Annotated in this window: 49 protein-coding genes (1 of these 49 cut by a window edge); 26 read left to right on the forward strand and 23 right to left on the reverse strand. The window is 30.4% G+C overall.

What is annotated here, in order from left to right; genetic code table 11:
• The 5 genes from ABNT61_RS18235 to ABNT61_RS18255 all read left to right on the forward strand — a co-directional run.
• Positions 1-389: the 3' portion of a 3-hydroxyanthranilate 3,4-dioxygenase gene (locus tag ABNT61_RS18235; protein WP_348744284.1), read on the forward strand. Its footprint begins 139 nt before the window's first position; only the last 389 of its 528 coding nucleotides appear in the window; its start codon lies off the left edge, out of view; the stop codon is at positions 387-389.
• Positions 389-796, forward strand: a complete 408-nt coding sequence (locus ABNT61_RS18240; protein WP_348744285.1) for a PaaI family thioesterase — start codon at positions 389-391, stop codon at positions 794-796. The genes ABNT61_RS18235 and ABNT61_RS18240 overlap by 1 nt, the downstream gene beginning before the upstream one ends.
• Positions 796-1,878: an amidohydrolase family protein gene (locus ABNT61_RS18245; protein WP_348744286.1), complete on the forward strand. Its 1,083-nt coding sequence runs from the start codon at positions 796-798 to the stop codon at positions 1,876-1,878. The genes ABNT61_RS18240 and ABNT61_RS18245 overlap by 1 nt, the downstream gene beginning before the upstream one ends.
• Complete coding sequence (locus tag ABNT61_RS18250; RefSeq protein ID WP_348744287.1) at positions 1,878-2,984, forward strand: hypothetical protein; 1,107 nt, start codon at positions 1,878-1,880, stop codon at positions 2,982-2,984. The genes ABNT61_RS18245 and ABNT61_RS18250 overlap by 1 nt, the downstream gene beginning before the upstream one ends.
• Positions 2,985-3,090: 106 nt before the next feature.
• Positions 3,091-4,638, forward strand: a complete 1,548-nt coding sequence (locus ABNT61_RS18255; protein ID WP_348744288.1) for a peptide MFS transporter — start codon at positions 3,091-3,093, stop codon at positions 4,636-4,638.
• A 67-nt stretch (positions 4,639-4,705) separates the two neighbouring features.
• Here the strand turns inward: ABNT61_RS18255 and ABNT61_RS18260 are convergent, their stop codons facing one another.
• The 6 genes from ABNT61_RS18260 to rsfS form a co-directional block, all read right to left on the reverse strand.
• Positions 4,706-5,347, reverse strand: a complete 642-nt coding sequence (locus ABNT61_RS18260; protein WP_348713617.1) for a YceI family protein — start codon at positions 5,345-5,347, stop codon at positions 4,706-4,708.
• 75 nt (positions 5,348-5,422) lie between these two features.
• Positions 5,423-5,683 (reverse strand): acyl-CoA-binding protein, encoded by a 261-nt coding sequence (locus ABNT61_RS18265; RefSeq protein WP_348713618.1) that lies wholly within the window; start codon positions 5,681-5,683, stop codon positions 5,423-5,425.
• Positions 5,684-5,685: 2 nt separating this feature from the next.
• Positions 5,686-6,483 (reverse strand): phosphatidate cytidylyltransferase, encoded by a 798-nt coding sequence (locus ABNT61_RS18270; protein ID WP_348744289.1) that lies wholly within the window; start codon positions 6,481-6,483, stop codon positions 5,686-5,688.
• A gap of 2 nt (positions 6,484-6,485) precedes the next feature.
• Positions 6,486-7,079 carry an LUD domain-containing protein gene (locus ABNT61_RS18275; protein WP_348744290.1) on the reverse strand — a complete coding sequence of 198 codons (594 nt, stop codon included), beginning with the start codon at positions 7,077-7,079 and terminating at the stop codon, positions 6,486-6,488.
• Between the two features lie 6 nt (positions 7,080-7,085).
• Positions 7,086-9,038: an ATP-dependent zinc metalloprotease FtsH gene (ftsH, locus tag ABNT61_RS18280; RefSeq protein ID WP_348713621.1), complete on the reverse strand. Its 1,953-nt coding sequence runs from the start codon at positions 9,036-9,038 to the stop codon at positions 7,086-7,088.
• A gap of 31 nt (positions 9,039-9,069) precedes the next feature.
• Positions 9,070-9,438 (reverse strand): ribosome silencing factor, encoded by a 369-nt coding sequence (gene rsfS / locus ABNT61_RS18285; RefSeq protein WP_348713622.1) that lies wholly within the window; start codon positions 9,436-9,438, stop codon positions 9,070-9,072.
• 84 nt (positions 9,439-9,522) lie between these two features.
• On the opposite strand from rsfS, the gene ABNT61_RS18290 reads away from it, so the two are divergent.
• Entirely contained in the window at positions 9,523-10,257 is a 735-nt protein-coding gene (locus tag ABNT61_RS18290) for a biotin--[acetyl-CoA-carboxylase] ligase (protein WP_348744291.1), read from the forward strand.
• Between the two features lie 2 nt (positions 10,258-10,259).
• Here the strand turns inward: ABNT61_RS18290 and ABNT61_RS18295 are convergent, their stop codons facing one another.
• Both ABNT61_RS18295 and pyrE read right to left on the reverse strand, forming a co-directional pair.
• Entirely contained in the window at positions 10,260-10,649 is a 390-nt protein-coding gene (locus ABNT61_RS18295; RefSeq protein ID WP_348713624.1) for an SRPBCC family protein, read from the reverse strand.
• A 29-nt stretch (positions 10,650-10,678) separates the two neighbouring features.
• Positions 10,679-11,320: an orotate phosphoribosyltransferase gene (gene pyrE / locus ABNT61_RS18300; RefSeq protein WP_348713625.1), complete on the reverse strand. Its 642-nt coding sequence runs from the start codon at positions 11,318-11,320 to the stop codon at positions 10,679-10,681.
• 7 nt (positions 11,321-11,327) lie between these two features.
• Between pyrE and ABNT61_RS18305 the strand changes: the two genes are divergently transcribed.
• The 11 genes from ABNT61_RS18305 (at position 11,328) to ABNT61_RS18355 (ending at position 33,473) form a co-directional block, all read left to right on the forward strand.
• Positions 11,328-11,936, forward strand: coding sequence for an NUDIX hydrolase (locus ABNT61_RS18305; protein WP_348744292.1), 609 nt, complete (start codon positions 11,328-11,330; stop codon positions 11,934-11,936).
• Positions 11,937-12,092: 156 nt separating this feature from the next.
• Positions 12,093-13,994 (forward strand): molecular chaperone DnaK, encoded by a 1,902-nt coding sequence (gene dnaK / locus ABNT61_RS18310; RefSeq protein ID WP_348713627.1) that lies wholly within the window; start codon positions 12,093-12,095, stop codon positions 13,992-13,994.
• 246 nt (positions 13,995-14,240) lie between these two features.
• Positions 14,241-17,090 carry a histidine kinase gene (locus ABNT61_RS18315; RefSeq protein ID WP_348744293.1) on the forward strand — a complete coding sequence of 950 codons (2,850 nt, stop codon included), beginning with the start codon at positions 14,241-14,243 and terminating at the stop codon, positions 17,088-17,090.
• A gap of 94 nt (positions 17,091-17,184) precedes the next feature.
• Positions 17,185-18,429, forward strand: a complete 1,245-nt coding sequence (locus ABNT61_RS18320) for a sensor histidine kinase (protein ID WP_348744294.1) — start codon at positions 17,185-17,187, stop codon at positions 18,427-18,429.
• Positions 18,430-18,762: 333 nt separating this feature from the next.
• Complete coding sequence (locus ABNT61_RS18325) at positions 18,763-19,656, forward strand: sensor histidine kinase (RefSeq protein WP_348744295.1); 894 nt, start codon at positions 18,763-18,765, stop codon at positions 19,654-19,656.
• Between the two features lies 1 nt (position 19,657).
• Positions 19,658-20,398, forward strand: a complete 741-nt coding sequence (locus ABNT61_RS18330; RefSeq protein ID WP_348744296.1) for a LytTR family DNA-binding domain-containing protein — start codon at positions 19,658-19,660, stop codon at positions 20,396-20,398.
• 103 nt (positions 20,399-20,501) lie between these two features.
• On the forward strand, positions 20,502-24,698 hold the full coding sequence (locus tag ABNT61_RS18335; protein ID WP_348744297.1) for an InlB B-repeat-containing protein: 4,197 nt from the start codon (positions 20,502-20,504) through the stop codon (positions 24,696-24,698).
• 203 nt (positions 24,699-24,901) lie between these two features.
• Positions 24,902-27,826, forward strand: coding sequence for a histidine kinase (locus ABNT61_RS18340; protein WP_348744298.1), 2,925 nt, complete (start codon positions 24,902-24,904; stop codon positions 27,824-27,826).
• Between the two features lie 73 nt (positions 27,827-27,899).
• Positions 27,900-28,643 (forward strand): LytR/AlgR family response regulator transcription factor, encoded by a 744-nt coding sequence (locus ABNT61_RS18345; protein ID WP_348744299.1) that lies wholly within the window; start codon positions 27,900-27,902, stop codon positions 28,641-28,643.
• Between the two features lie 105 nt (positions 28,644-28,748).
• Entirely contained in the window at positions 28,749-32,915 is a 4,167-nt protein-coding gene (locus tag ABNT61_RS18350; protein ID WP_348744300.1) for an InlB B-repeat-containing protein, read from the forward strand.
• 135 nt (positions 32,916-33,050) lie between these two features.
• On the forward strand, positions 33,051-33,473 hold the full coding sequence (locus ABNT61_RS18355) for a secondary thiamine-phosphate synthase enzyme YjbQ (RefSeq protein ID WP_348744301.1): 423 nt from the start codon (positions 33,051-33,053) through the stop codon (positions 33,471-33,473).
• Positions 33,474-33,475: 2 nt separating this feature from the next.
• Here the strand turns inward: ABNT61_RS18355 and ABNT61_RS18360 are convergent, their stop codons facing one another.
• Positions 33,476-33,904, reverse strand: coding sequence for a hypothetical protein (locus tag ABNT61_RS18360; protein WP_348744302.1), 429 nt, complete (start codon positions 33,902-33,904; stop codon positions 33,476-33,478).
• Between the two features lie 189 nt (positions 33,905-34,093).
• Here ABNT61_RS18360 and ABNT61_RS18365 point away from each other — a divergent pair, with 189 nt between their 5' ends.
• On the forward strand, positions 34,094-35,395 hold the full coding sequence (locus ABNT61_RS18365; RefSeq protein WP_348744303.1) for an NAD(P)/FAD-dependent oxidoreductase: 1,302 nt from the start codon (positions 34,094-34,096) through the stop codon (positions 35,393-35,395).
• Positions 35,396-35,441: 46 nt separating this feature from the next.
• Here ABNT61_RS18365 and ABNT61_RS18370 read toward each other — a convergent pair whose 3' ends face one another.
• The 7 genes from ABNT61_RS18370 to ABNT61_RS18400 all read right to left on the reverse strand — a co-directional run bounded on the left by ABNT61_RS18370 (position 35,442) and on the right by ABNT61_RS18400 (position 38,919).
• Entirely contained in the window at positions 35,442-35,795 is a 354-nt protein-coding gene (locus ABNT61_RS18370; protein ID WP_348744304.1) for a hypothetical protein, read from the reverse strand.
• Between the two features lie 85 nt (positions 35,796-35,880).
• Positions 35,881-36,354, reverse strand: a complete 474-nt coding sequence (locus ABNT61_RS18375; protein ID WP_348744305.1) for a DUF6428 family protein — start codon at positions 36,352-36,354, stop codon at positions 35,881-35,883.
• Positions 36,355-36,360: 6 nt separating this feature from the next.
• On the reverse strand, positions 36,361-36,969 hold the full coding sequence (locus tag ABNT61_RS18380; protein WP_348744306.1) for a protein-tyrosine-phosphatase: 609 nt from the start codon (positions 36,967-36,969) through the stop codon (positions 36,361-36,363).
• A gap of 32 nt (positions 36,970-37,001) precedes the next feature.
• Positions 37,002-37,334 (reverse strand): metalloregulator ArsR/SmtB family transcription factor, encoded by a 333-nt coding sequence (locus ABNT61_RS18385; RefSeq protein ID WP_348713638.1) that lies wholly within the window; start codon positions 37,332-37,334, stop codon positions 37,002-37,004.
• A gap of 46 nt (positions 37,335-37,380) precedes the next feature.
• On the reverse strand, positions 37,381-37,533 hold the full coding sequence (locus ABNT61_RS18390; protein ID WP_348713639.1) for a hypothetical protein: 153 nt from the start codon (positions 37,531-37,533) through the stop codon (positions 37,381-37,383).
• 43 nt (positions 37,534-37,576) lie between these two features.
• Positions 37,577-38,092, reverse strand: coding sequence for an NAD(P)H-dependent oxidoreductase (locus tag ABNT61_RS18395; protein WP_348744307.1), 516 nt, complete (start codon positions 38,090-38,092; stop codon positions 37,577-37,579).
• A gap of 107 nt (positions 38,093-38,199) precedes the next feature.
• Positions 38,200-38,919 (reverse strand): DUF1223 domain-containing protein, encoded by a 720-nt coding sequence (locus tag ABNT61_RS18400; protein ID WP_348744308.1) that lies wholly within the window; start codon positions 38,917-38,919, stop codon positions 38,200-38,202.
• A 112-nt stretch (positions 38,920-39,031) separates the two neighbouring features.
• On the opposite strand from ABNT61_RS18400, the gene ABNT61_RS18405 reads away from it, so the two are divergent.
• The 6 genes from ABNT61_RS18405 (at position 39,032) to ABNT61_RS18430 (ending at position 45,364) form a co-directional block, all read left to right on the forward strand.
• Complete coding sequence (locus ABNT61_RS18405) at positions 39,032-39,886, forward strand: PPK2 family polyphosphate kinase (protein WP_348744309.1); 855 nt, start codon at positions 39,032-39,034, stop codon at positions 39,884-39,886.
• Between the two features lie 9 nt (positions 39,887-39,895).
• Complete coding sequence (locus ABNT61_RS18410; RefSeq protein ID WP_348721891.1) at positions 39,896-40,732, forward strand: exonuclease domain-containing protein; 837 nt, start codon at positions 39,896-39,898, stop codon at positions 40,730-40,732.
• Position 40,733: 1 nt separating this feature from the next.
• Positions 40,734-41,219 (forward strand): ABC transporter ATPase, encoded by a 486-nt coding sequence (locus ABNT61_RS18415; RefSeq protein WP_348744310.1) that lies wholly within the window; start codon positions 40,734-40,736, stop codon positions 41,217-41,219.
• 87 nt (positions 41,220-41,306) lie between these two features.
• A complete protein-coding gene (locus tag ABNT61_RS18420; RefSeq protein WP_348744311.1) occupies positions 41,307-44,228 on the forward strand; it encodes a glycoside hydrolase family 3 N-terminal domain-containing protein in 2,922 nt (973 codons plus the stop codon).
• An 11-nt stretch (positions 44,229-44,239) separates the two neighbouring features.
• Positions 44,240-44,776 carry a Crp/Fnr family transcriptional regulator gene (locus ABNT61_RS18425; protein ID WP_348744312.1) on the forward strand — a complete coding sequence of 179 codons (537 nt, stop codon included), beginning with the start codon at positions 44,240-44,242 and terminating at the stop codon, positions 44,774-44,776.
• A gap of 60 nt (positions 44,777-44,836) precedes the next feature.
• Positions 44,837-45,364 (forward strand): GNAT family protein, encoded by a 528-nt coding sequence (locus tag ABNT61_RS18430; protein ID WP_348744313.1) that lies wholly within the window; start codon positions 44,837-44,839, stop codon positions 45,362-45,364.
• A 1-nt stretch (position 45,365) separates the two neighbouring features.
• Here the strand turns inward: ABNT61_RS18430 and ABNT61_RS18435 are convergent, their stop codons facing one another.
• The 5 genes from ABNT61_RS18435 to ABNT61_RS18455 all read right to left on the reverse strand — a co-directional run bounded on the left by ABNT61_RS18435 (position 45,366) and on the right by ABNT61_RS18455 (position 50,950).
• Positions 45,366-46,004 carry a DUF4159 domain-containing protein gene (locus ABNT61_RS18435; RefSeq protein ID WP_348744314.1) on the reverse strand — a complete coding sequence of 213 codons (639 nt, stop codon included), beginning with the start codon at positions 46,002-46,004 and terminating at the stop codon, positions 45,366-45,368.
• Positions 46,005-46,454: 450 nt separating this feature from the next.
• Entirely contained in the window at positions 46,455-47,489 is a 1,035-nt protein-coding gene (locus ABNT61_RS18440; RefSeq protein WP_348744315.1) for a helix-turn-helix domain-containing protein, read from the reverse strand.
• A 277-nt stretch (positions 47,490-47,766) separates the two neighbouring features.
• Positions 47,767-48,471, reverse strand: a complete 705-nt coding sequence (locus ABNT61_RS18445) for a 16S rRNA (uracil(1498)-N(3))-methyltransferase (protein ID WP_348744316.1) — start codon at positions 48,469-48,471, stop codon at positions 47,767-47,769.
• Positions 48,471-49,589: a GTP cyclohydrolase gene (locus ABNT61_RS18450; RefSeq protein WP_348744317.1), complete on the reverse strand. Its 1,119-nt coding sequence runs from the start codon at positions 49,587-49,589 to the stop codon at positions 48,471-48,473. The genes ABNT61_RS18445 and ABNT61_RS18450 overlap by 1 nt, the downstream gene beginning before the upstream one ends.
• A 23-nt stretch (positions 49,590-49,612) precedes the next feature.
• Complete coding sequence (locus tag ABNT61_RS18455; RefSeq protein ID WP_348744318.1) at positions 49,613-50,950, reverse strand: transporter; 1,338 nt, start codon at positions 50,948-50,950, stop codon at positions 49,613-49,615.
• Positions 50,951-51,079: 129 nt separating this feature from the next.
• On the opposite strand from ABNT61_RS18455, the gene ABNT61_RS18460 reads away from it, so the two are divergent.
• The gene (locus tag ABNT61_RS18460) at positions 51,080-51,361 is read left to right on the forward strand and encodes a DUF4834 family protein (RefSeq protein WP_348713653.1); all 282 of its coding nucleotides are present in this window, start codon (positions 51,080-51,082) and stop codon (positions 51,359-51,361) included.
• A 2-nt stretch (positions 51,362-51,363) separates the two neighbouring features.
• Positions 51,364-53,763: a YfhO family protein gene (locus ABNT61_RS18465; RefSeq protein ID WP_348744319.1), complete on the forward strand. Its 2,400-nt coding sequence runs from the start codon at positions 51,364-51,366 to the stop codon at positions 53,761-53,763.
• A gap of 71 nt (positions 53,764-53,834) precedes the next feature.
• On the opposite strand, the gene ABNT61_RS18470 is transcribed toward ABNT61_RS18465, so the two are convergent.
• Together ABNT61_RS18470 and ABNT61_RS18475 are read right to left on the reverse strand one after the other, a co-directional pair.
• On the reverse strand, positions 53,835-55,562 hold the full coding sequence (locus ABNT61_RS18470; protein WP_348744320.1) for an AraC family transcriptional regulator: 1,728 nt from the start codon (positions 55,560-55,562) through the stop codon (positions 53,835-53,837).
• Positions 55,563-55,731: 169 nt separating this feature from the next.
• Positions 55,732-57,447 (reverse strand): AraC family transcriptional regulator, encoded by a 1,716-nt coding sequence (locus ABNT61_RS18475; protein ID WP_348744321.1) that lies wholly within the window; start codon positions 57,445-57,447, stop codon positions 55,732-55,734.
• Positions 57,448-57,671 lie beyond the last annotated feature (224 nt).

Raw genomic sequence — 57,671 nt, forward strand, 5'->3', positions numbered from 1 at the left:
AGGATTATCATTATAATGAAACTCCGGAGTTTTTCTATCAAGTAGAAGGCGATATGGTTTTAAAAATTATAGATGATAAAGGAGAAATGGTAGATGTAGAGATAAATGAAGGAGATATTTATTTGTTGCCAGCTAAGGTTCCACACTCTCCACAAAGAAAAGAGAATACGGTTGGTTTAGTTATTGAATATCCACGTTCCGAAGGAATGTTAGATGCATTGGAGTGGTATTGTGAAAATTGTGGAACTCCATTGTATAGAGAAGAGTTTGCTTTGGACGATATTGAAACTGATATGCCGAAAATTTTCGATAAATACTATTCAGACAAGGAGAAATGTACTTGCTCGAATTGCGGAACCGTAATGGATGCTCCTAAGAAAATAAAGTAATGATTGAAGAAGCTAAATTAAGTTTTGATAAGCAAGGATTTATGAAAACTTTAGGTGCTGAAATCATTCACATAGAATCAGGCTTGCTTAAAATTCGTTGTGAAAAGCATTCTGGATTAACCCAACAAAATGGCTTTTTTCATGCTGGTGTTTTAACAAGTATAATGGATGTTGCATGTGGATATGCAGCATTAACTACAATGCCTAAAGATTCTGATGTGTTATCAGTGGAATTTAAAACAAATTTAATGCGTCCAGCAATTTCGGATGTTATTATTGCAACCGGAACGGTAATAAAATCCGGTAAGACTTTAGTTTTTTGCGAAGCTAAAGTTACTGATGAAAAAGAAGAAACTATTTTTGCTACGTTACAAGGAACTATGATTTGCTTAAAAACTAAAAATTAATGAAACGTAAACTACGTATAAACGGACATTCACATTTACTTCCGTATCCAGAACAAATTCCTCAATTCATGAAAGATAAAGGGATTTTTTGGGTGGATAAAGACAAAAAATTTATGCTCCAAAAAAACTGGAAAAGGCCAGTTACGGATTCAAGTTTCTTTTTGAATGAGAAATTGGAATGGATGGATCATTTTGAAATAGATCATGCGGTTGTTTTGAATTTATCTCAACTTTATGGAAATGGATTACGTTTAGAAGAAATGAAACAAGCTTTGCGTTTTCAGAATGATTTTAATGCTAGGATTCAAGAAGATCACCCAAGTAAATTTACATGTGGTTTTGTGGTACATCCAGGTTTCGTTCGTGGTGCATGCTGGGAAATAGAGCGTTGTGTAGAGCAATTAGGAATGAATTTATTATGTCTTCCTACACATTATATGGATACAATTGGAACGTGGCGTTGTATTTTTGATGAAGAAAATGAACCAATTTTTGAACTTGCAGATAAGTATAATTTAGCAGTAGAGGTACATCCATATGATGGTGAAAAGTTTATTAAGCTTGAGAATACAAGTTGGAGATTCCATTTGATATGGATGTTGGCGCAATGTGCAGATGCATATCATTTTTTAACCTTAAACGGATATTATGAGAAGTATCCGAATATGAGAATATGTTTTGCTCATGGCGGACAATTAGCTCAAATGAATTTAGGAAGACGAATTCAAGGATTCGATGGAAGACCAGATTTATTTGAAGATAAAATTCACCCAAGAAAAGCAGTAGGACATAAGAATATATTTTTCGATACTCTCGTTCATGATACAGGTTCATTAGAGTTATTAATAAAAAATCAAGGTACAGATCAAATTCTAATTGGTTTGGATGATCCATATCCATTAGGTGAAATGGAAAGCGATAAACAATCTTCGTATCCAGGAAAAATATTGGATTTAGCAATTAATAGAGAAATTATTACTGATCAACAGAAAGATCAAATGTGGGAAGATAATGTACTGCAATGGCTTTTTGGAAATGATAATAAGAAGAAGGAGGAATTAGTTAACAAGATATTGACTTAATGAACCAACTCACGCAATTTCATAACCTGTCTCATATATTCATTTCTTTTATAGGAGCAATGTTGTTATTTGCGATCTATTACAACATTCAAAAACGATTTAAAACTGTTTTAGAGGAAGGTGTTGTATTTAAAAGAGTGGACAAAGGATTACTGTATTTGGCATTTGGAATGTTAGTTTGGGTGCTCTCTGGAATTATAGCCTACACCGTAAATCATTTCCAAGTTGAAAAAACATTATGGTACCAAGTAACTATTAATTTGGTATCTACTTTAAACAATCTTTTTTGGTTACTAGCTTTATATTACGTTAACGAAGCTCCCAAGTTTATATATCGAAATGAGAAAAATGTTCGCCTCATAAGCGGTGTTATTATTTTAACAGCAGTACTTACCATTGCAGCTACGTTTTTAGTTGGAGATAAAACCGTAAATGGAATTAAATTAATAGCTATTCCTGACGTACTTCTAACAACATTTTTATGTTTGTTAATGGGAGTATCTTTCTTTAAAACATTCATGCAACGAGGACTGAAATTAGTAGCTTTTATTGCAGTCAGTGCTATTTTCTTATTGTTTATTTCACAACTATCTGATTTATTTATCTATATGGGAACAGATTTTATAAATCAATTGGTACGAATAGTTGCTAAAACCTCTTTAGTTTCAGTATTTCTTGTTTTAGCGACAAGTTGGGTTATTCAATTAGCGAACACGCCTAAACCAAATGAAATGAAAATCCACTTTTTGGATTGGTCTCTTTTAAAATTGACAATTCCATCAAAAGGAATTTATAATGAGAAAATAGATTTTGGATCAAAAACAACTCAATACAAGAATTTACTTTTGTTTGCCATAAGAAGAAAATTTAAAGATGCCTTAGAACAAAGTATCATTGTCAATTCTGGAGGAGAAATAAAAAGTCAGACTTATCTTACAAGGATTATAGATAATATTAATTCAATTTTAGAGTTAGAAGATGAAAATAAACTGGAGAGGAAGGATCTGATAACTTTTATTGGAGAAAGTAAATATCGATTACGAATATTACCAGAACATATTAGTATTGATGAAGCATTATTGGCGGAATTCAAGAGAGATTTCTGAAAAAACAAACTCACAAAAACTCACAAACCTTATTTTTTATTACAAATTACTACAAGTGTTCAAATAGTTTTAGTTGAAAATTAGATTCGCTGAAACTTTTTGAATTATGAAAACATTTTCAGCAACCACCGATGTGTTCGGTCACCCAAGAGGATTATTATATTTATTTTTTGCAGAATTATGGGAACGGTTTTCCTTTTACGGAATGCGAGCTTTATTGGTTTTATACATGACCAAGCAATTACTGTTTTCAGATGAAATGTCCTTTGGAATTTATGCAGCATACATGTCTTTGGTTTATGTAACTCCTCTTTTAGGAGGTATGTTAGGCGATAAAATTCTTGGATTTAGAAAGGCAATTGTATTAGGTGGCGTATTAATGGCTTTAGGTCACTTTTTCTTGACGTTTGAACATCTTGTATTCTTTTATAGTTCATTGGGCTTTATAATTATTGGAAATGGCTTTTTTAAGCCAAATATATCTTCTTTAGTAGGAAAACTATATAGTGAAGGAGACCATAGAAGAGATTCTGGATTTACTATTTTCTATATGGGGATTAATATCGGTGGAGCAATAGCACCATTATTGTGTGCATGGTTAGCGGAAGTATATGGTTGGCATTATGGATTTGTTTTAGCGGGTGTAGGAATGTTATTGGGGTTGTTAGTTTTTAAAAACGGATTACAAAAAGATGTATTTGAAGAACACGGATCTGTTCCTGACGAAATTAGATTCAGACAAAAAAAATGGGGAATCACAAACGGAAACCTAATTGTTATTGCAGCGTTCTTAGCTGTTCCAGTTTTTGCACTTATTGTTCGTTTTCATCAGTTTGAACATTATTTAGTTTGGGTTATTACTTCTTTTTTAACAATTTACCTCGTTTATATTTTTAACCAGATCAAAAAAGAAGAACGACAAAGGTTAGTGGTAGCGATTTATTTCACGGCATTGTACACATTGTTTTCAGCAATTTTTGAACAAGCTGGAAGTTCATTAACATTGTTCGCTGATAGGAGTGTGAATCTAATTGGATTAAATGCTGCTCAAACCAATAGTATTAATTCTGGGTTTATCATTTTGCTGGCTATTCCATTTTCAATGCTATGGACATTTTTAAGCAAGGTAAACAGAAATCCAAATTCAGTTATAAAATTTGGGTTAGGAATTTTCTTTTTAGGATTAGGATTCGTCATTTTTGGATTATCCGCTCAACATACTGATGAGTTTGCTAAGACTCCAATGTTTTATTTAATATTTGGAACATTCATATACACAATAGGCGAACTTTTCTTATCGCCTATTGGCTTATCTAAAATGACAGAATTATCACCAGAGAAGTATATTGCCTTTATTATGGGGGTGTGGTTTTGTGCTAACTTTTACGGACATTTTTTTGCAGGTAAGATTGCGAAATTCACATCAGTTTCAACAAAAGGATTAGGTGCTTTTTCGGAAGGCTTCTTTGGAGAAATTACCAGTATAATTTCAGGGTTATCAGCTGAAAATGTTATTAAGAGTGGAGAGCAATTACAACAATTGTATTCCTATGTTTCTGTATATGCAAATTTTGGTGTAATGACAGCAACTATTGGAATATTGGTAATTGTGTTTTCAAATCCTATAAAACGATTAATGAACGGAGTGAAGTAAGTTAAAAATATATATAAAACAAAAAAGCCTCAATCACTTGAGGCTTTTTTTATGTTAGTCTGTTCTATTATTTGAAAGTAGAACTTGCATTAATTGCAACTTCACTCCAAGTTTTAGAAACGCCGTCTTCTCCTGTATGTAAATCTTTACAAACTTTATTTAAAGATTCTATTGCACTTTTAGCATTCCATTTCTCGATATCCATAGTAGAACTCATGGTAAAAGTTTTACCGTCAATTGAATATTTAAATGGAAGTTTTTCTGTAACACCATTCATTGTAAAGTCAGCAATACCAGTACTGTCAGTTTCGATGTTTAATTTACCTGTAAGTGAAACTGTATTTTCCATTACACTAAAGAAGAACTTTCTAATTTTTAAATTTCTTCCGTTATCTTTAGTTTCTAAACTACTAATTGGAATATTAAATTCAGCACCATTCATTGCTTCTTTAACACTATTTCCTTCACCACCTTTAGTAATTTCAATCTTTTTAAAAGTACCATTTACAGGAACTTTCGCAGTTGTTTTATAGGCTGTAAAATTAATGCTGTTATCTGCATTTTTTAAAGAGTAAGGTGCAGTTGGTTCTGTTTTTACTACTTCTTTAGTTTCTTCTTTTGGAGTATCTTTTTTCTCTTCTGTTTTACAAGAAGTAAGTAGAGTACTACTAAATATAAAAGCTAATAAAATCGTTAAAAATTTGTTCATTATAATTGATTTAAAGATTGATCAGAAATTTACTACAGATTACCATTCGAAGTAATCTTTTTTTATAATTATACTTTATTTTAATATTGAATTTACCAATTCAATGTAGTTTTTCTTTGCTTCTTCTTCATTCATACCTTTCAATTGTGCCCAAGCATTAAATTTAAAAGCATTTTTTAAATCATCTTCACTCATGTTGAAAGAGAAATTATCTCCTCTAGTAGCTTGCTTATAATACGCGTAAAGCCTTAACAAAACATCAGGAGCTAACTTTTGTTTTGTTGAAGATGCTTTTTGTATCGCCTCATTAAATTGTATGTCTAAATTAGAAACCATTCCTACATTAAGTAATGTATATACAAATATACAAAGGGAGCAAGGAAAAACAAGCTATCTAAACGATCTAAAAGTCCACCATGGCCTGGCATAATGGTTCCACTGTCTTTTACATTTGCTTGTCGTTTAAACTTACTTTCCACTAAATCTCCATAAGTTCCAAGAACAGAAGTAATAATTGCAATTATTAGCCAGTTTTGAATGGTTAAAATCTCTGAATATCGACCGATTAAAAATCCAGCAAAAACAGAAAACAAAAAACCACCGATAAATCCTTCGATTGTTTTCTTTGGAGATATACGTTCAAATAATTTAGTTCTTCCAAAGTTCTTACCGACTATATAAGCGAAGCTATCATTAGTCCAAATAATTAAAATAACACAAATAATTATTTTAGGTTGATAATCGCCATTTAAAAATGGTAAAAACGCAAGAAAAAGGAATGGTAGAACTAAGTAACTGATTGTGGTGAAAGATTTCAATAAGTGATTTCTTTCATAATAATTTTTCTTGTATAAATCAATTATTAAGTAAACTGAATGTACTAGGCAAAAGAGCAATAAGTATATAATTTTATCACTATCTAAAATTTTTAAATAATTCAACACTATTAAACCAACCATAGAAACAACCGGTAAAATTGCATTTTGAATTTTTATAATTTTAGAAAACTCCCATAAACAGACTGCTCCGAAGAATGTAATCAGTCCGATATAAGTATCTTGTGAATAAACAATTGCTGATATAAAAACTATTGCATAAACTATTGCTGAAATAATTCTAGTTGAAAAATTGTTCATGTTTATAAATCTTCAAATAGTAACAAGTATAAGTTTTTTGAATTACTATTACCATAATTCAAAAAGTCATCTGCTACGTTATCTGTTATAGAATAGTTCTTAACCGAACTAATGTTAGTTGGAATATTTCCTCTGAAGTTTGTTTTGATACCAGTAAGACCTTCGCTTATATTTTTTACAAGCTGACTTGTGGTAGCGTAAACAATAAAATTGTCAGATAAAGAAGCCAGTTTATGACTTCCGATTTGATTTGAAGAGAATAATATTTCCCCAGAGTTTGCGATTAAATGTTCGCAAGAAACAAAAATTGGATTATTATTTTTTAATGTTTTATCTATTGAAATATCAATTTTCTTAGTAAGTTTCAATAAATCCACATCGTTGCACGACAAAGTATCCCATTTATTTTCCTTAGAAATACTTTGAAGATTATGTATTACTTCTTCTATTTTGGTGCAATAAAGGAATTTACCTCCTTTATTTATAAAATGATGCACAAAAGAATCATCCAAGGATAATTTTACCGGTTGTTTCTTGATATAATTATCCTTACCTGATTCTTTATATGAGCTAAATAACTTTCTTAAAAAATTCATTAAAAGCTATAAAAGGTCTTCGTTTTTACTTGTATCTTCCGGATTAGGAAGTGTGTTTTGTTCTTCAAAAGGTCTCTTTCCAAAAATCTCTATCAAGTCATCTTTAAAGATCACCTCTTTTTCAAGAAGTTTCTGAGCTAAAACATCAAGCTTATCTCTGTGTTGATCTAAGATCTCGATTGCTCTTGCATATTGACCTTCAATGATTTTAGAAATTTCTTCATCAATAACCTTTGCTGTTTCTTCACTATATGGTTTCACGAATGAATCGTTTCCAGAAGAGTCATAATAAGTAACATTACCAACTTCTTCATTTAAACCATAAACAGTAACCATGGCACGAGCTTGTTTTGTAACCTTTTCTAGATCGCTTAAAGCTCCAGTAGAGATTTTGTTGAAAATTAACTTTTCGGCAGCTCTACCGCCCATAGTTGCACACATTTCATCCAGCATTTGTTCTGTTTGAACAATCTTTCTTTCTTCTGGTAAATACCATGCTGCACCTAATGATTGTCCTCTTGGTACAATAGTAACTTTTACTAATGGTGCCGCATATTTAAGCATCCAGCTTACAGTTGCATGTCCAGCTTCATGATAAGCAATTACTTTCTTTTCTTTAGGAGTAATTACTTTGTTTTTTTTCTCTAGTCCACCAACGATTCTATCAACAGCATCCATGAAATCTTGGTGGTGAATTGCTGATTTATTATTTCTTGCAGCGATTAAAGCAGCTTCATTACATAGGTTAGCAATATCAGCTCCAGAGAAACCAGGGGTTTGTTGTGCTAAGAATTCTAAATTCACATCATCAGCTAATTTTAATGGCTTAATATGAACTTCGAAAATTTCTCTTCTTTCGTGTAAATCTGGTAGATCAACATAAATTTGTCTATCAAATCTACCTGCACGCATTAATGCCTTATCTAAAATCTCTGCACGGTTGGTTGCAGCTAATACAATAACGTTAGATTCTGTACCGAATCCATCCATTTCAGTTAGTAACTGATTTAAAGTGTTTTCGCGCTCATCATTACCTCCTGTCATACTGTTTTTTCCACGAGCACGACCAATAGCATCAATCTCATCAATAAAAATAATCGATGGTGATTTTTGTTTTGCTTGCTTGAATAAATCTCTTACACGAGACGCACCCACACCAACAAACATTTCAACAAAGTCAGAACCGGATAAAGAGAAGAATGGTACTCCAGCTTCACCTGCAACAGCTTTAGCTAATAAAGTTTTACCTGTTCCAGGAGGTCCTACTAATAAGGCTCCTTTTGGGATTTTTCCTCCTAATTTAGTGTACTTTTCAGGATTTTTAAGGAAGTCAACAATCTCTTGTACTTCTTCTTTAGCACCTTCTAAACCGGCTACATTTTTAAATGTAGTTTTTACTTTAGTGTTTTCATCAAATAGTTTCGCACGAGATTTTCCAATATTGAAAATTTGTCCGCCACCACCAGAACCACCTCCAGCTCCCGACATTCTTCTCATAAAGAATAACCAAATAGCAATCAGTAAGATGAAAGGTAAAGCGCTAAAAATTGTATCTAATAAACTAGTTCTTTGTTTGTGTTTATAAAATAAGCTTAAACCATATTTCTGTTTAGCTTCTTTTAATTGATTCTCAAAGTTTTGTAAATCACCAACATTATATTCAAAAACATTACTCGATTTACTGAAAAGTAAATTGTCTTTTTTGTTTTTTGTATATCTATCCTTCTCTTTAAGTACATCTTTTTTGATGTAAATTTCAGCAATAGATTTGTTATAAATCATGATTTTTTCAATGTCGTTTTCAATCAACATTTCATTAAAATCATTGCTTGTAATTTCTTTAGCATTTGGGTTACCTTGATTAAAAAGTCCCATAGCTAAGAAAAACAATATCAGTGGTATATAAATCCAATAAGAATTTAGTGTAAACTTAGGGTTGTTTTTTTTCTTTTCGCTCATAAGAATTTGGAGAGTTTAAGGATTATAAGGACTACGCTGGGCTTATTTCGGTAATCTTAGCATCTCCCCAAAGACTTTCAATGTCGTAATAATCTCTAACGTGTTTTTGGAAAATATGAACAACAACATTCACATAATCCATTAAAACCCACTCAGAGTTTCCTTGACCTTCAACATTAAAAGGTTTGTCTTTTAGTTCTTTACTGACTACTTTATGAACCGAACCCGATATAGCGTTAACTTGTGTATTTGAGTTTCCTGTGCAAATTACAAAATAATCACATACGGTATTATCAATTTCCCTCAAGTCTAAAAGTTGAATATTTTCTCCTTTTACATCATCTATCCCCTTAATTATAGTAGCGATTAATTCGTCTGTACTTGCTTGTTTTTTTGTCATTAAAAATTTTTAGTTTTAGCAAAGTTATTATTTTTTTGCGAGTAATTTATGTATTATTAAAACGAGTTACAATAATAAATCTATATGCAAATAATCAAACTCAATGCCACTGATTCAACAAATTCTTTTTTAAAGGATTTGTCAGTAGATTCTAAGCTAAATGACTTTACTGTTGTAGTTGCAGAAAAGCAAACTTCTGGAAGAGGTCAAATGAATACTATTTGGGTCTCAGAACCCAGTAAAAATCTAATGTTCAGTGTATATGCACAATTTACCAATTTGAATATTCAAAATCAAACTTTTTTGAATTTTGCTGTTGCTATCTCGATGTTTGAATTATTAGATAAATTAAATGTACCTAAATTGGCAGTAAAATGGCCAAACGACATTATGTCAGAGAAAAAGAAGATTTGCGGTATTTTAATTGAAAATGTATTGAAAGGATCAAACATTAACGCTTCAATAATTGGTATTGGATTGAATGTTAATCAAAGTAGTTTTCCAGAATTTCTTCCGGATGCTTCTTCCTTAAAAATGATTTTAGGTAAAGAGTTTGATTTAGACAATGTATTAAATCAGTTTTTGGAAGCTCTTAAATTTAATTTGAACCTTCTTAAAAAAGAAAGATTTCAGGAGTTAGAAGAAAAATATTTAAATGTATTGTATAAAAAAAACATTCCAAGTATGTTTAAAGACACTAAGAATGTTTTGTTTATGGGTAAAATTATTGGTGTAAATACCAATAATGGAAAACTTCAAATTGAGTTAAGTGATGAAACAATTCAAGAGTTTGCTCTCAAAGAAGTTTCATTTGCTTAAAACTATAGTTTTTCTAAATTATCTGTCAGAGTATTGATAAAACTTGTAAGTGGTTTTTTTACCATCATCGCCATCATCGGGTTAAAACTACTTTCAAATTTTAACTGAACATTACTTTCGTTATCAGAAACTCCATTGATGTCAGCAGCTAAAGTAAATGGTAATTTACTACTTGCAGCTCCTAAAGTAACATTTGAAAATTCAGTCTTTTCTTTCATTACTAAACGGATTTCAGGCATACCTTTTAATCCGAAAATAAATGACTCACCATCAACTTCAAATTTCTCTGTGTTTTCAGGCATTAATTGCTTGAAGTTTTCAAGTTGAGTTAAAAACTCATATATCTCTTGTTGCGATTTTTTTACAGTAATACTGTTTCCTTCGATATTCATTTTGTTAAGTTTATTTGGGTCTTAAAGATTTATTGTTTCCACTCGCTTGGATTTAATCTCCAACTTTCAAGTGTTATTAATTCTTTTTCGTTAATGTAATTACTTTCTAAAGCTTGTTCCAGTAAAACTTCGTAGTTACTTAATGTTGAGAAATCAAGATTATGTTCTTCAAAAGTTTCAGTAGCTACAGAAAAACCATAAGAAAATATAGCTACCATTCCCTTTACATTAACATCAGCTTCTTTTAATGCCTTAATAGCATTTAAACTACTTTTTCCTGTGCTGATCAAGTCTTCAACTACAACCACATTTTGACCACTTTCGATAAATCCTTCAATCTGATTTTTTCTACCGTGTTTCTTAGGCTCTGGTCTAACATAAACAAAAGGTACTCCTAATTCTTGTGCTACTAAAACTCCAATTGCGATTGCACCTGTAGCAACTCCAGCGATAACATCAGGTTTTCCATATTTCTCTTCTACAAGCTTCGCAATTTTCTCTTTTAAAAAGTTACGAACTGGTGGATATGATAGTGTAACACGATTATCGCAGTAGATTGGTGATTTCCATCCAGATGCCCAAGTAAAAGGTTCATTTGGACTTAATTTAATAGCTTTAACTTGTAATAAAAGTTCAGCGGTTTTTTTTGCAGTATCTTTGTTTAAAATCATAGCGCAAATGTATAAAGTTTTTGTGAATGATAGACCTATAATATTTACTTCTTCTCCAATTAAAAATGGAGAATATCCTGTAATGGATTGCAAAGATATTATATTAAATGATGTTATTAAGCAGGTTAAGAAAGGTAAATTAAAAGGCGTGTATGTTTTTACCTCAAATCTTAAAGAATTTTGGGCTAGATTTTGTGTTGATTATCGATTAAAAAAGGCAGGGGGAGGTTTAGTCGTCAATTCTCAAAAAGAAGTATTATTTATTTTCAGAGCGAGAAAATGGGATTTGCCAAAAGGAAGAATTGAAAATAACGAAAATATACAAGAAACTGCACTCAGAGAAGTTCAGGAAGAATCTGGAATTTCAGAACTAACCATAGAAAAGTTTTTAATGAACACTTATCATTTATATCCATCTCAGGGAAAAGATAGATTAAAAATGACATATTGGTATGTAATGAATACAACTTCAAATACAATTCCTAAACCGCTGCTAGATGAAGGAATTAAAAGAGCTTCTTTTTTTGATAAAGCCACAATCCAAACTAATATTCTAAAAAGAACCTACATAAATATAAGAATGGTTTACAAGGCATATCGAGATTCAATCTTATAAAGCATCCATTTTTGCAGTTTAATATTCGTTAAACTGTCACCCTGTCATTATTTTTAATCATAATCTGTCAAAACAAATTGAAAAAAGTGTTGGCATGACCTTTGACATTTCCTTTTTGTAAAATTTTGACTAAAAAATAAAATCGATAATAAAGTTATGAGTAAAATTATAGGAATAGATTTAGGTACTACCAATTCTTGTGTTTCTGTGATGGAAGGGAACGAGCCAGTAGTAATTCCTAACTCTGAAGGAAAAAGAACTACACCTTCTGTAGTAGCTTTTGTTGAAGGAGGAGAAAGAAAAGTTGGTGATCCTGCAAAACGTCAGGCAGTAACTAACCCTACTAAGACAGTTTATTCTATTAAGCGTTTTATGGGGAATAAGTTTTCTGAATCTCAAAAGGAAGCAGAAAGAGTACCATACGATGTGGTAAAAGGAGATAATGATACACCACGTGTAAAAATTGATGATCGTTTGTATACACCGCAAGAAATTTCTGCGATGGTATTACAAAAAATGAAGAAAACTGCTGAGGATTACTTAGGACAAGATGTTGCAGAAGCAGTAATTACTGTTCCAGCATATTTTAATGATGCTCAACGTCAAGCGACTAAAGAAGCTGGAGAGATCGCAGGATTAAAAGTTCGTCGTATTATCAACGAACCAACTGCAGCTGCATTAGCTTACGGTTTAGATAAAGCTGATTCTGATAAGAAAATTGTTGTATTTGACTTTGGTGGAGGTACACATGATGTTTCTATTTTAGAATTAGGAGATGGAGTATTTGAAGTATTAGCTACTGATGGAGATACTCACTTAGGAGGAGATGATGTTGATGAGAAAATTATCAATTGGCTAGCAGAAGAGTTTAAAGCTGAGGAAAACATGGATTTACGTCAAGATCCAATGGCTTTACAACGTTTAAAAGAAGCTTCAGAAAAAGCTAAAATCGAGTTATCTAGTACAACTTCTACTGAGATTAACTTACCATATATTACTGCAACGGCTTCAGGACCTAAGCACTTAGTAAGAACATTAAGTAGAGCGAAGTTCGAGCAATTAATTGATGATTTAGTTAAAAGAACTATTGAGCCATGTCAAACTGCTTTAAGAAATGCAGATTTATCTACTTCAGATATTGATGAGGTTATTTTAGTAGGAGGATCTACTCGTATTCCAGCAATTCAGGAAGCTGTAGAGAAGTTCTTCGGGAAAGCACCAAGTAAAGGAGTAAATCCAGATGAGGTTGTTTCTTTAGGAGCAGCTATTCAAGGTGGAGTTTTAACTGGTGATGTAAAAGATGTTCTTTTATTAGATGTAACTCCATTATCATTAGGTATTGAAACAATGGGTAATGTATTCACAAAGTTAATTGATGCGAATACTACAATTCCAACGAAGAAATCTCAAGTATTCTCTACTGCAGCAGATAACCAACCATCTGTAGAAATTCACGTTTTACAAGGTGAAAGAGCAATGGCAGCAGACAATAAAACAATTGGTCGTTTCCACTTAGATGGAATTCCACCAGCACAAAGAGGTGTTCCTCAAATTGAAGTTACTTTTGATATTGATGCTAACGGAATTATTAATGTATCTGCTAAAGATAAAGGAACTAATAAAGAGCAAAACATTCGTATTGAAGCTTCTTCTGGATTAACAGATGAGGAAATCCAAAGAATGAAAGCTGATGCTGAAGCGAATGCAGATGCAGATGCTAAAGCTAAAGAAGAGATTGATAAAATCAATGGAGCTGATTCAATGATTTTCCAAACTGAAAAGCAATTGAAAGAATTTGGAGATAAATTATCAGCTGATAAGAAAGCTCCAATTGAAAGTGCTTTAGAAGAGTTAAAGAAAGCTCATGAGAGTAAAGATTTAGCTGCTATTGACGCTGCAATGGAGAAAATCAATGAAGCTTGGAAAGTTGCTTCAGAAGAAATGTATGCTGCTCAGCAACAAGCGGGAGGAGCTGCAGGAGCTCAGCCAGAAGGAAATGCTGAAACTGCTGATAGCAATGATAATGTAGAAGATGTAGATTTTGAAGAAGTGAAATAAGACTTTATTAAAATTGAATAAACAAAAAACCAGTTACACAATGTGTAGCTGGTTTTTTCATTTAGAAACAATTTTTGTTCATTCGGAAACATGTGTTGAGTTTATGTAATTGAAAAAGTATTTTCGTATGTTAGACTTATTAACAAATGCGTACGGCATATTTTAATCTTAATGACAGATATAAATAGGTACATTTTATTCATAATTCTATCAACTTTTCCATTTCTGGTTTTTTCACAGAACCCGGTGTCAATTCAATTAACGGAGAAAGATGGTCTTCCAGATATTGAATTTTATAATATTGTAGAGGATAATCAAGGGTTCATTTGGCTGGCAGCCGATAAAGGCTTGTTCAGGTATGACGGTAAGAAATTTAAAAATTATTCTCACCCCGATAAAAGAGGGTTATCTGTTTTTGGAGTAAAATTAGATAACAGAGGTAGAGTTTGGTGTAATAATATTTCTGGCCAATTTTTTTATGTCGAAAATGATTCCTTAAAATTGTTTACAGATTTAGGGCAACGAGCAAGAGGAGAATTAACGAATTTCATTTTCTATAATAATAAACTCGCTGTTTATTATTTCAGAGAAATTATTTTAATAGACTTAGACAACCCTAGTTCCATAAAAGCGATTAGCGATAATAATAAAACAATATCGACTTTCGTGCATCGAGATAGTCTTTTCTATGTTATTGAAGATAAAAAATTTAATAGTTTAGATGGAGAGTCTTTCAGCCAAATTAAAACTTTCAAAAATAAACTGCACTCCGATTTTTTTTATATTAATTGGAGGTTTATTCATTTTCAAAATAAAAAGTTCTTTTTGGGCTTAGAGCATTTAGCTTCTAAGGTAAAGAGACAAAATAATCGATTAGTTCTTGAGACGAAGGATAGTTTAAAGGAGGTTGAATTACCTAATGATCTCAAGTATACTCCATTTATAAATTACTTCAGATTTGAAGATTTACTCTGGTTAGCTACTGAAAATGGTGTTTTTTCATGTGATTATGATAATGGTAGAATAGTAGTTAAAGATCACTTTTTTAAAGGTAAAAGTATTACCAAAATAATAAAAGATAGAAATAATAATTATTGGTTTACAACCTTAAGAAATGGAATTTTCATTGTCCCGAATATTCATCTTAAAGAGTTGAAATTAGACTTTGAAGACGCAAATATTACGGCAATGAGCAAAGTTGGTGAGGATAAAATAATTTTTGGATCATCAAAAGGAAGCTTAGAAATTGTAAATATTAATACAGAAGAAAGAAAAAAACTTCCGAGATACAGGAAAAACAAGGTTTTTGCAATAACGCCTATAAATAACGATAGTATTATAGTGGGTTATCGTGGCTTTACTTCGCTAATAAATATTGATGAACTCAGTAATAAAGATATCACAAATTTTTTCTTAACTGGAATAAAAGATTTTTCATACATAGAGGATAATAAGATTTTAGTTGCATGTTATAACATGGCAGCAGAAGTAGCATTAGAATCTAAAGAATTTAAAGAAAGAAGACTTGCTTCATTTCGTTCGTATACTACTCATTTTAGTGAGGAAAATGACAGAAGGTATGTAGGCTATGTGAATGGAACAAGAGCGTATGATGCTAATTTTAATGAAATAGAAATACTACATAAAAACAAAGAAGTATTTACTATAGATACAGGAGAAACAAAGGATGGTACTATTTGGTTGTCAACTTTTAAAAATGGAATCTTAGGAATTCGAAATGATAGTGTTTATGTTAATTATACTATTGAAAATGGTTTGCTTTCAAATTTGACTAGAGAGATTAAGGGAGATGGTGATAATTTATGGATTTCAACAACAAATGGAATACAGGTTCTAAATACAAAAACGAAAAAATTTAGAAATTTAACGAGAAGAGATGGTATAAATACATATAACATTTCAGACATTATACCTTTTAAAAATAAACTTTTTTTTAGCTCGAATAAAGGAGTAATTGAAGTTGATAAGGAAAAGGTTTTTAAAGAAACAAATACATTAGAATTTGACTTTACAGATATATTAATTAATGATAAACGTCAAGAACTTAAAAAAAGTTATAGTTTAAAGTCAGATGAGAATAAAGTTCAATTCGCATTTCAAATTAATGGATTCTTATCTGAAGAAAACGTACAGTACACTTATAAATTATCGGATAAAAAGAACTCCGACAAATGGAATGCTGTTGATCAAAATATAAATCAAATTACCTTTAGTAATCTTGCTTCGGGAGTTTACGAATTTACATTAAAAGCAACAGCTATTGATAATCCTAAAAACGAATTTTCGAGAGTGATAAATTTTAGAATAGCTTTACCCATTTATAAGGAGTGGTGGTTTGTATTTTTAATTTTTTTATCAGGAGTATTAATTATATGGTATCGATTTAGCCAACGATTAAAAACTATAAAAAAAGATCAGGAAGTAGCCTTAGAAAAGGAACGATTACAAAAAGAATTAGTATCAACTAAGCTGGAAACTTTAAGATCTCAAATGAATCCGCATTTTACCTTTAATGCATTGAATTCTATTCAAAATCTAATCCTAAAAAACGATAAAAAAGAGGCTTATAATTATCTCACAAAGTTTTCAAACTTAATTCGCGATAATTTGCACTTAAGTACAAAGAGTTTTGTTGAGTTTGAAAAAGAGTTATCCTTAATATATAGATACCTAGAATTGGAAGAACTTCGTTTTAAGAGTAATTTCAGTTATGAAATTAAGGTAGATCAAGAAGTTGAAGATATTAAGATACCTACGATGATTATTCAACCCTATGTAGAGAATGCGATTAAACATGGGTTGCTTCATAAAACAAATGGTGTAAGAAAATTACGAATTGAGTTTTTTCTAGAGGAAAAAGTTTTGGTTTGTAAAATTATAGATAATGGAATTGGGATAAAAAGAGCAAAAGAAATTCAGAGGTCTAATAAAGTGAAAAGAAAATCTTTTTCGACAGAATCAATTCAAGAAAGACTCTCTTTTTTAAGGGATTATTATGAGACAGATATAGGTGTAGAATATCCGAATGTAAATGATGGAACTACCGTAATAATTAAAATTCCATTTTATTTATAGCATTACTCAGCTAAATCAGTTGGGAAGGTTTTTATAAGTAATTAGAAAGAAAATAACAGAACTGAATAATTTTATCAGTATCTCTAAGATTTAAATGAAACTAAAACTAAAAAAATATTTATACAATCAAGATGAAAACTTAAGCGGTTTAGAAAGTAAGCGAATTACTATTCTAAATTTCTGTTGTTTTCTGATGACCTTTGATATACTTTTTTTTACCATTAAAAGAGCTATTGAAAATGAATTAAACTCTCAGATTTTATTCAGCTATGTAACCTATTTAATGCTTTTTATTACAGTATACTTTCTGCAACAAAAAAAGTACTATGTTCAAGCACGGATATTATTTTTAATGTCCTTTGCGTTTGCTGTTTTTATGTTAACTCAAGTTCTTTTTATTCATGAAAACACAGAGTATAATTATTTGGGGTTACCAATATTAGCATTGTTTTTTTTCGATAGAAAATGGGTGCATTACGTTACTTTATTAATTGCAATGTTCTTGTTTTTTATTCCTTATTACATAACGGAAAATAGAAATTTAGATAACTTTATTCCAGCTGAAAAAGTTTTCCTTTTTATCATTTTGTTCCTGGTAGTAAAATTCTTTAAAGACGTGAATGAATCAAATGAGAAAAAATTGAAAAATGCATATGAAGAGTTAGAGGAAAATAAACAAAATGAGTTATCAAGTTTACGTTTTAAGCTATTAAAATCTCAGTTGAATCCACATTTTATGTTTAACTCAATAAATTCAATCCAAAATCTAGTTTTAAAAGGAAATAAACATGAAGCGTATGATTATTTAACGAAGTTTTCTTCTTTTTTAAGAGAGAATTTGAATACAAGTGAAAAGAGATTTATCACATTAAAAGAAGAGACTTTAGTTTTAGAGCAATATCTGGAATTAGAGAAACTTAGGTTCAAGGAAAACTTTGAGTATAAACTGAACACTTTTAAGAATATGGAATATATAAATATTCCTACAATGATAATTCAACCCTACGTAGAAAATGCTATAAAGCACGGTTTACTTCATAAAAAGGAAGGATTAAGAAAGTTAGAGATTAATTTTAAAATTAAAGATGAAAATTTAAAATGTGAAATTATAGACAACGGTATTGGTGTAATAAAATCAAAGGAAATAAATAAATTAAATAATCTAAAAAAGGAACAATTTGTTAATGAGATAATTCAAGAGCGAATTGCATTTCTAAGAGATTATTATACGAAAGATGTAATAGTTGAATATCCAGAGGTCGATTCTGGTACGGCTGTAATATTAAGTATACCTTATAGTATATTAAATGAAGAAGAAAATGTAACTAAGACCTTCTAATTTATCATTAAGATGAGTATCCAAAAACTTTACAGTAAAATAGTACTTATAGGAACAGAAAATTCTAATAGGCGAGAAGAAAAAAGAATACGACTACTAAACGTATTTTGTGTAACATGGATATTTTGCTTGATTATGTTCATGATTACTGATCAATTTTTTGAGAAAAGTCTCAACAAAAGTATTGGTGTTCATTTATTTTCTTTTATTTCATTGTTCTTGGTTCTGTTTTTTCAGTTCAAGAGATGGTTTATTCTAGCCAGAGTTTTATTTATTATTGCGTTAATCATTAGTATATTCTCTTTCTCGGTTTATTTAGAAATAGGACGTTTTATGGAAAATTTTTATTTCCTATGTCCTTTAATAGCCTTAATATTTATTGAAAAAAAGTGGATTGTAGTATCATTTATGATTATTTGCTGGGCATTATATTTTGTTCCGAGTAAACTTTATAACATATACCCAGAACATCCTATGAATCCTGCTTTAATATTTGCAGTTTTTCTGGGGTCATTTGTTATTTTGAATTATTCTCAAGTTTTAAATAGAAAAAATGAAGAGAAATTAGAAGAGGCATACTTAGAGCTAGAAGAGAAAAGAAAGAACGAATTCGCTCACTTACAATTAAAGTCGCTCAAGGCGCAAATGAACCCTCACTTTATGTTTAACGCCATGAATTCAATCCAAAACTTGGTTCTAAAAGGAGATAAGCATGAAGCATATAACTATCTTACAAAATTTTCATCTCTTATACGAGATAATTTAAACATGAGTGAAAAAAGTTTCGTGTCATTTGAGGATGAAATACTATTACTCAAAAAGTACTTAGAGTTAGAGAAACTTAGGTTTCGAGAAAACTTTCAATATGAAATGATTGGAATAGACTTTATTGATAGTATTAAAGTTCCTTCAATGATTATTCAACCTTTTGTTGAAAATGCAATTAAACATGGTTTATTGCATAAGAAAACTGGAATAAAAAAAGTTACTTTGAAATTTACACTACATGAGGTTTTGGAATGTACAATTATTGATAATGGTATTGGAATGAGAGCTTCAAAAGATATAAATGAATTAAATGATTTAAAAAATAATTCTCTATCAACCAAGTTAATTGAAGAGCGATTAACATTATTAAAAGATTATTATAAAACAAATATTGGTTTTAGTTATATCGATATTCCGGAAGGAACTAAAGTAATTATTAAAATACCTTATACAGCATAAAATGAGTAGTTTAAATGCGATACTAGTAGATGATGAGTTAAATGCTCGAGAAAATCTGAGATATTTATTGGATGAGTTTTGCAAACAAGTTACAATTGTGGGGGAAGCGTCAAATGTTGATGATGCGGTAAAGATAATTGAAAAAGAAAATCCTCAATTGGTTTTTTTAGATATTGAGATGCCTCAAAAAAATGGTTTTCAATTATTCAATGAACTGAAAGAAATTAATTTTCAAGTTATTTTTATAACTGCTTATGATAATTATGCAATAAAGGCATTTCAAGTTGCAGCTATAGATTATTTATTGAAACCTGTAGATATTAACTTGTTGCAAAAGGCCGTTGAAAAAGTAGAGATACAATTATCTCAAGAACAATCAAATGATAGAATAAAACTTCTCCAAGAGAATAAGAAGAAATTCAAGAAAATAGCTATCCCTTATAAAAATGACTACGCCATTTTAAATATCAATGATATCACTTGTATCCAAGCTGATCGTGTGTATTCTATAATATCTACTTCAGATAAAAAGCAATTTGTAGCCTCTAAGAAACTGAATTATTACGAGGAATTATTTAAAGAAGAAGGATTCTTTGTAAGAGTTCATAGATCTTGGGTAATAAATACAAATTATATAGATGTGTACTCTAAAAGAGAAAAACAAATTCAACTAAAAACAGGAGAGTTAATTCCTGTTAGTAAAGGATATAAACAATCTTTTGAAGAGATATTCATTTCATAAAAAACCATTTAGGAAACAAAAAATGACCATTCGGAAGTAAAAAGAGACTTTAAAGAAGTGTATAACATTCTTTTGCAGTATAAAATATATTTAATTGAATGTTATGGTTAAAAAAATACTTTTAGTAGTTGTTATGCTTCTTTGTGCTGGATTGAGTGCACAAACCAGAGTTTACAGCGGTTTCCCTGCGGGTAAAGGAATTGCAGTAATAAATGATAAGGCCTACACAATGGTTGGCTCAGAACTTAAAAGTGTATCACTTACACAGTCAAACCCTACGGAACAAGTTGTATCTAGTGGTTATAATAATAGTCCTTTTAATAATATAGCTTTTCAAGGGACAATGATATATAAAGAAGGAAGTGCTTGTGTTATACCAGGAGGAGGTGTTTCTAAATTTGCTTTTGGATATACAAATGGGGCTAAATCAATTATCAATGTTTCAGGTCTTACATCTAATGTTGTATTTAGATATAATAATAATATTCATTTTATAGCAAGAAGAGGATCTTTTTCTAATATAGAGATAAAACGATATACAGGAGGAGGTAATACTACTGTTATAGCTACTTTACCTACTGCTTGGACTAATGTTTATGATGCTGTGGTTGTTGGGGATAATTTATATTATACTTCATATTCGGAAGGAAGAATTTATAGAGTTGATTTATCTGCAAGCTCTCCGAGTGCACAAGTATTCAAATCTGGTTTGTCAGAGCCTTGGGGGATAAGACATACACAAGGGTATCTTTATTTTATTGATGCAGGTTTAAATGGAGGAATTCGAAGAATCTCTGTGAATGGAGGAAGTGTTCAAAATGTAGGAGGAACAATCCCTTACGGAAGAACCTTAGATATTATTGATCAAGATATATATGTTTTATCTCCTGCTTCTGTAGCAAATGGAGGTGGAGTTTATAAATATACTGATCCGAATATTGTTCCTGTATGTAAAGCACCAACAGCTCCTCAAGTAAGTTTTGTGGATGAAACTACGGCAGATGTAAGTTGGACTGCTCCAACGAATTCAGTAGATTCATATGAATTAACGTATGTAGAAACCGGACAACCAATTGGTAATGGTACAACTATCCAAAACATTTCAGGTACTTCAGTTCAGATTAATAATTTTGTTCCAGGAACAAGCTATGATATTTATATTAAAACAAATTGTACGGGTGCATTAACTGCAACATCAAGCAATGTAAAAGTGGTTTATGTTGCAAAATCTTGTAATAAACCAAATAATGTTAGAGGAGTATTAACTGGAGCAACAACGGCTGACATCACATGGGATCCAGTTGCGGAATTTGTTGATTCGTATGAATTGACCTATGTTGATGCTGGACAACCTATAAGTTCAGGAACAACAATTCAAAATATTTCTGGAACAACAGCTTCTTTAACAGGCTTAGTAAATGATCAAGAGTATGATGTTTATGTAAGAACAAACTGTGATAACAGATTTAGTGGTCCTTCTGACTACCAAAAAATAACTTATGGTCAAACTACTCGTGTATATGTAAATCAATTTGCTACAGGAAGTAATACAGGAGGATCATGGACTAATGCTTATACAAGTTTAGAAACAGCATTAGCAAATAATCTAAATGGTAAAACAGAGGTTTGGATAGCAAGAGGAACATATACTCCTTCATCAAATAATAGAAACACGAGATTTGAATTTAATGTTGATGGATTATTAATCTATGGTGGTTTTGCTGGAAATGAAACAAACTTAAATCAAAGAGATTATTTAAGTAATAAAACAATCTTAAGTGGGGATTTGTTGAGAAATGATGATACTAATGTTACGTTTAACAATACTACCAGAAGTGATAATAGCTTAAGAGTTATTAATGTTGCTGGAAACAATATAGTAATTGATGGAATTACAATTTCTGGTGGTTATGCAGATGCAACTTCTGGAGATGGTAGATTTGGAGCAGGATTATCTCTTAGTCCTAACATAAGTAACTTCACAATAAAAAACACAACAGTCAAAGATAATGTTGCTTATTGGGCGGCAGGATTAAATTTATCGGCAGATAGATCAGGAACAGTAAATATATCAGTAGATGCTTGTGTTTTTGATAATAATTTAAGTTCTAATTCAGCAACAGCGATGTATGTTATTCCTAGAGAAGGAACTAATACTACCAATTTTAGATTGACAAATTCATTGTTCAAAAATAATAGAACGGCAGATGATGGATCTAGAAAAGGTAAAGGAGGAATGGTTTGGGTTAGAGCATATTATACAGGAACTGTAATTTCTGCGAACATTATTAATAATACATTTGTTAATAATCTTAATGAAGGAACGGATGCAAATTCAGATTTTGCAACAGTTGCTGTAAGTAGAAGAACAGGGAGTTATGGAAATGGTTATATAGCAAACAATATTTTCTGGGGAAATAAAAACAATAATGGAAATGTAGCTTTAGCTCTTGGTAAAGGAGGAGGAACTAATATTACAAATAATTTCGCAGCCTTTAACAGTATAGATGAGGATAATTTTTCTAACGTAAGTACAAAGTCAAATACAAGTAATAGTGATCCTTTGTTTACTGATGCTGCTAATGAAGATTTTACAATACAAACTACTTCGCCAGCAAAAGATAGCGGTGCTAATAATAGAATACCTTCGGGAATATCAACTGATTTATATGGTAATCAACGTATTTTTAATGCTACTGTTGATATGGGAGCGTATGAATTTGGACCAGCGGCTCCTGTCATTAAAAAGGCCTTAAATGTAACTGCTACCAATGGTTCGGTAGCTATAAGTCCTAGTTCGGCAGATGGACTTTATGTAGATGGTACTTCTGTTGTATTGACTGCTACTCCAGATGCAGGTTATCAATTTAATGGATGGAGTGGAGATGCAACTGGGACAACAAATCCGTTAACGATTACAATGGATGCTGATAAAACAATAACGGCTGTATTTATAAAGGTTCAACGAACGTTGACTATAAATGCTACAAATGGTTCGGTAAGTACAAACCCAAATCCAACCAGCGGAACATACGATGATGGAACTTCAGTTATATTGACTGCTACACCTGCTTCAGGATATCAATTTGATGGATGGAGCGGCGATGCTACAGGAACTGCAAATCCATTAACGATTACAATGGATGCAGATAAAACAGTTACAGCTACTTTTAGCCCAATTCAACGTACATTAACGCTAAATGCTACAAACGGTTCTATAAGTACAAACCCTAACCCAGTTTCAGGAACTTATGATAACGGAACTTCAGTTCAACTGACTGCTACTCCTGATACGGGTTATCAATTCGATGGTTGGAGTGGAGATGCTACAGGAACTACAAATCCATTAACGATTACTATGGATGCTGATAAAACAGTTACAGCTACTTTTAGTCAAATTCAACGTACTTTAACAATTAACGTAACAGGTAATGGTAGTGTAACTCCTACAAGCGGTACAACTTATAATGATGGAGATATGGCGACTTTAACAGCTACTCCAGATGCGGGATGGGAATTCGTTGGATGGAGTAATGATGCTAGTGGAAGTACAAATCCATTAACAATTACCATGAATGCTGATAAGGCAGTAACAGCAACTTTTGCTAGAATTCAGCGAACATTAACAATTAATATAACCGGTAATGGTACTGTAACTCCTCCAAGTGGTTCAATTTATAATGATGGTACTGTGGCAACAGTAACTGCTACACCTGCTGCGGGATATCAATTTGATGGCTGGACTGGAGATGCTACAGGCACTACAAATCCATTAACCATTACCATGGATGCAGATAAAACAGTTACAGCTATATTTAGTCCAATTCAACGAACATTAACTATAAATGCTACAAATGGTTCAGTGAGTACAAATCCAAATCCAACTGGAGGAACTTATGATAATGGAACTTCGGTTCAATTAACAGCTACTCCAGATGCAGGGTATCAGTTTGATGGATGGAGTGGAGACGCTACAGGTACTACAAATCCATTAATTATTACTATGGATGCTGACAAAACTGTTACAGCTATGTTTAGTGCAGTTACTGCGAGTGTGGTTGATGAAGAATTTAATAAAGGAGTTAAGGTCTATCCTATTCCAGCATCAAGTGTATTAACTGTTGATGTTCTTAATAATTATGAGATTAAAAGAATTGTAATTTATAGTATTCTTGGTAAAAGAATTATAGAAACGAAAGAATCAAAAATTGATGTTTCTAATTTAGTTAACGGAGTTTACATTTTAAAAGTTACAGATTCGGAGGGAAGAGTTGCATCTAGGAGAATAATTAAGAAATAGATATGCAAAAAATAAAAAAATATCAACTCGAAATTTTGCTCTTTGTGTTGTACGGTATATTATTTTATTTAATGTTTTGCATATTTTAAATCAAAAGGTCATTTAATAACTAATTTTAAATGGCCTTTTTTATATTAGAACTAGATTTTAAAGAATTATTATTAGTAACTGTTTCATTATAATTTTAAATCAATAATATCATATTGAAGATTTTAAAAAAAAATGATATTGGAAAGTATTTCCAAAGAGCACTTTTATTTTTAATATACATCTATTCGGTAATTTCCGTTTCTGCTCAACATCCAGTTTATTATGAACTTACAGAGAAGGATGGATTACCTGATATTGAGTTTTATGATGTAGTTGAAGATAATAATGGATTTATTTGGCTAGCTGCAAATAAAGGGTTGTTCCGATACGATGGAAAAACATTTAAAAATTATACACATCCTCAAAAAAAAGGACTATCAGTTTTCAATCTTCAATTTGATAAACAAGGTCGTTTGTGGTGTAATAATATTTCAGGTCAGTATTTTTTTATTGAGAATGATATACTTCATTATTTTACAGATGTTAATGTCAAAAAGAAAGGACAACTATCTGAATTTTTCATTCATAATAATAAGTTATTTGTAAGTGGTGCAGGTATTTGTGTAACGATAGATATTCAAACAAAACAAAAAAAAAGAATAAGAGGAGGAACATCGGATAGTGCTTTTTTTAAGCATAATGATAGTGTGTTCTATGTTTTAAAAACCTCCGTTTATACTGAGTTTGACCAGTTTAAAAAGCCTGTAGATTATATTGATACCAAGGGTTCAATAGGAAACGGTTTACCCTATGTGAAAATCAGAAATCTTGGAGAAAAAAACGCCATTCTTTTGCAGGTTTATGATCCACATAAACGGGGAGTAAAGTTGTTTTTAAGAGAAAAAGGTAAAATTACCTCTTTACCGAAACAATTATTTAAGTCTCGAATTACAATTATTGATGCTTTAGTTGAAGATGATTTTATATGGATAGCCACACCAAATGGATTACACACTTATACCTATAATAATAGCACATTTGAAAACCAAAACATATTTTTTAAGGATTATTATATTACGAAAATCTTAAAGGATCAACGAAATAACTACTGGGTAACTACTTTGAAAAATGGGATTTTTATTATTCCTAATAAGAACCTAAAATATTTTAAAGACTTTAAACATCATCATATTACAGCATTAGAAAAATTAGATAATCAACGATTAATTTTTGGAACAAATAAAGGTCTATTAGTACAAAAGAATATAATAACAGGTAAAGTAAATAAACTAAAATCATACTCCAGAGAGGGCATTAATATTATAGCTAGTAATGGGAATGGCAAGTTATTTATTAGTCATAATAACAAAGGTTATATAAAAACACAAAATAAAAGTCTTTTTGTTAATAATAGAGCTAGTAAATTTCCAGCGCCTAAAGGAGTATCCTTTATTAATCAGAATAAATTTGTGATTGGTCAGTTTGATAGATCAAGAATTTTCGATCTTAATAGTAATGAATTTACCAAAATAGAGCAGAAACGTTCTTATAGTACACATTATAATAAACAAACGGAGAAAATCTATATCGGTTATGTCGATGGACTAGAATATTATAATAATAATGGTCTAGAAGGTCGCAAAATTATGTTTGATGATAAGCCTATTTTCGCTTTAGATATTACTAATACTTCTGATAATGTAATATGGGTAGCTACTTTTTCTGATGGAATTATTGGGGTTAAAAATGGAGAAGTAATTAAAAATTACAACACAAATAACGGTTTACTTTCTAATAATACATCAATAGTAAAAGCTAATGGCACTGATTTATGGATTGCTACTGATAAAGGGATACAAAGATTGGATACTAAATCCGAAAATTTTTATAACATTACAACTAAAGATGGATTAACTACTTTCAATGTTGCTGATATTATTGTGTATGAAAATCAGGTGATTTTTGGTACTAATAATGGTTTATTCCAACTGGATATATCGAAAGGCTTTAAACCTCAGAAACTTCCAAGTTTTTATATTACTAAAGTTTTAGTAAAGGATGAGGAGGTTGAAATAAAAGATGCGTATAAATTAAATCCAGAAGAAAATAAATTACAATTTTTCTTTCATGCCAATGGATTCATGGCGGAAGAAGATTGTTACTATCAATATCGATTGCTTGGAGCATCTAATGATTGGAATTACGTTTCTAAAAACAATAATCAAATAACTTTTAATAGTTTATCTCCAGGTAAATATACTTTTCAAATTAAAAAGGTCTTACAATCTAATAATCTTGAATCTTCTATAAAGTCAGTAGAAATAACTATTCAAAAACCGTATTATTTACAGCTATGGTTTATTGTATTATCCCTTACAATTCTAGCTGTATTAGTAATTCTATTAGTAAAATATAGAATACATAAACTTAAAAAACAGCAACAAGTATTTTTAGAGAAAGAAAGATTGCAAAATCAAATGGTAGCTTCCAAGTTGAAAAGTTTACAATCCCAACTTAATCCGCATTTCATATTTAATGCAATGAATGCTATACAGGGTTTAATTATAAAAGACAATAAAAAAAGTGCCTATACTTATCTTAGTAAATTTGCATCTTTAATGCGAGATAATCTTGAAATGAGTGAAAGGAGTTTTGTTCATTTTAATGATGAAATAGCACATTTAAAAAAGTATTTAGATCTTGAAAAACTTCGTTTTGAGGATGCTTTTAATTATAAAATAGTTAATGCAGAAGACATTGATAATATAAAAATACCCTCAACTATTATTCAGCCATTTATTGAAAATGCAATTAAGCATGGATTATTACATAAAAGAACTGGTGATAAAATAGTTATAATTTCATTTGAACAAAAGAGTAACACATTAATATGTACTATTAAAGATAATGGAGTTGGAGTTGAAAAATCTAAACTGATTAATAAAAGTAATAATAGCAATTCATTTTCAACAAAAGCAATTGAGGAAAAGTTACTCCTTCTAAAAAAATATTACCAAACAGATATTGGTTTTGACTACGAAAAAGTAAACTCAGGAACTAAAGTTATACTTAGGATTCCATTTACTTATAATGATTAGTATTTATTAGGAAATAAATTCGAGTGTTAGGAAGTAAAACAAATTATAAATTAAATCAATTTACTAAGTTTCTATGATGAAAGAAATGATAACAGCTATACTTGTGGATGATGAAACATCAGCAAGAGACAATTTACGTTTTCTATTAAACTCATATTGTAATACAGTAGAAATTATTGGTGAAGCTTCTAATGTTGATGATGCTATTATAGAAATTCATAATAAGAAACCTCAGTTAGTGTTTTTGGATATTGAAATGCCAGAGAAAAATGGATTTCAACTGCTACACGCCTTTCCTGATCCTTTATTTCAAGTAATATTTGTAACTGCATATAGTCAATATGCTATAAAAGCATTTAAAATTGCGGCGATAGATTATTTACTAAAACCAGTTGAGATTGATATCCTTGTTAAATCTGTTGAAAAAGCTGTAATGCAAATTAATAAAACAATAGCCCAACAAGAACTCGAAGTACTTAGAGCTAATAAAACTGAAGTTACCAAAATTGGAGTGCCGTATCAACAAGGTTATGTAATTATAGATATTTCAGATATTGAAAGTATACAAGCAGATCGAATGTATAGTCGTATAAATACGAAAAATCAAAAAACTTATGTGTCTGCAAAAAAACTACAATATTACGAAGAGTTACTAAGTGAAAATGGTATAATTCGAGTGCATCGATCTTGGCTTATAAATTTTTCTGCAATTACCTTATATTCTAAAAAAGATAGGGTTATAGAACTAAATCATAATAATCGAGTTCCGTTGAGTAAAGGATTTAAAAGCACTTTCGAAATGAACTTTAAAATGTAATTGGTCATGGTATTCGGAAAAAAAAAAGACGCTTTGGAAGTATAAAAAGTTCTGATCAAATTCAATAGCATTCATTTGTAGTATAAATATATTTAATTGAATGTTATGGTTAAAAAAATACTTTTATTGTTAGTGGTATTTGTGATAACAACTAGCACAGCACAGGTTCCTACAAATGGGTTATTGTCCTATTATAAATTTTCTAATGGAAGCTTTACAAATGAAGTCACTAACGGGGTAAATCTTCAAACGGCTAACCTTTCTGTAACTAATCTTATTAGAGATAGATTTGGAGTTCAAATGGCTGCTTTGAATAGTAATTCGAATAATGATGGACTTAAAAGAGCTAACTTCTCTATATCAAATGCATCTACTTTGAGTTTTTGGATTAAAACTTCTGTAAATGATGCTAATAATAGACATATTATAGATAAATCAGATAAAGTTTTTCCTAACTTTAGTTCAGCTACCTCTCCAGTTGCAGGATTCAATAGTAGTGGTTTTTCAGTTGTCTTAAGAAATGGAAAAATAGGGTTAGAATATCGTTTTGCTAAATATCATTTTGCAACAAATATACAATTTGCGAAAAGAGAGAATTTTGCAAACACAATAGTTTCTGATTCGCAATGGCATCATATTGCAGTTACATTTAATTTTTCTGATTTACCTAATCAAATAAAAAGAATTGTTACAAAAATTTACATTGATGGGGTTGAAGAAGGTGTTTTGTCTACTGACGAATTTAGATATAATCCTACCTCTGTATATGGAATAGATAAAAATGTTGATGCGTTTTTATTCAGAGCTGAAAAAAATTCATTCCCAAGTGTATATAATTATTCGTCTGATTTTGATGATTTAGCAATATTTAATCGAGTTTTATCTCTTAGTGAAATTCAAAATATCTATACAGAAAATAATGATTGTTTTGTCTCTAATGATGTTGATTTTTCAATAACAAATTTTGGAAATAACTCTGTTAATGTAAACATTAATGATACAGGGGATTTTGATATAGCTTATCATAAAGAAACAGATTCATTTTCTACAGCAACAATAGTTTCTGGAGTCTCAAGCGGTGTAACTACTTTACAAAATTTAGCTAAAAACGTAAATTATAAAATCTACGTAAAGCAACAGGTATGTTCAGATCCAATGTTAGGTTGGTCTTCTCCTAAGACTACTTTATTACCAGGTCCTTTTTTCGTAAACGTTAACGCGACCGGAAATAATACAGGTTCCGATTGGGCTAATGCATTCAATAATATACAAAATGCCTTAGATGTAGCAGGTGCTAATGGAGAGATTTGGGTAGCTAAGGGCGTATATGTTCCTACAACAACATCTAGAAGTGTTTCTTTAGAATTTAGAAACTCAGGATTAAAAGTTTATGGTGGTTTTGCTGGAACTGAAACATCATTGTCAGACAGGGATATGTCATTAATTCATACTACAAATGAAACTATATTTAGTGGTGATTTAAATGGAGATGATAATGGAACAATCAATTTTACAGAGACTACACGTTCTGAGAATAGTTATCGAGTAGTCAATGTTACTAAAGATAACATTGTAATAGATGGAATTACTATTTCAGGAGGTAATGCGAATGGTTCAGGAAACGATAGATACGGATCTGCTTTAAGCGTGAATACTGGTGTAGTGAATTTTACAATAAGAAATTCACATTTTAAAGATAATACTAGTGTTTTAGGAGCTTTATATTTAAGAGCACAATCTAATAATATGTTAAATTATACTGTTGATGCTTGTATTTTTGAAAATAATTTAAGTTCAAATGTAGCAGCAGGTATTTATGTATTGCCAGAAGCAAATACCACAATGAATTTCACGTTAACGAATTCACTATTTAATAATAATCGTACTGCAAATAATGGCTCTGCTCTAGGACATGGGTTAAGTACAGTTTGGTTGCGTTCATTTAATTCTGGAAATCAAATAGATGCTACTATTGTTAATAATACTTTTGTTAATAATAGAAATGAAGGTACAGGAAATTCAGATTTTGCAACTTTTGGCATAAGTCAACAAAATGGAACCTATGGAACTGTTAATATAGCTAATAATATTTTTTGGGGTAATACAAATAATTCAGGTAATACCGCCTTAGCTTTTGGAAAAAGAACAGATAATAGTATTGCTTCTGGATTAACAGTGTTTAATAGTATTGATGAACAAGGTTTTTCTAATATTTCTTCAGGAAATTTAACAAATACATCTAATTCCGATCCATTATTTACAAATGTTACTGGCGGAGATTTTACATTACAAAGTAATTCTCCTGCAATAGATTCTGGTAGTAACACTAAAATTCCAGCTAGTATTTCAGTAGATTTATTAAATAATAATAGAATTCATAATACTAATGTGGATATTGGGGCTTATGAATTTGGAGCTTCACCTTTCATAATTCAACACACATTAACATTAAATGCTACAAATGGAACAGTAAGCACAAATCCAAATCCAACAGGAGGGACTTATGATAATGGAACTTCAGTTGTATTAACAGCTACACCAGCTTCAGGATATCAATTTGATGGATGGAGCGGCGATGCCACAGGAACTACAAATCCGTTAACAATTGTTATGAACGAGGATAAAACTATTGCACCAATGTTTAGTCTAATCCCTGTCCAATATACATTAACTATTAATGCTTCAAATGGTACAGTTAGTACAAATCCAAATGCAACAGGAGGAACTTACGATGATGGAACATCAGTTGAATTGACAGCTACTCCAGCTTCAGGATATCAATTTGACGGTTGGAGTGGAGATGCTACAGGAACTACAAATCCATTAACGATCACTATGGATGCTGACAAAACAGTTACAGCAATGTTCAGTAAAATTCAACGTAGATTAACTATTAATGCTTCAAATGGTACAGTTAGTACAAATCCAAATCCAACAGGAGGAACGTATGATGATGGGACTTCAGTTGTATTAACAGCAATACCCGCTACTTCGGGGTATCAATTTGATGGTTGGAGTGGCGATGCAACGGGCACAACAAATCCATTGACAATTGTTATGGATTCTGATAAAACAGTTACAGCAATGTTCAGTAAAATTCAACGTACATTAACAATTAATGCTACAAATGGATCAGTGAGCACAAACCCAAATCCACTAGGAGGAACTTACGATGATGGAACATCAGTTGAGTTGACAGCTACTCCAGATGCAGGATATCAATTTGATGGTTGGAGTGGAAATGCTACTGGAACAACAAATCCATTAACAATTGTTATGGATTCTGATAAAACAGTTACAGCAATGTTCAGTAAAATTCAACGTACATTAACAATTAATGCTACAAATGGATCAGTGAGCACAAACCCAAATCCAGTAGGAGGAACTTACGATGATGGAACATCAGTTGAGTTGACAGCTACTCCAGATGCAGGATATCAATTTGATGGTTGGAGTGGAAATGCTACTGGAACAACAAATCCATTGACAATTGTTATGGATTCTGATAAAACAGTTACAGCAATGTTCAGTAAAATTCAACGCACATTAACTCTAAATGCTACAAATGGAACAGTAAGCACAAATCCAAATCCAACAGGAGGAACATACGATGATGGAACATCAGTTCAATTGACAGCTACTCCAGATGCAGGATATCAATTTGATGGATGGAGTGGAGACGCTACAGGCACAACAAATCCATTAACGATTACTATGGATGCTGATAAAACCGTTACAGCAATATTCAGTAAGATCCAACGTACATTAACTATAAATGCTACTAACGGAACAGTAAACGTAACTAATCCATTTGCACTAAAAGAAGTTGGAGTTAACGGTGGAAAAGTAAATACTCAAACAGGGCAATTTGACGATGGTACAACAATTAGGTTAACAGCTGTCCCTGATTCAGGATACCAATTTGATGGATGGAGCGGAGATGCAACAGGTACTACAAATCCAATAGATATTGTAATGGATTCAGATAAAACTGTTACAGCTATGTTTAGTGCAGTTACTGCGAGCGTGGTTGATGAGGAATTTAATAAAGGAGTTAAAGCTTATCCTATTCCAGTATCAAATGTCTTAACTGTTGATGTTCTTAATAATTATGAGATTAAAAGAATTGTAATTTATAGTATTCTCGGTAAAAGAATTATAGAAACGAAAGAATCAAAAATTGATGTTTCTAATTTAGTTAACGGAGTTTACATTTTAAAAGTTACAGATTCAGAGGGAAGAGTTGCATCTAGAAGAATAATTAAGAAATAGGTATGCAAAAAATAAAAAAATATCAACTCGAAATTTTGCTCTTTGTGTTGTACGGTATATTATTTTATTTAATGTTTTGCATATTTTAAATCAAAACCTGAGGTGTTAAAGCCTCAGGTTTTTTATTTTTAGAGTATGAAGTTTTATCAAAAAGAAATAGTTCTTCCTAGATTTGAGAGAGGATATCATTTAATTACCGAGTTATTACGAAAAGAAATGCCAGAAATAACTTCAATTTCAATAGGACAATTTCAAGTATTTATTAAACATACTTCGGCAAGTTTAACTATAAATGAAAATGCAGATCCGACTGTGCGAATGGATTTTGAGACTCATATTAATAAAATGATTCCTGAAAACATGCCTTACTATAAACATGATTATGAAGGATCGGATGATATGCCAGCACATATTAAATCCTCAATGTTGGGATGTCAAGTTCTAATCCCAATAACTAAGGGTGAACTTAATTTGGGAACTTGGCAAGGTATTTACCTTGGCGAACACAGAAATTATGGGGGAAATCGAAAGGTTGTGATTACTGTATTTGGTGTATAACCTTATTTGTAGTCATTGTTTATACCAATACTAAAACCAAAACGAGTTTCACTTTCACTTCCTAATCGATGAATCGCTATTTTTCCTAATCCGATTTTACTGAACTCGTTGTACGTAATATCGTCTTCTTCAAAAAATAACTTACCGTTAAAACTTTTTTGAGGTACATATTCACTCGGATTATTATTTCCTTGATAAACGCTCAATGATAAAATTTGATCATTTTCATTTATACTACAAGAGAAACCAAAATCATCCCAAATAAGGTACTCATTGCTACTATCTATTTTTCTAGTAGGCTCTCCAAAAATGGTTAATAAATCACTATATATGCAGGGGAAGTTTAATAAGTGGTCATTAACTTTTAGGAAATCAGTTGAACAGTGAATATTAAATTCTTTCTGTTTCTTTTTCTTAAAAAACTTAAGCATAATGTTTTAAAAAAATCTTTTTTCAAAAGTAAATCTATAAAAATATATGACGTGAAAAACAGGAAAAACATGTTTTTTTTAACAGTTAAACCTACTAAAACGTTATATGTCTAAAACTAAATAAATAAACTTTACCGAATATATGTTTGAACACTTTCGTAAATTTGTGTACACAAAATTTTATGGTCTATGAATATACCTCAAACCAGCTTTCCAAGAGTAGTAATTATTGGAGGAGGTTTTGCAGGATTAGCAGCTGCGAAAGGATTAGAAAATGAAGAATTACAAGTTGTATTGTTGGATAAACACAACTATCATACTTTTCAACCCTTATTATATCAAGTGGCAACAGGTGGTCTAGAACCTGATAGTATAGCTTTTCCGTTAAGAAAAAGATTTAATGACATAGAAAACTTTTATTTCCGTTTAGCAGAGGTTACCAATATCAATGCTGAACGAAAAGAAGTAAGTACTTCCATAGGAAGTCTGAGTTATGATTATTTAATTATTGCTACAGGATCTACAACAAATTTCTTTGGAAATACGAATATCGAAAAGTACACTATGGAAATGAAGTCTATTCCGCAATCATTGAATATAAGAAGTTTAATTCTGGAAAACTTTGAAGAAGCGTTGTTGACTTCGGATTTAGAAGAGCGAAAAAAGCTAATGAATTTCGTAATTGTTGGAGGAGGACCTACTGGTGTTGAATTGGCTGGCGCTTTAGCAGAAATGAAAAAAGAAATTTTGCCTAAAGATTATCCAGATTTAGATATTCGTTTGATGAAGATCAATTTGATTCAAAGTTCAGAATCTATATTAAAAGGAATGAGTGAAAAGGCTTCTGAAAAAGCAGAAGATTTTCTAATAAAATTAGGTGTTGATGTTTGGAAGAATTTGAGGGTATTAGATTATGATGGAGAAACCGTTTCAACAAATGGAGAAGATCATTTTAAATCTTCAACGGTAATTTGGGCTGCTGGTGTAAAAGGAGAATCAATTAATGGTTTAGAAGCAGAATGTATTGTTGAAAGAGCTGCACGATATAAAGTCGATGGATACAGCAGAGTAAGTCCACATGAAAATATATTTGCTATTGGTGATGTTGCTTGTATGAATTCAGAAAAATATCCTTACGGTCATCCTATGATGGCGCAACCTGCTATTCAACAAGGAAGATTACTAGCAAAAAATATTTTGGCAGAATTGAAAGGTAAAAACATGAAGCCATTTATTTATAATGACAAAGGTTCTATGGCAACTATTGGAAGAAATAAAGCCGTAGTAGATTTGCCAAAATGGAAGTTTCAAGGAGTTTTTGCTTGGTTTGTGTGGATGTTTGTTCACTTATTTTCTCTTATTGGATTTAGAAATAAGGCTGTAGTCTTTTTGAATTGGGTATACAATTATATTCGATTCGATAGAGAAACGAGATTAATTATCAGACCATATAAAAATAAGAATGAGTATTCTTTTAAAAATGAGATATAAAAAAAGCGCCTTTTGGGCGCTTTTTAATTTGTGAATTTTCTTAAGATTATTCTCTATCTGTAGAAGTTGTTCTTACCTCATTATCTTGATCAACTATGATTTCATAGTCTGCACAAAATCCCATTTCAACTTCTTCGACGATTTCTTCATTGTTCTTTAAAACAATGGTATATGTTACTTGCCCTGGTGAATAACTTCTAAATTCAGAAGCTTTACCAGGTTCTATATTATTAATGTTTTCCGTATTTCCACCTGTGGTTTTAACTTGAACACTAACTTCCTCGCTTCCCAAGTTTGTAACTCTTGCTCTTGGGTTTTCGTTGTTACATTCTGAACAGCCTGTAAAAATAGTAGAGGACATGATAATTAATAAAAGAATGAACTTTTTAAACGATTTCATGTTTAATATTAAGGGGTTATTTCGGGCGCGAAGATAACCTTTTTAAACTAAAACGTTGTAATTAACAATACTAACGTGTTTACAATTAACAACAACCAGAATTTGGATCACAAGATGTATTTTGATTTTGTAAGTCTGAAAGACGAACTTTTAATTTAGGTTGTGGAGTTATACCACATTGATCTTCAGCTAAACATGCAGTTGCCGTATTGGTGAGTAAAAAAGATGTTCCATCAAAACCTAAACCATACTTTCCTATAGTTTCCCCTTGATATTCAACCTCAATATCAACATCTTTTAAATTTAAGGTCTTTTCAGATAATTCAATAATATGAATTAACTTTTCTGGATTTAATCTATGGTTGTAATCATTAGCATTCCATAGCTGAAAGTTTACACGTTCTTCTTTACGTAGAACTCCTCCGCAATCAATAAAATGTTTAGTTACTTTACCAACTTCTGTAACGTGAAAATGTTCTGGAACCAAATCTCCATTTGGAAGTTGAAAAGCTATTGTTTCTAATTTAGATAAATGCTGTTTTATTTCTGATAATGTCATACTGGATTAATTTAATTGTGATAAAACGTAATACATTTCTGATGCGATTTGATTACTTCGTGTTAAATAAACTTCGCTTTGGGCATCTGTATTATCTGATATTTTAGGATCTTCATAAGTTATTGGGACTCTAATTTCTGAACCCGCTACAAAAGGACAACCGCCATCAGCTTCGGAACAAGTCATAATTGCCGCGAAACTTGAATTTGGATTGAATTCATCGTCATACTTCTTAGAAAATCCAATTATAGGTAGTGAAGTTAGATCATATTTAATTGCATAAACTGGATTTGATTCTTCACTTAACTTCTGAACTTTAAAGCCTTGATTTTTTAAAGTGTCAACTATTGGTCTTGCCATTGCTGTAGCTTCTGTTCCACCAGAATAAGTGGTTATAGAATCAATATTAAAATGATTTGCAAGAGTTTGCATCCAAATCTGTCCTAGGTGACTTCTTCTTGAATTATGTGTACATATATAATTGATTCGAATAGCCTCTTTTTTGTCTCTTTTTTCTTGTAAATAGGAGATAAGAGGGTTTAATATTTCTTTTCTCTCTTCTGTAATAGGGATTTGAGAAATGTTGTCTATTGTTTGTTCTAATGTTTTGTTCATTGTAATATTACGATTAAATGTTTTAAATTTTTTTAGCAACATTTATTTTGTTCATATGAAAATATCGAAAGGAAATTTTTTAAAATCAAGTTGATTTCAGCCCATTTATCTTCATTTAAACAGTAGCATATACTTGTTCCTTCAATAGTTCCTTTAATAATTTCCATTCTCTTTAATTCTTTTAGATGTTGAGAAATCGTTGGTTGAGCCAGTCCTATTTCATTTACCAAATCACCACAAATACAGGTTTTAGCTTTTGCTAAATACTCCAGAATCGCAATACGAGCAGGATGACCAAGCACTTTAGCGATACTTGCTATTTCATTCTGCTCTTGCGTAAATATTTCAGATTTTGTTAATCCCATTAATAAATTTATATATTGCAATATTACGATTAATATTTTAAATAAACTATTCTTTTTGTTCGTTAGCTTTCTTTATAATGGCCTTCAATCGTGCTTTATGTTGCAGTTTTTCCTCTCTTAACTTATTCTTTTTTTGTTGCATAAGTCTAGAATGTTTGGCTTTATTAACAGTGTTTTTAGCTTTACCTTTTTTTGACATTGTTTTTCTAACTATTTGAAAAGCAAAAATACATCCTGTTTTTTTAGGATAGCAATTTTTTTCTAAAATCGTCTATTTTTTGTTTTGCTTCATCATGTAATTCGTTTGTATCTGAATTAAACCAAGCATGAATATCGTCAATATACGTCATGCCTAAATATTTTGAACTTTCTATAAAAGGCATTTCAAATCCTGTTCTTCTATCATTTTCTCCTGAATTGCTGATCATTGCCATTTTTTTACCTCTCATTTTTCGTCCTAAGTCTTTTTTGTAATGCAGTAGATCAGAAAGTCGATCAAAAAATACTTTTAATATTCCGCTCATTGTATACCAATATACAGGAGTAGCAAAAATTATTGTGTCGTATGTGTTTACGATTTTTTCCATTAACGGTAAGAAATCATCCTTAGCATTTTCGAAATCGTAATTGAAATGTCCAATTTTCTTATCAATCAAGTCAATAACATCAAAATCCGAATTGGAGTTTAAATAGTCGACTACTTTTTGAGTATTTCCTGCTCTTTTAGAACTTGCTTTAATTATTACAGTTGATTTCATAAGTATTTATTTACCTATAAAATTAGATGGCAATACTAAAAGATGAACAGCTATTTGATTCTAATTTTTGATAGCTAGCAAGAAAAAACCGATTGAATATATTTGGATTATAACTCGATTTGTGTACCGCCTTGAACTGAAAGGTTTTCATCTTTAATAATAAGTACTAATCGTAAAGTGTCTTCTTTAATAACTAGATCAGGAATGGCTAATTCTAATGTTCCAGAATTTTTATCAGTAAGAGAAATTACTTTTTCAGTAACGGCTATATTCGAGTTGTATAAAGTTCGATTTCGATTTTCACCTCGTTTCACTTTCGTTGTTCTATTATTAATAACAAGAATTGCCTCGAGATATTTGTCTTTTATATCGCCTTGAATTGAATAGTTGAATGAAACAGATTTGACTTCTTTTTTTACATCGGATAACATAATGCTATTTGAAGCTGTCTCTTTTAAATATCTTTTTACCTTATTATAAATAGTAACTTCATTAGAACCTACCAAATGTTCGTTTCCGTTAATTACCAATTGTGGAGTGTAAATAGAGTTACTTCTGAATTTTTGTCCATAATACCTTTGTTTATCTGTAAATCTCTTTTTCGAAAAGGGATCTTTCCATCCAATATAATTCCAATAATCCACGTGGTAAGCAATCGGAATTACAGTTTCGGTATCTAACTTTTCTTTAATTCTATATAACGCATCATCTGCAGGTGGACAACTAGAACAGCCTTGAGAAGTAAATAATTCTAAAACCACAACAGGTTTTTGTTGAGCGTTTAATGTTAAAGCGATAAAAAATAGAATGATAACTATACGATTCAAAACGATAAAAGATTTAATTTTCTAATAAGTAGTATTCCTTGTTAAAGACTTACAAAACACTGTAAATTCAGTAATATTTTTGTTACATTTATCATATTAATTGAAAATGCAGATGGATATAAATAAATATAAGGTTACCGAACCTGTTGAACTTCATAAAATTCCTACTCAAGAACCAATTGAAGATGCCGAGAAGAAATTAAAAAGGGTTAGAAAAAAAATAGCCAACTTACAAAATACCATGTATGCCGAAGGTAAATATAGCGCTTTAATTTGCTTGCAAGGTATGGATACTTCTGGTAAAGATAGTTTGATTAGAGAAGTATTCAAGCAGTTTAATGCTAGAGGAGTAGAGGTTCATAGCTTTAAAGTTCCTACCGAACTTGAACTAAAACATGACTTTCTATGGAGACATTATATTGCTTTGCCTGCAAAGGGAAAGGTTGGAGTTTTCAATAGAACACACTACGAAAATGTTTTGGTAACAAGAGTCCATCCTGAATATGTATTTTCAGAAAATATCCCAACGGTTAATAGTCTTGACGACTTGAAAGATGATTTCTACCACAGCAGAATGGAAAGAATAAATCAGTTTGAAAAACATATTTCTGATAATGGTACCATTATTTTGAAGTTCTTTTTACATCTTTCCAAAGACGAACAAAAAAATAGACTACTACGCAGATTAAATATTCCAGAAAAGAATTGGAAGTTTTCTGCTGGAGATTTAAAAGAACGAAAACTTTGGGATACCTATCAAGAGTGTTATGAAGATGCAATTAATAGAACATCTACATATTATGCTCCGTGGTTTGTTGTTCCTGCGGACGATAAACCTACAGCTCGTTTAATTGTAGCAAGTACAATTCTTGAGGAATTCAAGAAATGCGATTTTAAAGAGCCGGTTTTAGAACCAAAGTTAATGGATAAAATAGATGAGTTTAAAGCTCAGTTAAATAATGAATAAATTACCTAAATGGAGTTAAATCTTACCAAACCTCTAGTGTTTTTTGATCTGGAAACTACTGGAATAAATATTGCAACAGATCGCATCGTAGAAATTTCAATTTTAAAAGTTTTCCCTAATGGAAATAAGGAAAGCAAAACTTGGTTGGTAAATCCGGAAATTGAAATTCCTGAACATGTTGTAGCTGTTCATGGAATTACGAATGAAAAGGTAGTTAATGAACCAACTTTTAAAGAACTTGCTAGTACAATTAATGAAATGATTGCTGACGCAGATTTAGCAGGTTTCAATTCGAACAGGTTTGATATTCCTCTTTTAGCGGAAGAGCTTTTAAGAGCAGGAATTGATTTCGATATGGATAATAAAAAGGCAATTGACGTTCAGGTAATTTTCCATAAAAAAGAACAACGTACGTTAAGTGCGGGATATAAATTTTATTGTGGAAAAGATTTAGAAGATGCCCATTCTGCAGAGGCAGATACAATGGCAACATATGAAATCTTAAAGGCGCAATTAGATAAGTATGATGACATTGAAAATTCAGTTGATTCATTAAGTGAATATTCAGCTCATACAAAAAGAGCAGATTTTGCTGGCTTTATTTTATTTGATGATGAAAAGCAAGAAATTTTCTCATTTGGAAAATACAAAGGTCGCAGAGTAGTAGATGTGTTAAAGGAAAATCCGGGTTATAATTCTTGGATTCAACAAGCAGATTTTCCGTTGTACACGAAGAAAGTATTACGTTTAATAAAAGAGAGAATGTCTGGAGCGAATAAGGCTGCTGATAATATGTCGGATGAAGAAAAGCTTAAAGCTTTACAACAAAAATTTAATTTAAGATAGTATGTACGTATCGTATAGCGACTTACCAAACAGTTCAAGAGTTTGGATATATCAAGCAAATCGTGAATTTACGCAAGAAGAAATAGAAGTTATTTCAGCTAAAGCAATTTTATTCATTGATCAATGGACAAGACACGGAGATGATTTAAAAGGATCTTTTACTATAAAGTACAATCAATTTTTAGTGATTGCTTTAGATGAAAGTTTTATTGATGCTTCAGGATGTTCTATAGATGCTTCAGTACGTTTTATTCAGTCTTTAGAAAAAGAATTGTCAGTTGACTTAATGGATAAGTTAAACGTTTCCTTTAAAGACGGAGATAGAATAAATATTGTGAAGCTTTCAGATTTTCAAGAATTTGCTAAAGAAAAGAAAATAAATTCAGAAACAGTAGTTTTCAATAATATGGTGAATACCAAGGAAGATTTTGAGAAAAAATGGGAAGTTTCAGCTAAAGAAAGCTGGCATAACCGTTTTTTGGTATAACTATTGTTTTAAACATAATAATCCCTGTTATTTCAATTTAATAACTAGAGAATACATTCTCTAACATAAAAACGCGTGTAAGATTTTATGAATAAAAGAGTACCATTTTTACTGACCTTATTTTTTATTATAACAGTTAAAGCTCAACAAGTTGATCCGTTAAGAGCTAAACAATACATACTTCAAGAAGAATGGGTAGATAGTATTGTAACTAATATGACAGTTGAAGAAAAAATTGGTCAGTTATTTATGATACAGGCGTATTCCAATAAAGATGCTTCACATGAACAATTTATTACAGAAATGATTACAAAATATCATGTTGGTAATTTAATTTTTATGAAGGGAACACCTAAAAAGCAAGTTTCATTAACCAATAAGTACCAAAGTTTAACTGCTAAAGTTCCGTTATTGATTGGTTTTGATGGAGAATGGGGATTAGACATGCGACTAAAAAACACCTATCGATTCCCTTGGAATATGACCTTAGGTTCTATTCAGGATAATAAGTTATTAGAAGAGGTAGGGGAACGAATTGGAGAGCAATGTAAAAGAGTCGGAATTCATGTGAATTTTGCACCAGTTGTAGATATCAATACAAATCCTAATAACCCTATTATTGGTAATAGATCATTCGGAGAATCAAAAGAAAGTGTAGCAGAAAAGTCAATAGCTTTTACTAAAGGAATGCAATCTGCGGGAGTTTTAGCGAATGCTAAACATTTTCCAGGACACGGAGATACAGCTACAGATTCTCATTTAACGTTACCAACAATTAGTTTTTCAGAGAAAAGAATTGATTCAATAGAATTATATCCATTCAAAAAACAATTTGAGTCTGGAGTTGCTAGTGTAATGACGGCTCATTTGAGTATTCCTTCTTTAGAAATGAATCCAAATCTACCATCTTCTTTATCTGAGAATGTAGTTACAAATATTTTAAAAGGTCAACTTGGTTTTAAAGGTTTGATTTTTACGGATGGTTTAAACATGAAAGGAGCGGCAGACTATGCAACTCCTGCGGAAATTAACTTGGCTGCCTTCAAAGCTGGAAATGATATTCTTTTAATTCCGCAAGATGTTCCAAGCACTATTACTTTATTTAAGACAGCATTAGAAAAAGGTGAATTATCTGAAGAGCGTTTGGAATTTTCGGTTAAGAAGATTTTAAAGGCAAAGTATTTAGCTGGTTTGAATAATTTTCAACCAATCTCGGAAGATAATTTACTTGAAGACTTAAATACGACTAAAGATGATTTATTACATCGAGAGCTTATTAAAAATGCGATAACTGTTGTTAAAAATAACTTTAATACAGTTCCTTTTAAACATTTAGAGCAAAAGAAAATCGCATATGTTAAACTAGGAGATGATAAAGGAGATCACTTTGTAAATACATTGAAAAAATACACTCGCGTAGATGTAGTTTCTGATGAAAATCTTGGCGGATTATTGCAAAAGCTTAAAAAGTATAATTTGGTGATTATTGGTTTCCATAAATCCAATAAAAACCCTTGGAAAGGATATAAGTTTGCTAATAAAGACTTAGTGTGGTTGCAAGAAATAGCAAGAAATAATGAGGTTTTATTGGATGTTTTTGCAAGTCCGTATAGCCTGCTTCAAATTAAAACGTTTAAAAATATTGATGGTGTAGTTGTTTCTTATCAGAATAGTAAAATTTCACAAGAATTATCTGCTCAAGCATTATTTGGCGCATTTGATATAAAAGGAAAATTACCAGTTTCCATTAATGAAGATTTTGCCGCTGGTGAAGGAATAGAATTAAAATCATTAAAAAGACTTGGATACAGCATTCCTGAGGCCGTTGGTTTATCCTCTAAAAAGCTAGAAAATATAGATAGATATATTGATACTATATTAAAGCAAAAAATGGCTCCTGGAGGACAAGTTGTGGTAGCCAGACATGGTAAAATTGTGTACAATAAAAGTTTTGGTTATCAAACAGAAAATAAGCGAAGAAAAATTAAGGATTCAGATATCTATGATTTAGCATCGTTAACTAAAATTTTAGCGACACTTCCAACAGTGATGAAGTTAGAAGAGAATAAGAAACTATCCTTGTTTTCTGATTTAGATAATTTATTGCCTGCATATAAAGAAACGAATAAAGAAGCGTTGAATTTAAAGCAAATATTATCTCATTATGCTCAATTGAAAGCTTGGATTCCTTTCTATATTCAGACCTTAGATTCTGTAACGGGTAAGATTTCGAAAGATTTATATCGTAAAAAGAAATCTAGAGATTTTAATATTAGAGTAGCTAAGAATTTATACTTAAAGAGTTCGTACAAAGATTCTATTAAAACTTTTATTAAAGATTCAGATTTACGAGAAAGAGTAGGGTATAAGTATAGTGATTTAGGATATTATATCATGAAAGATATTGTTGAGAGAAAGTATAAAATGCCTTTGAATAAGATTGTACAAGATGAGTTTTATAAGCCACTTGGATTAAATAGAACATCTTATTTGCCATTGAGAAAATACAATTGGAAAGAAGTTGTACCCACTGAAAAGGATGACTATTTCAGAAATCAATTATTAAGAGGTTACGTACATGATATGGGAGCGGCCATGCAAGGTGGAGTAGGAGGACATGCGGGATTATTCGCAAACGCTAATGATGTTGCTAAAATCATGCAGATGTATTTGCAAGAAGGGTATTATGGCGGGGTTCAATATTTTCAGCCAGAAACAATTGAAAAATTTAATAAGAGATATTATTCTCATGTTCGAAATAGAAGAGGTTTAGGTTTTGATAAACCTCAAATTAACCCGAAAGAAAAACCTACTTGTGGTTGTGTTTCTGATAGAAGTTTTGGTCATAGCGGATTTACAGGAACGTATACTTGGGCAGATCCTGATTCAGGAATTGTATATGTATTCTTATCTAACAGAGTTTACCCTACAATGAAAAACAGAAAGCTTGTAAAAAGCAATGTTAGAACTAAGATTCAAAAAGCTATTCAAGATGCTATAATAAACTAATATTTCAAAATGTGAAATCGTATCAGTTATTAAAGGATTGTATTCTTAAAGAAGAAATTTTAGTTCATAAAAAAACCTTTAAAAGAGACGAATATATTAAATCATTTGGTACAACCGATAACAACATTTATTTTATTAATTCCGGAAGCGTAAAAGTCTACTTTACGCATAAGGATGAAGAGCATATTTTGTATTTCGGTTATGAAGGTTCTATAATTACGGCATTGGATAGTTTTATTTCGAATAATACCTCAAATATTGAAATTCAAACACTGAAAAAAACAGAGGTTTTCTATTTAGGAAAACAAGAGTTTGAGCAGTTTTTGAGTTCGAATATCGAGTATATGAAATTATGGAATAAGGTATTAGGAGATTTAATTTTGTATCAATTTGATAGAGAAAAAGAATTATTAATAAACTCACCTGAAGAACGATATTTAATCGCTTTAAAGCGAAATCCAGAGCTTTTTCAAAGAATTCCACACAAACACATTGCTTCTTATTTAAGAATGGCTCCTGAGACGTTAAGTCGATTGAAAAAATCATGACTTGAATCAATTTTTATTGATAAAGACTGTCGTTATTTTATCCCTATAAATTTTAGATGTATGAAAGATTTTACAATTCGATTATTATCAACTGACGATTCACTTGCTTTTTTTGAATTAATTAAAAGGAATAAAAGCAGGCTTGAAAATTTCTTTGCAGGAACAGTTAAATATACAAACTCATTAGAGGATACTATAGAATACTGTAAGGTTATTGAAGGTAGAATTTTAAGAAAAGAATATTATCCTTATTTGATTCTAGATGAGAAAGGCAGTACAATTGGATTTATTGATTTTAAGAATATAGATTGGAGCTTGCCAAAGGCTGAATTGGGTACTTTCATTGATTTGAATTATCAAGGAAGGGGAATCATAACAAAAAGTTTTAAGCTTCTTTTAGATAGTGTGATAAAGAAACACAGGTTTAAGAAACTGTTTTGTAGAATATCACCAATGAATAAAAGGAGTATTCAATTAGCGGAACGCTGTGGGTTTGAATTAGAAGGAGTTCTTAAGAAAGATTATAAAACTACATCAGGAGAACTTATAGATTTATGTTACTATGGAAGAGTTCTAGACGAATTTTAAATTAATTTTTAAAAGCGTATTCAATAATATTAGCTCCCATTTTCAAAGCTTTTACTCTAATTTCTTGTGGATTTTTATGCACTGATTGATCTTCCCAACCATCACTCAAATCACTTTCATAATCATAAAAAACGACTAACCTACCTTCATAAAATAAACCTAAACCTTGAGGAGCTTTTTTATCATGCTCGTGAATTTTAGGTAACCCATTAGGAAAAGAAAATGTCTGATTATAAATTGGATGATTTTTAGGGATTTCTTGCAGTATTAATTTTGGAAATAATTTCTTTAACTCTCTTCGTATGTATTTGTCCAGACCGTAGTTGTCTGAAATGTGCAAGAAACCACCAGATATTAAATAGTTCCTAAGATTCTCAACATCGTCATTATCGAAAAAAACGTTTCCATGTCCAGTAAGAAATAAAATAGGATAATTAAAAACATCAATACTACTTGGAGTTACTGTAGTAATGTTACTATCAATTGAAGTTTTACAATATTGATTTGTAAATTTTACTAGGTTTGGTAAAGAAGTAGGATTCGAATACCAATCACCACCGCCTTGATATTTCAAAATACCAATTTCTTGCGCATGTGATATATAACAACATATTATAAAAAGAAATGCAATTTTCTTCATTGAATTCAATTTACATGCAAGATAGGATAATATAGACATAAAAAAAAGCACCATTCCCTTCTCAATGGTGCCTCTTTGTTCGTGAAGTAAAGTAGTAAATAATAATCCCTAAAATATATTTACTGGTTTATGTAAGTTTCACTTCAAATATACGTTGGTAATCAGATACTTGACTCCTAAATCATCTAATTTGGACGATTTAGGACAACTTTTATAAAAAAAAACACTGTAATTAAACAGTGTTTGTGCTTTTCCCTCTTCATAGAGAGACGTAAAAGCTCTCTATATGCTTTAAATTTAATATTAGTAATAAATACATCACTAAAATCTAAATAATGTATTTATCATCTCTGGAAGTCCAAATATATAATGTACTAAAGAAAAAAAGTCCTAAAACGTCCATTCTGGATGTTTTAGGATAGGTTTTATGATTCAGAATTCGACTGATTTCTATTTTTCTGAATTATTATTTTTGAAAGCTAAAGGAGTCATTCCAGTGTGTTTTTTAAAAACGTCATAAAATGCAGATTTCGAGTTAAAACCAGACTCTAAGCCAATAGAGGCTATGGTGTAACCTTCATATTTATGATCGAGCAAAAATTTTTTTGCTTGCTTTACTCGCATTTCATTGATATAATCAACAAAGCTCTTTTTCGCATTTTTATTAATGGTAGCTGAAAGTGTACTGGATCCTATATTTAAATCACCTGAAAGGTTTTGTAAGGTATATTTTGGTTGCAAATATATTTTCTCGGATTTAATGAATTTGTCAATTTCTAAAAATTGAGTTTCATATTTGTTATCCTCTGTCACCGATTTAACTTCCTGGTCTGATTCGCTAATTAATTCTTCAGAAGCAGTATCAATATCTGCTCTAATGTTTTTTCGCTCTTTAAGAATTCTTAAATAACGTAATCCTTGATATCCTAAAATAAAAATGATTACTGTTGTAGATATTCTTAAAGGATAGTACGAGTAAATAAAACCGGTAAAGTTTAAACTGAATTTTATAACCAGAGCAAATATCCAAAGGACATAAACTAATAAGGTTAATCTAAAGAAATTATAGATCCACTTTAAATTGTCATATGTTAATATTCTGGTGAATAGTTTCTTCTTTCCTTTTAGAATATAATAGGAGTATACAAAAACTGAAATGGAACCTACAAAACTGATTAATTCTTCTATGGATGTATATCTTTCATATACGTAATTCAACTCATCTTTTGTTCCTCCACCAAGCGAATAGCTTAAAACAAAAGAAATTTGAGCAACACACAATACAATGAAAACTGTAATAAAGTATTTTAATAATTTTCTAGATTTCTCATAAATATCTAAGTAATTGATAAGAAATGCATAGAAAAAAGGTGCGCTTAAAAAATGCCATGGAATTTGAATGTAGTCCAACATAAATTTATGTTGAAATAGATTTCTTTCTAAAGCCCAAGATTGAAGGTTGTTTAACGAAATGGTTAAGATCATTAGGTTTAGAAAAAGCAAACTCTTATTCTTACCATATTTTGAAAAAAACATGATAAAACAAAGTGCAAATCCATGTATTGCACTTATAAGCAAGAACATATTAAAAAAGTCCGCAGTGCTCAAGGTGATTAGTAATTTAGTTGTTTAATGGTACTTAAAGTTAGTAAAATAAAAACGAAATGGAGGTAAGAAATCTGTAATTTTACTTCACTAAAACTAAGAATCTAGCACTTAAATGTAGTCAAAATTCCATTAATCGACAACAGAAATGTTAATTTTAGTGTAAGAAATTAATGCTATGTACAGCTACTAGTCCTGCTGTTTCTGTTCGTAATCGACTTTCACCCAATGAGATTGGAATATATTTTGAATTCAAAGCATCTTGTGTTTCTCGTAATGAGAAATCTCCTTCAGGACCAATAAGAATTGTAATTATATTGCTAGAGAAGTTTATGTTTTTTAACGAAGTTTTTTCACCGTCATTACAATGGGCAATGCATAATTCTTCATCTCTTTCTTTTGCAATGAAATCACTGAATTTAGTTAATTCATTAAGTTTTGGAGCCGTAAACTTTAGGGATTGTTTTACTGCAGACAGCATGATTTTTTGAAGTCTATCGTGCTTAATAACTTTACGTTCCGAATTATCACAAAGTATTGGCGTAATTTCATCTATACCAATTTCTGTAGCTTTTTCAATAAACCACTCCAGTCTGTCAATATTTTTAGTAGGAGCTATTGCAACATGTAAGTAATAACTCCATTCTTTTTCTTTGAATACGGATTTTACAATTTTAGCAACGCATTTTTTATCACTTTCTATTATGATTTCAGCATCAAACAGATAACCATTACCGTTTGTGATATGAAGAATGTCTCCTTGTCTTTTACGAAGAACTCTTACAATGTGTCGACTTTCTTCTTTATTGAAAAGAATTTCTTTGGTCGATTCGTTAATTTCAGTATTAAAAAAAAGTTGCATTATAAATCTAAACGATAAGTTCTTCTTCTTTTATGTGTTCGTGGGTTAAACTGCGACCATAATTTATGAATAGCAGTATTGTCTTCAAGTTCAGGAGTTCGAATACAATTCTCTATATTTCTTTCTCCAAAAGTTTTATGAAACTCACTGAATAAAATTGCTGTTACTCCTTTATTTTGATACTCCGGATCAACTCCAATTAAATAGAAAGTGACATCTTTTGAGTTCTTTCGTGCATTAAGTAGATGAAAAATTCCAAAAGGAAAAAGTTTACCCTTTGCTTTTTGTAGCGCTTTCGAAAAAGAAGGCATTACAATTGCAAAAGCAACTAATTTATCATCGCTATCAACCACAAACTTAATGTACTCAGGATTTATAAAACTAATATATTTCTTTTTAAAATATTGAATTTGAGCATCTGAAATAGGAACGTAGGTTGATAATTTAGAATAAGATCTGCTAAAAAGTTCGAACATTTCATCAACATAAGGCATAATGTCTTTAGTTTTAGTGAAATTAAGTTCTCGTACGCCATATCGCTTTTTTAATATCTTACTGGCTTTAACATGCCTTTCAATCTTAATGTCTTCGTATTTAAATCTATTTTCTAAATATTCTTTTTCCTTACGATATCCAAGTTGCTCTAAATGGTCTTTATAATAAGGATGATTGTACCAAGTAATCATTGTACCAAGTTCATCAAATCCTTCTATTAAAACACCTGTTTTATCTAAGTTGTTAAATCCAACAGGTCCTTCAACATATTCTAAATTATTTTCCTTAGCTATCTCTTGAACTTTATCTAAAAGGACTTTGGTAACTTCAATGTCATCAATTACATCGAACCAACCAAATCTCATTTTTTTTATGCCTTGTTGCTCAATTTCATATCTATTAATAATAGCAATTACTCGTCCTACGATTTTACCATCTCGTAGTGCAACAAAAAAGCGTGCGTCTGCATTTTCAAAAACCGGGTTTATCGTTTTGTCAAAATTATTTACTTCATCCTTAACAATAGGAGGTACCCAGTATTTATGATTTTTATATAATGAAAAAGGAAATAAAACAAACTGTTTTATTTCCTTTTTTGAATGTATTTCCTTTAGTTGAATCATACAACAAAAGTATAATTATTTAACTATTCATCATCTTTTTTCTTTTTTTCTTTCTTCTCATCTTCTTTCTCTTTTTCCTTTTTCTCTTTTTCTTCTTCTTTTTTAAGTTCTTCTTCGAGCTTCTTAATTTCTTTTTCTAATTTCTCTTGCTCTTTCTTTTTTCTCTTTTCTTCTTTTAACTTTTCTTTTTCCTGTTTTTTCTTAGCCTTTTCTTCCGCTCTTTTCTTCTTTTTCGCAGCTTTTTCTTTCTCTTTAGTTGTTTTCTTCTTGGCTTTTTTATCTTTTTTAGTAATATCGTCAAGAACAGATTTTTGCCTAGTTCTCTTTCTACCTTCTTCTTTTTTCTCTAATTCCTCTTCGGTTTTTTCTTCTTCTAACTGAGGAGCATTCTTGTCTTTTTTCTTGAATAAATTCTTGATTTTATCGATTAACCTACCAAAGAATCCTTTATTATAAGTTTGAACATCGTCGCCTTCAATTTTATTCCCAAATTCGTCTAACTCAGTATACTTGTCAATATGTTTATTGATTCTATAAGAAACTCCCACGCTTGTGTAAATTCCCGTACTGTTTTCTTGGAATGTAGCTCTTAATGATGAGTTTATTTGTAAATTTTTGTTGAATAAGTATGCAGCACCAACTCCTAAGTTACTTTGGTTTTCTTGTTTGTTAAATAAAGCTTGATGTTCTGCAAAACCCGACCATTTATCAGTAAAATTATAGGTTCCTGTAACAACGTATGAAAGTTCAGGTAAGTAACCGCCAATGTAATTATAGTGAATGTTAGTAACAACATTTAACTTATGTGAAAATTCATTTTGCAGTAAAACTCCAATTTTAGGTGTAATTCCACCTCTTTCATGAAAATCACTTAAAAACGAACCGAAATTTAATCCACCGTAAACGGCTACGTGAGGAATCCATCTAGACCAATCAAAAGAGTGTCTTTTTTTCCAGCTTCTAATTTCTTTAGAGCGATCTTGATATTTTGGTTTGTATATTAAATATTTTGCTCCTAAAGTAAATTGTCCTAATCCAAATTCTGATCTTGAAGATTCAAATACATTAACAAAAGCAAATTCATTTTGTTGCAAAGAAGTTGTTAGGTTAACTTCTAAATATTCATCTAAAAGTCCCATTCTATAATGTAATTCCAATCCAGTAGCTCTAGGATTACTGAACGTTGGGATAGCAGAAGTTCCTCTATGAAAAATACTGCTTTCAAATTGATATACACCTGTTCCTACGCTGTAAGGACTTTCAGAGAAACCAGGTTTATTGGAATTAATTACATCCGTGTATTGTGCTTGTAAAGTTGAAACCAACAACAACAATACTACACTAAAAATTTTTTTGATCATATTCAACGCAAACATTTACACGTATTACAAACATACAGTAAAATTATCAATCTAATAAGTTTACAGGATTATTAACGTAAGGTTTTAGATCAAATTGTTATTTTTGATAGCTTTTTTAGTATTAACAGAATGATAGAGATTCATCAAGCCGGACCAATGAACTTTTTAAGAACAATACTTATTATCCTTTTAGTGTACTATACACTTAAATTTTTAGCTAGACTTTTCGCTCCTTATTTGATGAAAAAGGCAGTACAGAAAATGCAAGAGAAAGCTGAAAAACAATATGGTAAAACAACGCAAAAGAACGACGTTAAAGTAGGAGAAACCATTATTGATAAAAAACCAAATCAATCAAATCAAGGCAATAAATCAGTAGGAGAATATATTGATTTTGAAGAATTAGACTAACTATGAAGATTAATAAATTACTACCATACGTAGGAGCAGTAGTTCTGTTTCTTGTTGCATCTTTATTATACTTTAATCCAGTTTTATCTGGTAAGCAAATTAAGCAATCAGATATTGATCAATTCAAAGGGATTTCTAAAGATTTAGTAGAGTTTAGAAAGCAAAATAATGAAGAGGCATACTGGTTAGGAAATGCTTTCAGTGGTATGCCAGGATATTTGGTTAGTGCTAATTATGAAAACGACTTTTTAAAAGAAATAGATAGAGCCTTACGTTTTTTACCAAGGCCAGCCGATTATCTTTTCTTGTACTTTTTAGGTTTTTTCTTTCTATTAATAACGCTTAAGGTTAATTGGAAGCCAGCTATTCTAGGAAGTTTGGCTTTTGGTTTTTCTACCTATTTAATCATTATAATAGGAGCAGGGCATAACGCAAAAGCACATGCAATTATTTATATGCCTGTTATAACGGCTGGTGTTTTGCAAATATTTCAAAAAAGATATTTGGTAGGATTCCTTGTAACTGCATTAGGTATGGCAATGGAAATTGGAGCAGGACATATACAAATGACATATTATTTAGGTTTTTGTTTGATTATTCTTGGTATTGTTGAATTAATAGAAGCAATTAAACAAAAGAAACTTAACGATTTTATTAAACAAGTAGCCTTGATTGCACTTGCTTTTAGTATAGGTGTTGGAGTAAACGCATCTAGATTAATGGCTACCAAAGAATATGCAGAACATAGTATTAGAGGTAAATCAGAATTAACTATAGATATTGATGGTAAGCCTAAAAGAGATAAAATAGTAGGTCTTGATTATGATTACATAACTCAGTACAGTTACGGTAAGTTGGAAACAATGAATTTACTTGTGCCAAGATTTATGGGTGGAGGTACAACCGATAAAGTGAGTCATAGTTCAAATTTCTACAGAGAAATTGAAAAAATAGCAGGGAAAAAGGCTGCAAAAGAGTATTCAAAAGAAGTCTTAACATACTGGGGAGATCAACCCATTGTTGAGGCTCCTGCCTACATTGGTGTAGTAATAATTTTTCTATTTTTCTTAGGAGTATTTTTAGTAGATAGAAGACTTAAATATTGGCTTGTTTCCGCAACGATTTTTTCAATTGTTCTAAGTTGGGGTAAAAACTTCGCTTTTGTAACAAACTTCTTTATAGATTACATTCCGCTTTATGATAAATTCAGGGCAGTTTCATCAATTCAAGTCATAGCAGAGTTATGTATACCTTTATTGGCAGTATTAGGTTTAAATGAATTTTTTAAGAATAATAAAACTAAAGAAGAAAAGCTTGAGTATGTAAAGAAAGCTTTAATGATAACAGGTGGTTTAATTATTGTTGGGTTTTTCTTAGCTCATATGACTTCAAGTTTTGAAGGAATAAGAGATGATCAATATCAGCAATATCCAGCATTATTGGATGCACTAATTAGTGATCGAAAGTCTATGTTGCTAAATGATAGTATTAGATCAATTATATTAATTTTAATTGCTGCTGGTGCCCTTTATCAATTTTTAAAAGACAAGTTTAAGAAAACATTTGTTTTCGGACTTCTACTTTCGTTAGTGGTGTTTGATCTTATTTCCGTTAATATTAATTATGTTAATACTGAGAATTTTGTAAGTTCAAGATTAATAAATAAACCTTTTTCTCCTAGTAAAGCTGATGTAGAAATATTAAAAGATAAAGGAGAGTATAGAGTGGTAAATTTTTCTGGTAACTTTATGAATGAAAATAGAACTTCTTATTTTCATAACTCTGTGGGAGGTTATCATGCAGCGAAATTAAAAAGATATCAAGAGCTTATCGATTATCAAGTAGCAAAGAATAATATGGAAATATTTAATATGTTAAATACTAAGTATTTTATTCTTAGCGGAGATAAATATGAGCTGAATAAAGAAGCAAACGGAAATGTTTGGTTTGTTAATAAATTAAGATTAGTTGATTCTGCTAATGAAGAGATTATGAATTTAACGAATCTAAAAACTAAAGAAGAAGCGGTAATAAGAAAAGATAAATATAAAGGAAGTTCTGAATTTTCAGTAGATAGTTTAGCAACCATTAAATTAGTAACTAATAATTTAAATTCTTTAGAATATAAGAGTTCATCGAAACAAGATCAATTTGCTGTGTTTTCTGAAATCTATTATGGTAAAGGATGGAATGCATATATCGATGGAGAACCAGTTCCACATTATCAGGTTAATTATGTGTTAAGAGGAATGAATATTCCTGCAGGAGATCATAAAGTAGAATTTAAATTTGAGCCAACTATTGTGAAACAAGGAGCGACATTAGCAATGTACTTTTATCTTTTATTTATATTAGTTCCGATAGGTTTATATGTTCTTGAAAAAAAGAAACTTTTGAATTAATATTAAGCGAAATGTAAGTTTGAATCAATAAGAAATGATAAAAATAAAAGAGCCAACATATGTTGGCTCTTTTATTTTTTTAGATTTTTTATAAATTCTGAAGGAGTAATTTTAATATGTTTTTTAAACGCTCTTGAGAATGCATAAGAACTTTTGTATCCAACTTCTTTAGCAATACCTTCAATAGAATATTTTTGACGAGTTTTTTCGTCATTTAACATACGTATTGCGTAATCAATTTTTTTCTTGGAGTAATATTGATTAAAAGTAACATCATAATGTTTATTGAATATAAATGAGACGTATGTGACATTCGTTTTAATCATTTCTGCCATCGTATGTATTGAAAAATCTTGATTTAAATATGCGTGGTTTAATTCAACGTCTTTAATTTGAGCTAGAATTTTACGTTCTAAATCAGCTTCAATATTATAACTAGTTCTTTTAGGAAATTCTTTCTTGGTAAGCTCATTTTTCTTTGTTTTTATGTCTGAAAGTTGTCTTTTATATTGTTTCCTTCTCAAGAAGAATAAAACCAAAAGGAAAGCTAAAATGCTTGAATACGTAAGTAACGTAATCAAATTTTTATATTTTTCTTTTTCTAAAATAGAATTATTAAGTTTGGTTACTTTTTCTAGATCATTGTCATATAATATTTCATATGTTTTTTCTTTGAGTGTTTTAGCTTTGTCAAATTCTTTTATGGTAAGTTTAGAATATTTGAAAGCGCTATCTAATTTATTCTTTGCTAGATATTGAAAGGATAAAATATCGTAAATAGTAATTAATTTACTTCTTCTAAGGTTTTTGTTAAGAATCGATTTTTTTGCAGCGAGTATTGCCGAATCTGTTTTTCTTAAATTATGAAAACATAAAGCTTTGAAATATTGAGTTTCTTTTTGGTAATCGATTTTTTTAGCCAGTTTTGGGTAATTATAATGGTTAATTAATTCTAATGCTTCTAAATATTTCTTTTTAGCAATTAACACCTTAGTTTCTTTGAATTGATACATTAATTCCGAATCAGGATGCGGAGGATTAAATTTTTTTCCAGCTTCGTAAGCTCTTTTGTAGAAAAAAGATGCAGAGTCTAAATAAGCAATTTTTTGCTCCTTATTACTTAAATTAAAGTATGCTTCGCCAATCATGTTTAGCGAGCTTGTTCTTCTTTCAATAATCATTTTATTGAAGCGATAGTCTTTCTTGTGGATTTCAAACGTGTCAATTTTTCTCACAAGATTTTTAAGAATATATTTAGCGTCTACATGTAAATCAAGATCGTTTTTTATATAAGCTTTGAATAACTCAAAATTTGTCCCATAAATAAATTGATTGAAATTCTGGTCTTTTGTTGAGTTTATTATTCGAGATGCTTTAATCGCTTCTTTATAGGCGAGATTATATTTTTCTAAATTTTTATACGTCCAGAATAAACGTCCAATTAAGTTTAATTTCATTTCAACATAGCACAAGTTTTCAGGATCTTTTTTTATAAATAAATCTGCTCTTTTAATGGCGCTTTGAACAATGTTTATTACAATATCATATTTTCTTTGTCGATAAGAATAATAGGCTTCATTAGATAATCCTAATAACTGATCACAGTTATTATCTGATCTTTTCATTTTATCAGCATAGAATAATAAGCTATCCAAATTTATGTTTTTGAATTTTCTAATTTTTCGTAGTGCCTCTTTTTCTTTAAAATATTTGTTAGGAAGTACGGCTTGAGAAAAAGAAGAAGAAGAAATGATGAAAAAAAAGAATAAATATTTGATATTCAAATTACGCAATAACATCGGGATGTTTTAGGACTATTTTCTATGTGCTTTTTATAAAAAGTGTAAGATAAAACTTTTTTTAAACAAGGTGACGCTATAAGTTTGTGCTGCTAATGAAAAAAAGGACGGGAGAATTTTTTTTGAAAAAGAATTATTTAAAAAAGGAACATTAAACCAGTTCCTTTTTTTATTTATCTAAGCTCTTGATGAAGCTCGAGGGAGTAATATTTAGATGTTTTTTGAAGGCTCTTGTAAATGCAGATGCACTGTTATATCCAACTTCATTTGCTAACCCTTCAATAGAGAATTTTCTATACGCGCGATCTTTTTTTAGTAATTCAACGGCGTATTCAATTTTTTTCTTTGTGTAATATTGTTTAAATGTTTGATCGTGATGTTTGTTGAAAACAAAAGAGATATAAGTGCTATTAGTATTTAAAGATTCAGCTATTGAGTTTATTGAGAAGTCGTAATCTAAATAGTCATGAGATTTTTCAATTTCTTCAATTTTGGATAAAATCTTATTCTCAAGTTCAATTTCGATATTGTAATTAACCTTCGGTTTGTGCTGATTTATACTTGATTCTCTGATCTGAGATTCCTGACGATTAATATTTTCATTCAATTCGTTCCTTTTAGTTGAAATTTCCTTTTTGTATTTCTTACGTTTAAAAAGAAATATGGAAGAAATACAAATTAGTATTAAACTATAAAAAAGAAGAGTAGTAAGGTTTTTATTTTTTTCTTTCTTTAAAATTGAATTATTTAATTCTGTAATTTTCTCAATATCATTATCATAGAGTAACTGATACGTTTTTTGCTTATTCTCTCGTGCTAAGTTGAATTCATCTAGAGTAAGTTTCGAGTATTTATATGCACTATCCAATTGGCTTTTTTGTAAATATTGATTAGATAGAATATCGTAAATTGAAATTAATGTGCTTTGCTTTAATATTGGACTTTTTAACAATTTTTGAGAAAAATAAATTGCAGAGTCCGTTTGATTTAAATTATGAAAACAAATTGCTTTGTTCAGAGATTTATAATAATTTATGTCTTTTCCTTTACCTAGTATTTTGTAGCTATTTATTAGTTCTAAGGCTTTTTTATACTTGTTTTTTGCAATTAAGACTTCGGTTTTTCTTAACGCATACATTAACTCAGAATCAGGATGTGGTGGTGTAAATAATTTAGCACTTTCAAATGCTTTATTAAAAGAAATTTCTGCAGAATCTAAAAGTTTTAGGTCTTGAGCTTTTCTGTTTAAAGCCATATAAGTTTTTCCTAAGAGATTTAGAACATTAGCTTTTATTTTGAGTAATCTATTTCTCTTTATATTATCTAAATTACTATTAAGTTTAGCGTAAATTCTTTCTTTAATATCTAGTAAAATAAATTTTGCATCTTCAAATAAACCTAATTCTTTTTTTATTTGGGCTCGAGAAATATCAATATTAACAATAGAGTTAAAGCTGTCAAATTCATTATTATCAATTGATTTGATAAAGTTAGAAGATTTTATTAACTGTTCATAAGCAATTTGATATTTGCCAAGGTTTTTATAAGTCCAAAACAGCCTATTGTAGGCACCAATAATTAATCTAATAATGCATAAATCGTTTTGTCTTTCTTTTGTTAAGGAATAAGATTTTGTAAGTGTTTTTTCTATTAGAGGAATTACCTTCTCGTATTTCTCTAATTTATAAAAATAATATGCTTCTGCATTATCACCCAATAGTTGGTGGCATAGATCTCTAGATAATCTAGCTTTTTTAGAATAATGTAGTAAACTATCTAGATTTGTATCTCTATATTTTTCGAGTTTATTATAGATTGTTCCATTTACCTGCCCAAAACATAGGTTAGATATAAAAAACAGAAAAACAGGAAACTTTAGTTTCAACTTTAGAGGATTATTTTAGAATTATGGTTATTAGGGTGCAAAACACACTATTTTTCTCTGTGCATTTTATAAAAAGCGCAATATAAAGTTTTTTAAAGAAACTATTAAAACTTAGATTTGTTCGTAACTGAAAATACAATTGTAAGCTCAGGGAGGGAAAGCGCATTGATAAAGAACTTCTATATAAAAAAGGAACAGACTACTGTTCCTTTTTTATTTTTATG

The organism is Tenacibaculum sp. 190524A05c (assembly GCF_964036595.1).
Taxonomy (GTDB): domain Bacteria; phylum Bacteroidota; class Bacteroidia; order Flavobacteriales; family Flavobacteriaceae; genus Polaribacter; species Polaribacter platacis.

Excerpts from the sequence above, each read along its gene's own strand:
- ABNT61_RS18430 (WP_348744313.1), top strand. The coding sequence starts at position 44,837 with ATGAAAGATTTTACAATTCGATTATTATCAACTGACGATTCACTTGCT.
- rsfS (WP_348713622.1), bottom strand. The coding sequence starts at position 9,438 with ATGACAAAAAAACAAGCAAGTACAGACGAATTAATCGCTACTATAATT.
- dnaK (WP_348713627.1), top strand. The coding sequence starts at position 12,093 with ATGAGTAAAATTATAGGAATAGATTTAGGTACTACCAATTCTTGTGTT.
- ABNT61_RS18445 (WP_348744316.1), bottom strand. The coding sequence starts at position 48,471 with ATGCAACTTTTTTTTAATACTGAAATTAACGAATCGACCAAAGAAATT.
- ABNT61_RS18355 (WP_348744301.1), top strand. The coding sequence starts at position 33,051 with ATGAAGTTTTATCAAAAAGAAATAGTTCTTCCTAGATTTGAGAGAGGA.
- ABNT61_RS18390 (WP_348713639.1), bottom strand. The coding sequence starts at position 37,533 with ATGTCAAAAAAAGGTAAAGCTAAAAACACTGTTAATAAAGCCAAACAT.
- ABNT61_RS18360 (WP_348744302.1), bottom strand. The coding sequence starts at position 33,904 with ATGCTTAAGTTTTTTAAGAAAAAGAAACAGAAAGAATTTAATATTCAC.
- ABNT61_RS18290 (WP_348744291.1), top strand. The coding sequence starts at position 9,523 with ATGCAAATAATCAAACTCAATGCCACTGATTCAACAAATTCTTTTTTA.
- ABNT61_RS18370 (WP_348744304.1), bottom strand. The coding sequence starts at position 35,795 with ATGAAATCGTTTAAAAAGTTCATTCTTTTATTAATTATCATGTCCTCT.
- ABNT61_RS18465 (WP_348744319.1), top strand. The coding sequence starts at position 51,364 with ATGAAGATTAATAAATTACTACCATACGTAGGAGCAGTAGTTCTGTTT.
- ABNT61_RS18345 (WP_348744299.1), top strand. The coding sequence starts at position 27,900 with ATGATGAAAGAAATGATAACAGCTATACTTGTGGATGATGAAACATCA.
- pyrE (WP_348713625.1), bottom strand. The coding sequence starts at position 11,320 with ATGATTTTAAACAAAGATACTGCAAAAAAAACCGCTGAACTTTTATTA.
- ABNT61_RS18255 (WP_348744288.1), top strand. The coding sequence starts at position 3,091 with ATGAAAACATTTTCAGCAACCACCGATGTGTTCGGTCACCCAAGAGGA.
- ABNT61_RS18450 (WP_348744317.1), bottom strand. The coding sequence starts at position 49,589 with ATGATTCAACTAAAGGAAATACATTCAAAAAAGGAAATAAAACAGTTT.
- ABNT61_RS18275 (WP_348744290.1), bottom strand. The coding sequence starts at position 7,079 with ATGAATTTTTTAAGAAAGTTATTTAGCTCATATAAAGAATCAGGTAAG.
- ABNT61_RS18410 (WP_348721891.1), top strand. The coding sequence starts at position 39,896 with ATGGAGTTAAATCTTACCAAACCTCTAGTGTTTTTTGATCTGGAAACT.
- ABNT61_RS18455 (WP_348744318.1), bottom strand. The coding sequence starts at position 50,950 with ATGATCAAAAAAATTTTTAGTGTAGTATTGTTGTTGTTGGTTTCAACT.
- ABNT61_RS18335 (WP_348744297.1), top strand. The coding sequence starts at position 20,502 with ATGGTTAAAAAAATACTTTTAGTAGTTGTTATGCTTCTTTGTGCTGGA.
- ABNT61_RS18265 (WP_348713618.1), bottom strand. The coding sequence starts at position 5,683 with ATGGTTTCTAATTTAGACATACAATTTAATGAGGCGATACAAAAAGCA.
- ABNT61_RS18320 (WP_348744294.1), top strand. The coding sequence starts at position 17,185 with ATGAAACTAAAACTAAAAAAATATTTATACAATCAAGATGAAAACTTA.
- ABNT61_RS18250 (WP_348744287.1), top strand. The coding sequence starts at position 1,878 with ATGAACCAACTCACGCAATTTCATAACCTGTCTCATATATTCATTTCT.
- ABNT61_RS18380 (WP_348744306.1), bottom strand. The coding sequence starts at position 36,969 with ATGAACAAAACATTAGAACAAACAATAGACAACATTTCTCAAATCCCT.
- ABNT61_RS18405 (WP_348744309.1), top strand. The coding sequence starts at position 39,032 with ATGGATATAAATAAATATAAGGTTACCGAACCTGTTGAACTTCATAAA.
- ABNT61_RS18420 (WP_348744311.1), top strand. The coding sequence starts at position 41,307 with ATGAATAAAAGAGTACCATTTTTACTGACCTTATTTTTTATTATAACA.
- ABNT61_RS18385 (WP_348713638.1), bottom strand. The coding sequence starts at position 37,334 with ATGGGATTAACAAAATCTGAAATATTTACGCAAGAGCAGAATGAAATA.
- ABNT61_RS18245 (WP_348744286.1), top strand. The coding sequence starts at position 796 with ATGAAACGTAAACTACGTATAAACGGACATTCACATTTACTTCCGTAT.
- ABNT61_RS18330 (WP_348744296.1), top strand. The coding sequence starts at position 19,658 with ATGAGTAGTTTAAATGCGATACTAGTAGATGATGAGTTAAATGCTCGA.
- ABNT61_RS18350 (WP_348744300.1), top strand. The coding sequence starts at position 28,749 with ATGGTTAAAAAAATACTTTTATTGTTAGTGGTATTTGTGATAACAACT.
- ABNT61_RS18240 (WP_348744285.1), top strand. The coding sequence starts at position 389 with ATGATTGAAGAAGCTAAATTAAGTTTTGATAAGCAAGGATTTATGAAA.
- ABNT61_RS18270 (WP_348744289.1), bottom strand. The coding sequence starts at position 6,483 with ATGAACAATTTTTCAACTAGAATTATTTCAGCAATAGTTTATGCAATA.
- ABNT61_RS18435 (WP_348744314.1), bottom strand. The coding sequence starts at position 46,004 with ATGAAGAAAATTGCATTTCTTTTTATAATATGTTGTTATATATCACAT.
- ABNT61_RS18305 (WP_348744292.1), top strand. The coding sequence starts at position 11,328 with ATGTATAAAGTTTTTGTGAATGATAGACCTATAATATTTACTTCTTCT.
- ABNT61_RS18365 (WP_348744303.1), top strand. The coding sequence starts at position 34,094 with ATGAATATACCTCAAACCAGCTTTCCAAGAGTAGTAATTATTGGAGGA.
- ABNT61_RS18260 (WP_348713617.1), bottom strand. The coding sequence starts at position 5,347 with ATGAACAAATTTTTAACGATTTTATTAGCTTTTATATTTAGTAGTACT.
- ABNT61_RS18395 (WP_348744307.1), bottom strand. The coding sequence starts at position 38,092 with ATGAAATCAACTGTAATAATTAAAGCAAGTTCTAAAAGAGCAGGAAAT.
- ABNT61_RS18440 (WP_348744315.1), bottom strand. The coding sequence starts at position 47,489 with ATGATCTTAACCATTTCGTTAAACAACCTTCAATCTTGGGCTTTAGAA.
- ftsH (WP_348713621.1), bottom strand. The coding sequence starts at position 9,038 with ATGAGCGAAAAGAAAAAAAACAACCCTAAGTTTACACTAAATTCTTAT.
- ABNT61_RS18295 (WP_348713624.1), bottom strand. The coding sequence starts at position 10,649 with ATGAATATCGAAGGAAACAGTATTACTGTAAAAAAATCGCAACAAGAG.
- ABNT61_RS18470 (WP_348744320.1), bottom strand. The coding sequence starts at position 55,562 with ATGTTATTGCGTAATTTGAATATCAAATATTTATTCTTTTTTTTCATC.
- ABNT61_RS18375 (WP_348744305.1), bottom strand. The coding sequence starts at position 36,354 with ATGACATTATCAGAAATAAAACAGCATTTATCTAAATTAGAAACAATA.
- ABNT61_RS18460 (WP_348713653.1), top strand. The coding sequence starts at position 51,080 with ATGATAGAGATTCATCAAGCCGGACCAATGAACTTTTTAAGAACAATA.
- ABNT61_RS18325 (WP_348744295.1), top strand. The coding sequence starts at position 18,763 with ATGGAAAATTTTTATTTCCTATGTCCTTTAATAGCCTTAATATTTATT.
- ABNT61_RS18415 (WP_348744310.1), top strand. The coding sequence starts at position 40,734 with ATGTACGTATCGTATAGCGACTTACCAAACAGTTCAAGAGTTTGGATA.